This is a genomic window from Pseudoalteromonas sp. MMG022 (genome assembly GCF_021654245.1).
GTDB classification, from domain to species: domain Bacteria; phylum Pseudomonadota; class Gammaproteobacteria; order Enterobacterales; family Alteromonadaceae; genus Pseudoalteromonas; species Pseudoalteromonas amylolytica.
In genome coordinates this window covers 173,015-230,685 of the sequence record NZ_JAKFZQ010000005.1, presented here as the reverse complement: position 1 = coordinate 230,685, position 57,671 = coordinate 173,015, and the positions used below count along the sequence as shown (strand labels likewise).

Below are 57,671 nucleotides of genomic sequence, written 5' to 3'. Positions count from 1 at the left end.
AAAGGCCTAAATCTCCACTGGGTAAGCTTCCGCTTGCGCTACTTGGGCTAGGCGCATCTGGGTGACCACTGTACATGACTACCGGGCCGAAACAACTAGCGTTGTGGCCAGTTACATAAAAAGCGCCCACATCAAATGTGTCACTAATTGAAGTATCGCCCTTTAGAATTGCATCAATCAGCTCTGTGGCAGAAAAATAACTCGGTACAGTAGATATACTAGTATCGTACATGCCAAAAGCTTTTTGCTGCCCCTCTGCACGTCTAGAAAATGGCGAGGTTGTCATAAACTTTGCAGGAAACACAACCGCCAATTGAGGGTTTTCAGGCTCAGGATCTGGGTCGGGCTCAGGGTCGGGCTCAGGGTCAGGATCTGGCTCAGGATCTGGGTCTGGGGTTGGGTCTGGGGTGTCACTATTATTATCGGGCACTTGCGGCTGCGGTGTAGTGGTTGAGTCGTCAGATGAACAGGCAACGCATAGCCAGCTGACGAAAAGGCAGAGCAATAGTTTTTTCATGTGGTAACCCCTTTGCAACAGAGTCTTATAGGCTTAGCAAAAGCCTCATGTAAGTGCAAAGTAAAATTTAGAGATTTACACGGTAGCGCTGCAGCTTGAAATTCAATCTTTCATCTATGTCATTATTATTGTTGCTTATATTTTATTCATCATAAAAATAGTCTATCTAATTGGCAAAAAAGTATCCTCACAATTGGGCTGTTCAGGTCACGTAAGCCACATTGTTTGAAAGAAGTTATCGTGTTTCTAGGTCTTCATCAACATCGTCCTATTTAGCTCGCTACTAACATGTACTGTGTTTAGAGGAACAACAACTATGAAAATCATTGTCGGGGGACTGACCGCCTTATGTGTCGCTCTTTCTGCGAACGCTGAACTCGTCACGTCACTATCCAGCACAAAAAGTGAATATAATCTAAATTTTCACCCCAAATTTAGTCGTGTTCTATTGGCACGCTCAGACCGAGATTTTGAGAATGCCCAAGTTTGGGAATACCAGCACCAAGACAACCGCTATACCACCCCAAGGAAGATAAACCTTGGCCCCACAGAATTTAAATACTCAGATCCCATGTATGCGCCAAACGGCCACGAAATTTATTTCATTTCAGACAAACCTATGAAAAATCTAGGTAATAGCAGAGACTACAATATTTGGCATGGGAGGTTAGTGAATGGGCAAGCTACTGAAGTCACTCCTTTGAACACACATATTAACTCTATTGATGATGAATTCGGCCCAGAGCTACATCAAGGAAGATTGTATTTCGCCAGACGACACGATCGCCACTATGCACTTATGTCAGACAAAAAAACACACCAAGCAGTGACTCTGTGGGATGCTACCCCGAGACAGGATGATATTGAGATGCGCAGTGACTTGACCTTTTCACCAGACGCAAAGGTAGCGGTATTTTGGCAAATATCAAAAACGTCACCACAAGCTGATCTTTATGCCAGCCGATTACTATCGGGGCAATGGAGTGCACCTATCAAGCTATTAGCAGGTGTCAATTCTCATTTTCATGAGATCAGCCCACAATTTTCCCCCGATGGGAAATGGCTATATTTCAGCAGTGAACGTCCAGAGCCTGATTTCGCGCTGTTTAATATTCACAGAGTCAGTACCGAGCAGGCATTTCCAAAACAGTGGTACAAAGCGCACTTTGCACCTAAAAAGTTAAATCTCTTAGCTGATGTAAATACTTTAAAAGCCATTACTGAATTTACTTACACGCTCACGCTACACAGAAAAGATAACACCACTAAACAACATGTGCGGGTTAATTACCAACCTTTTAGCCTCAAGATCCTAAGAGATAACACTCAATATGACCTAGATAATAAAACAGGTATAAAAACTGACCTACATACCCAGCGAAAAGTTAAAATGAGCGAGCAAGAAATTGCTAAAGAACTGAGGTCATTACGACTTAATTTTTTAGATTTATTCAAAAAAGACGATACACACTTATATAGACAGTATAATGAAACTTCACCACATCAATATATGTACCGGGTTGAGTCCTCGGGCATCGCCCCTTTTAGTATTTTAGTTGATCAACACAAACAAAAAATATTGCAGCTCTTTTACGATAACTCCAATATTGGTATTGAGTCAGATTATAAGAAAATAGATGGGATATGGTGGCCTCATACATTTTCATTCCATGTAGATAATGAAAAAGTAGCCACAGGCGTGTTTTCTGATATGTGTATCGCTTTCATTAATGACGATAAAGATAAATGCGAAAGTATATAGGCTTGGTTTATTAGGAAGGAGGCCAGAGCCTGCAAGTTGTGTGCAGGATGGCCTTAGTTGGAGAAAGGAATCGTTGGTAGGGTTTTAGAAGGGGGTTACACATACGAGTTGCGCAAAAAGCGAGCAAGTCGCAGTGTTTAATTTTTTATTTTTGAAATTGCAGCCGATTAGACCAACAAGGTATTGTGTTAAGCCAGTTGCTCACAAACCAAATGCGAGCGAAAGCCTTGTTTATTAATACAATGCTCAACTTCACTGACAAACCAGCTGCCATCTAAGTCGCTTTTAGTATTGGTTATTTTGACAACAGCACCGGCAACAATTTGCGCATTACCAATGCAAGAGATGTGAATGCTGGTGCTGGCGCGTTTTAGGCGGTTATGCTTGGCTTTTGCATAGCGAGTTGCTGTAGCTTCATCTGCGTATACATAGGGTAATACAACGCTTGGACCGTCACTACCGACCTTCACAGGCACCTTTAATGCGCAGTCAATGTCGTAATAAAAAGCCGTCACATCGCCTACCTTTCGGCAAGCGTCTTTGTCGTAGCGCCAGAGTAAAATGTCGCTCGTGTGGAGTTCAACTTCTTTTAAGGCTTGACCGGATAACGAGCGTCCAGTACCTCTGGCCATGAAAATCAATTTGTCATGTGAGATTTTTAAGATGGCATCAAATTGCTCAGCAAGCGACGTTAATAACTGAGCATCACTTTCATTTTGTTCAATATGTGGTAGCTCAATATTGGTAAAGGCATCACCCACTTTGGCCTCAAGACCATATTCGCCAGCAATATCGGATACCAGTTCACCCAATTTTTTGGGCTTTTTAGGATCCTCAGGCCAGGAACGTTGTTTCGGAGCTTTCAGTGTAGTGTGCCACAACAGTTTGTTGCCAAATAACTCCAATGAACGTACAGGACCTGACAGGCTGAATTCTCCCACTTCAAACTTTCCAAGTGGATGTAAAGTCGCACTTTTGTCTTCATTACCCTCTTTATAGCCCATCGCTATTTCAACAATGTCGGTCGGCTTGGGCTGCTGAATTGGCGCGACTTCCAAGTTGTCAAAACGTACATAGCAACTATCACTCACCAAACCGGTTTTCAGCTTGACTGTGACGTTAACAACACGGTCAATTAGACGCTGAGCGACCTCTTTTGCATTGGTTTTGATGGAAAACTGAGGCTGGATATTCATGAGTCTCTCCTCAGTCCCAAATGTTAATAATGTTCTGTTGCACTGGCTTTTCAATTACTTCAGGCAGAAATATCGCGATGTTCTCTGGATAAATGGCCCCCAACTCAGCCAAGCCATGATTTGCTTCAAGCACCATTTCAACCATCGTGCTGCTGCGGCCATAGTGATGCCAACAGATATTGTCTAAGCAATCACCATCACGTGTAATATAAGTTACCCCGCTCATTGCTCTTCTCCTTATTTGGTATTGCCGTCGTAACGCTCTAAAGTCATTTGGAATTGGATCTCTCTAGGAATACCATCATTGAGAAACAGTGAACGCTCTTCATTGATGGATTTAATAATCCACTTCCCTAAAATCCTGCCAACGGAGGCATCTGACTTACCATTGACTTTGACATAACCAAGTGTCAACGGCTTACCCTTAGCTGCTTCTGCTCTCATATTATCAACCTGACTAAGGCCATCTTTGACAAGTTGAGGATATATCGTGCCATCAAGTGTGATAGTTTGTGCTCCCACCCCAACAAACTGCTGGACTGGGCTTTTTCCTTCCGTTTGAGAATCTTGGTTCTTCCAACGATACTCCGTTGCGTAAGATAATTTGCTAAACGCTGCACTGCTCACAGAAAACTTATAATCTCCCAGCTGCATCATGTGCGACGCGTGACTTACTTTAGCCATTAAGCTACCTCATCAATATATCGCAAGCGCATATCACGCTGTGCTTGCTGTTGTTTTTCCTCAAGAACCAGCTTGATTTGTTCAGCAATATCCAATGCCGACATCTCAGGCGTTGCATTAACTGTAATATTGGCATTAACGGTAACGCTGCTATTAACATGCTGTGCGGATGATTTGTCGCTGCCCACTGTTTGTGCAAGCGTATTCAGCTCACTTGGATTGGTCGCCAAAGCATCTGCTTTTGACTCATCAAGTGATTGTGCTGAAAGTGATTTGTGACCTGCCTGTTGCTGTTGTGCCTTCGCACCAGATGAGCTATCACCTGCCAAGGCTTGAAACGACCCTCCTTGCGCATAACTTGGGTCATTAGCCGCACCACCTAAAGACGCATCTACATTGGCGATATTTAAAGACTGGGTTGTTGCATTGCTCTGTTGCATGGCATTGTTTTCATCAACCGAGTCTTCCAAAGAGCTGCCAAACCAGTCGCCTAAGAAGCCCCCTAACGACTCACCACCAAACGAACCAATTGCGCCACCTATCGCGCCACCAATCAGCGTGCCAACACCTGGGATGATTGAGCCAATCGCCGCCCCTGCCGCAGCACCTGCAAGCGCGCCCCCAGCGCCACCTGCTGCCGTACCTATCTGCTTAGACTTTTCTCGTTTACTGAGACTGTCATCCGCCAAAGTACCGCCAATATCCGCCGCACTCATTATGGTTCTAAGTGGACCGGTAAATCGGCCTAATGTTTTGGCGAGCGGGTTTTTCATGAACCCTTTGAAGAAGCCACTCATTTTAGGTTTTGCACGTGAGCTGCTGCCAAAGATTGGGTCATTTGCGGCTACGCCTTTACCCAGTTTTGCAGCGCTCACAGATTTAGGTTTGTTAGTCGCAGCACCTTGTTTAGGGCTATCTTTGCGACCGCCATCCAATACCTTTAACGCAGGTTTTGCTTGCTTGCCTTTGCGCTTATTAGGCTGACCCTTATCCGTGTCATCCTGAGCATCCTTCACCCATGGTTGAGTGTTGCTACGCGGTTGCGATTGACGGTTTTTCGCCCCTCTTCGCTTAGCTCTTTTGCCCTTCTTATTACGTCGTTTATTGCGCTTTTTCTGCTGGTCTTTCTCTTGTTCAGGCGCCTCATCAAGCGCATCTTCTGGTTCTGCAAATTCAAAGAAGTCTGACGCTGCATCCCCGATAGACGACAAGTCACCATTGAGAATGCCTTTGAAGTCTAACTTGCCTATTGCCGATGAGTGCTCCTCAAATACCGCAGCGGCATCGTTGAAGCCAAACGACTTAAGTAGATCAGGGCCAGCTTTGACCATGGACTGTAAATCACCATCCATAATCCCCTTGATGTCTAGCTGCTTTAAGCCCGGCAGCGCGGTTTGTAGTGCGTTGGCAGGGCCCTCAAGGTTTATCGCCTTGAGTAAATCGGGGCCTGCATCCAATACCGAAGATAAATCTCCCGAGGCAATGCCTTGTAAGTCCAATTGCTTAAGACCCGGCATAGCGGTTTGTAGTGCGTTGGCAGGGCCCTTTAGGTTTATCGCCTTGAGTAAATCGGGACCGGCATCCAATACCGAAGATAAATCCCCCGAGGCAATGCCTTGTAAGTCCAACTGCTTTAAGCCCGGCATGGCAGTTTGTAGCGCGTTGGCGGGGCCCTCTAGGTTTATCGCCTTGAGTAAATCGGGACCGGCATCCAATACCGAAGATAAATCTCCCGAGGCAATGCCTTGTAAGTCTAATTGCTTTAAGAGCGGCATCGCGGTTTGTAGCGCGCTGGCAGGACCCTCTAGGTTTATCGCCTTGAGTAAATCGGGGCCGGCATCCAATACCGTAGATAAATCTCCCGATGCGATACCCTGCAAGTCCAATTGCTTTAAGCCCGGTATCACGGTTTGCAGCGCGTTGGCTGGACCCTCTAGGTTTATCGCCTTGAGTAAATCAGGGCCTGCATCCAATACCGAAGATAAATCTCCCGAAGCAATGCCTTGTAAGTTTAACTGTTTCAGCGCAGGCATGGCCTGAGTCATCGCCTTTGCAGCGCCTTCAAGATTAACCGCTTTTAAAAGTTGCGGCGCAATATCTAAAATCGAAGCCAGCTCACCTTCAACAGCACTTTGCACATTTAGCTGACTCACATCAGGCAGGGTTATAGGTGCCTGCTTTTTTGGATCTGTATTGTGTGCCTGTTCTGAAGCATTTCTTTTAGTCGCACGCTGTTTTTTGTCAAATGCTTTGTCGCTCGTTGCAGCGCGGGCTTTAGACTTTTTATTCTTTTTAAGAATTGGGTTGGCTGGTGTTTTGGCTATCAACGTATTCGCTGAAGGCGTTTGCGATTGCAGCGTGTCTGACGGTTGCTTTTTGTGGTTTGCCTTTTGCTGCTTTGGCGCTGTTTTACCTGCGTACGCAGCATTGTTGGTAACGTTCTTTACGTGCTGTGTGCTAACGCCTTTAACCTTTAAATTAGCAACCGTATTTAGCAACTCTCGTATCGCATTGCTTACGCCAACTTCAACACTGTTTGGCAACTCGCTAGTAAGCGCCTCGATTGAATTAGTCACAGCGCCAATTGACCAGTCAAGCGATGTTAGGCTGTCATCCAAAGATTCTACATCAATTGCATTGAGCAAGCCTTGAGTGCTGGACCGCACAGATACTAAGCTTTCACTCATGGCACTTTGCGCGTCTAGCTGGCGCAGTGATGAGTCTTCAATCGTAAGCAAACTCTTTTCAACATCGGCGCTATCTGGTGCTGACGTTGAAGCAGCTGACGCAGATCCACTCGCTATTTCTAAGCTCTGGCTCGTTTGCATTTGCAAACTGCTATTGAGGTCCAACAAATGGCTTCGCAAATCAGCAAAGTGGTTTGCCATCAGTTCATTCACATTGAATTTGGCAAGCAAACTCAGTAATGCTTCAAGTGGTTTAGTGTCAAATGCCAAAGCGTGTGATTGCAGCTGTTGCATCACCTGTCCAAGTAATTCGGCACTAACGCTAATGTCTTCATATGGCTGAATTTTTGGCAGCTTATTTTTCACTTTATTGTCAGCAGTTCCCTGCACAGTAGATGCACCCTGTTGTGTGGTGCGATTTTGATCAGAAGGATCCACAAATGTCATAGCAATACCTGAGAATACATAGAAGTGAGCGATGTGCCTGTGATAACGCTGCGTTGATGACCAAAGGAGGGTTGGCGATGCAGTGACAGGCGTGGTGTTTGTGTTTTTGTACAGCAAATAGCACTCAACAATGTTATTTGCTGTACAAAAAAAGGCAGGGGTTACCCTGCCTCTGTAGATTGTTTGTAATCAACGGCTGCTTCGAACCATTCGCATAGCTCAGGCTCGGTCAGCGCGTTTAACTCGTGTAAGCCCCACCCAGTATATTTAGCGAGGGCAATAACCATGGCTTTTAAGCGCTTGGGCGGGATACGAGAAAAGCCTGTAGCTTTTCTCGCAACTTGACAAAGTCGCTCCAATCAAGCTCTTCAATCACGTCTGGAGAAACTTCACACAAATTTGAGAAGTAGCGAATTTCGCTCTCTGATTCACTCAAATCTGTTTTGTCCACCATTAAACGATCACGTACTTTTGGTCGTCTCATCGTTAGTTCTGCATACTCATGCGCATCGACCGTGACTGGGAAGTTCAGTTTAATGATATCTGTCATAACTTATTATGCTCCAATTGCAGCACGTAGCAGTGCCATTTGATCTTTACCGTTGATAATACGAGTGTCGTTCTGTAGGTCGATGTCATAGATAACATCCTGACCAATTTCTAACTTGTATTTTTGAACAGCGTATTGAAGCGTTAACTTCGCTTCTTCACCGTCTTTCCAGTTACCCATGTCAACCTCTTTAAAGAAGCCTTCAAGCGTTACTTTAACTGGAACCGGTTCTTCGCCTTGTGCTTGAATCGCACCACGTGCTGTTAGTGGTGTTGTTTTACCACTCCAGTCACCTAGTAGCTTCATCATGTCAGCGTTGTACTCAAGCAATGTTACTGAGCCTTCAAGCTTTTCAAGTTGGCCAACATCAAGCTCGATTGGCGCTTGGAAACCTGACGTGACTTCACGTGTTTTCACCGTTACTTTTGGTAACGTGATTTCGTCAGCGATGCCTAGGTAGCCTTTACCATCAACGAATAGCTTGAATTTTTTTAAGATTTTAGGAGACATTGCCATTATACGATTTCCTCTAGGTAGTTGTTGGTAAGAATGCTCTTGAAGGTGATATGCTCAGCTGGTGTTGGTGGCGTAAAGTCGAAGCTAAAGTACACTTTACCTGCCTGAATGTTTTCAGGTGTGTTCAAGTCTGCATCAGCCCAGATTTGACCGCCGATAATCGCACCCTGCGCCTTTAAGCTATCAAGGTAAGACTGTACGCTTTGTGTCACATCTTCGATGTAAGTTTTAGTGATGTTGCGGTCTACTGCCCACATGTGAGCACGTAGTAGTGAGTCGTTGATCATGTCCGCTGTACGAACCACTGATAGGAATGCCCATTTAGGGTCATCAGAACATGTGCGGTTACCCCATAGCTTAAAGCCATTTTGACGGATAATTGTCGCAACTTCGTTTTCGTTCAGTAAGTTAGCACGAGCGTTTGGATCGCCTAGCTGGAAGTCAATTGGACGTTCAGTGGCAACGATGCCATTCATGTTGGTGTTACTTGGGCTCCACCAGAAGCCACGGTCGTTGTCTGATTTTGCAATCATACCAGCAACACGTGAACTGGCAGGTTCAACCACTGATTGACCGTCACGGAATACTCTAACCGCAGGGTCAACCACAAATACACGGCGAGAGCCGAAGTCTTTACGGTATGCTTTAGCAGCATTGTCGTCTGTGCTTGGGCCGTCAGCGATGATCACTGCACGTAAACGCTCAGCAATAGAAACCATGTTAGAAACAACAGGGTTTTTCTCTGTGCCGTTCTTCTGATGCGTATAACCTGGTGCAATGAGAATACGTGGCGCTACACCAACGACCGACTCAGCACCTAGGAATGCTTGCATACCAGTGTATGCGCCTTCGCTGTCAACACCGCCAATGATGTTGTTCGTCACAGTTGCTTCGTCACCATCAGCAACACGTACCACGATAACCACCGCACCAGCTTGGTCGAAAACACCGTCAATCGCAGGAACTAATGAACCCTTAAGACCATATTCAACGTCAGTAACTGTTTTCTCAACTTTTGCTTTAATAGCAGCAAGCTCATCTGCCGTTGGCGCCACACCGTCGTTTGCTGCTGTGTGAGCAGCCACGGCATCCGCTTCTGCTTCTGAACGTAATGTCGCTAGGCGCGCTGCGAAATCAGCGTTATCTGGGCTTACTAATTTGGCTGCTTCTGCACGCTTACCTGCAATTAATACAGGTGTATTAAGTGGAAACGCTTCTTCGTCAGCGAAAGGCGCTGTACCGACTAAGCCAATTACTGAGCTTTTTACTGTTTTGATTGGACGAGTGCCTGATTGCGCCTCGATCACCTCTACACCATGTAGAAATTGTGACATATGATTCTCCTTCAAGGGTATGTCAGTTAGAAACAAAAAAACCACGCAAAGCGTGGTTTTAAGATTTAAAAAATTTGTGTTTGTGTTGTTACACTTGTATGCCTTCAATGATTACTGGCTCGCCATTGATTAGGTACAAGCCATTAATATCTATGGACAATTTTCCGCTGCCTGCTGGGTGCACGGCAACCGATTCAAGACGAAAGCGTGGTTCCCATTTTTCTAGTCCCTCTGAAATAGCCAAAGTGATATCCCCCACTAAAGAGCTAGAAAATGGACTGTCGAGTAAATCGAATAAACCACACCCATAATCACGCCGCATGACGCGACTACCAAGTGGTGTTGTGACTATGTCTCGAATACTTTGTTTTAAATGCTCAACCCCTGATAAGGGCCGACCAGTTTGTGCGTTCATGCCTATCATTTTGTAACCTCTTTGCGTTAACCACCTACGGTAAAGCTCGCCACACCCAGTGCGACAGTTCCGCCGCAACTAGTTAGGTCGCCAAGGCGTGCAACCGCTTTGCCCGCAATGGTAAAACTCCCCGCGCCCGCAGAGACCGTTGCGCCAACATGTTTTACTTTAGGGTCTGCGGCTAAGTTATGCGTGCTGATTGAATCGCCCTGACGTAAGACTGGTTTTCCCGCCACGGTAAAGCTGGTTTGTGAGGCACTGATAGTGCCAGGTAAAAAACCAGCGTGTAGGTCAGTTATGTGTGCATCGACGGAGATTGCTGGCATACCTTACTCCTGAGCGCTGATTTTGCTGCCGTTAAGCTTCAACGTACCTGATGCCTTAACCTTAAGATCACCACCGGTTGCTTCAACTGCAACGGTTTTACCCTTTAGGCTCAGGTTGTCGGCAGCCGTTACCGAGATGCTCTTATCACCATTGACTGTGGCATCACCAGCGACATTAATGGTGGCGTTGTTGCCCACTGTGATATTTAAGTCGTTATCACATTCTAGAATAATGTCTTTGGCAGACTTAAGTTTGATAACAGCCGAATCTTGCTTTACATCAATCAGATATTGGTGCGTTTTGCGGTTATATTCAACCAAAGAACCATCCTGATATTTGGTACGCTGTACATCGACACGCTCATCCTTGCCCACATCACTGGCCACGCTCTCAAGGTTATGGCCATTTTGATACAAGCTGCCAAGCACCACGCCTTGCGCTAAGTCACCACACGGTGCCAAAACCACAACCTGCTCCCCCACTTCTGGGGCCTGCCAAGTCATATCGTTAAATGCTTGATTGGTAAGCCAAGGCAACCACGTTGTGAGCCAGTCACCGATTTTTACGCGTACTTTGGCCGCTTCGTAATCCACCTCATTCACAGTGCCAAGTGAGATAAGCTTAGCCAAACGGCTTTGCATATCAGACTGTGCTAGATTACTTTGCAAAGGGTTAGCCAGCATCTTCAACCTCCGCGATGACCACTTCACCTTCTGCATTGACCGTAGCCACATGACGGTGTTCACCACCTTGCGGCCCTAAATATACATCGGTGATCACAGGACCAGGCGCTTCTTCAGGTGGCTCATACTGATAGTAGAACTCCCAAATGAGCTTAGCTTTACCTATCATGGTTTCGCTTTGCTTGGTGAATGCAAACTCTGCGTCTTTAGCAACAAAATGCTGCCAAGGAACGGGCACACCGTCTGCCTGCATCAGTGCTTCACTGCTATCTATCACCCCGTCTAAACGAGTCAGTAGCGCGATGCTATCGGCATCTTCGGCTTCGATATCTAGTTGCAACTTTAACACTCGTCTGTCGAGTGGATTAGGGCTTAAGTTCTTATTCGACGTAGGCCCACTTGATTGCAACTCACTGGCTTGACGTTCTGATACCAGTGTGACACACAGCTGCGCCACCTGCGTTAAGTCTGGATAAGGCATCACAGGTTTTATTAAACCAACCTGTGCTACACCTTGTAATCCAGACGTCAGGTACTCAAGCACCTTTTCAACTAGGGTACTGCGATGATTCATAGTGATTCTCTGATAAAAAGCTCAGCACTCTCAAAGAAAGGGAGGCTGTAGGATTAATGGCGGACGATGTGCCCGAAGAAGGTTAAGCTGGCAGTGGGTAACGTGCTTTTATTTGAGCGACTTTATCCAACCAAGCCTGTTTTGCGACGTCTGTTTGGTCATATTGCCACTCGATAAACAGTGGATCAGATTCGCTTTGGTACGCTATCTTTCTTGCATCCAATGCTTCTTCTAGCTCAAAAACTATTTCCAGTTCATCAATCGCTAAATTAATCTCATTTGCTGATAAGTAAGCGCTGATCTGGTCCATGTCTAATACATCACCGAAAGTCGCAACGATCGAGCCATTATGTTTAACTATCATTTCACTACTCCTATGCTGGGATATCTGATGGACGTGCAAACTCAGGGAACAATGACCACCCCGCACTCTCAAGGTCAACATAACCACTGGCAGTACCGAATAGACAGATAAGTGCCTCTCCTTGCTCAGAATCAAATGTTAACTTGGAATGGCTGGTATGAAATGCAGCCGATGAGTTTACTGCTTTTCTTCGTTCCGCATACAAATGCCAGTCATTGCCACAGTCAACAACAGGTGACATAGAGCCAGATACGCTGCCCGATAACACTTTTAAGTAACAAGCCGATGTTAGCGCGCCCTGTTGATAGCCTGAGCTCCAGTTATTATCAATGCGAGAAGGATGCGCTGTGTTGGTTCTGGTCCACTTTAATCGCAAAATATTGAAGTAACCATTTACGTAGCCGTCATATACAGCCGCTCTAAAATCAGCGCCAACACCACTGCCAGTGTGATCTGTATCGTAATCTGGAATACCGTGTATCGTTGCTTCCTTCGTGACTTCTAAATTCGTATAGATGGTATTAAAACCTTTTATCGCGGTAGCGCTGGCAGGTTCCATCCCTTGGTTGCGACTCAGCAAGATATGAGAATACTCACTACGAGCACTGCCAATGTAGTTATCAACCTTAGTGTTGGCCTGAGCAATAGTGGTATCCACCTCACTCATCTTGGCACTGACGGTACTATTAATTTGCCCAATTTGGTTTTGCACAGTTTGGGTCAAACTATCGGCAGCAGTTACCACGTCGGTTAAGCGCTGCGTCATGGTTTTATCTTGTTCTGACATGATCACTCCTAAGTTATTGAGCTTGCTCTAAAGCCACTAAACGCAGCTCTTGTTCGATTTGACGTTGCATGGTGTTAAGCTGTACCAACGCCATATCGGCAAGCTCTCTGTCCACGATGATATTGAGGTTATCTACACCCACTTTGACTTCCACACTATCTGATGGAATTTGTGCCAGTGACAAGGTTAGCCACTGCAACACTTTTACATCGGGAGTGCGATAACCTAAAGTGGTGTTTTCCTGAGAGTAAACACCGAGCAAAATGAGTTCGGGTTCGCCTTCACCGCTATAGTCGGGTGACTCAATGAACACCCCAATTTCGCGAATTGCGTATTCCAAAGGCGCATCGAATTTAGCAGCGATTTTTAAGCTGCTGCTTTCACCGTCGCTGTAGTCGGTATCAACAATGGCTACCCGCTCTTTTTCGCCTTTAAGTGCGGTTTGTGTTTTACTGGGCGTATAAGCTGCGTCACCAAAGGCCATGTGACTGATTTTGCCTTTGAATCCACGCTGCGTCGCACTGAGCAAGGCATTGAGACCTGCTTGCGTAAACTGCAAGGTGAGTGCTGACATTAGGTCGCTCCTTGTAAGGTTAAATGGTTAAATTGAATGCGCGTTACAAGCGCCGAAATCCCTTGAGAAATTGCTGCTGAATTGGGCGCTACGCCCAACCAATTGGCTTGATGTTCACACCCTGCCACACCACTTTTTGCTGCCAGTGCTGCAGCTGCTTTTCCATAAGTTTGTTCAGGGGTAATACCGCAAAGTTGCCCTTGCTGGTCGATTGTCCCAACACCTGCTTTGCTTGCCAGTGTGCTGGCTATCGAAGCAGCACAAGCCTCAGGTGCTATCCCCTGAAACAGAGCCTGCTTATCAACACCAGCGACACCATTTTTGCTGGCTATGAGTGCACCGGTGTTAACGCTAATGCTATCTGGGTGAACGCCTGTAAACGCCCCATCCTTGCTGGCAAGTCCAATCCCTGCACCACTAAACAACCCGGTTCCAAATGATTCTTTTAAAGCAATGCCAAGTTGAACTTCAACATGCACAGCGGCGCGCTTTGCCGTATCAACAATGCGCTTAACCTGCTCCAGCATGGCTTTGGTGAGCAGTCCCTGCTCATTGGTATCTAAATTTTGGTTCACCAACGCATGCACTATCACCGTGCCGCGCTTGGCTCCCTCACTTTGCCACCACTCTTGAATTTGTGTTTCTATTCCTAAGCTATCCAACGCTTTTTTGAGCGCATAAGGAGTAGCCTTATAACGGTGTACTTCAAACGCATCAGCGATGACTTGGCGTTTGTTCTTTTCACTCCAAGCGTCATTCCAGTCATCCACCGACAGCGACCAAGCTAACCAAGGTAGTAGCTGTGCTGGGCATTTTTGTGGATGCCAAATATCATGGAGTAACTGGGTTTTATCCGGATAGGTCAGTAATTGCGTTAAAGCCTGTAATAGTTGACTGGCACTGCTTGGCAATAACTTTGGCAAGTTGTCAAAATTATCCATTACTCCCCCTCAATAACCGTCGAACTCACCGTGATCCCCGTACACACCGCCACCTCATTGGCAGCAATATGAATGTCTGTATTGGGGTTTATAATGCGACCACTTTCAACACCTGGCTGATTAAGCGCTGCAAACAATCCCATCTGGCTAATATCTCTGCCCAGCAAACTTTGCTGAGCGAGGTATTGGCTCAGTGCGGCTTTAACGGTCTGTTCAACAACAGATGCAGCAGGCCCTGGCGCAATTTCGATGGCGACATCAAGCGAGAATGGCTTAACTGTGGGGCCTGTTATAGTTAGCCTGTCACCGAGAGGCCTTACTTTAGAAGCATGCTTGCTTATACTGCCATCCGCATCTAACCCGAAGTGATTACGTAGCGTGTTGAGCAACTCATCTGATGGTTCGCCGTTTTGTTCATGGCTTAAAATGGTTAGGTGAATATCACAAGGCTCGGGGCTGAGCACATAAACATCCTTGACTCTTGCATCCGCTGAGAGTGCATGAAACTGATAAGCCTGTTTGCTCCCTGCGGTGTTTAATCCCTCAAATACCATTTGTATGCGGCGTTTAAACCGCTCATCCGTTTCACTGTCTTGGCGCGCTAAGTTGTAGCGTGCGGCGATTGCATCTAGGTCATTACCTGTGGCACTGGCCAACATATTACCTTTGATGGCGTCATTGAGTTTGCCGTCAAATAATAGCTGTTGATAGGCCAGCATTTCTAACATGACTTGCATTGGCTCAGACTCGAAGCTTAGTGCCTCTGCATACTGAGGGTAATGCGATAATAGCCGCTCTTTGAGCTGTGACAGCGTTTGTTCAAAATCCAGCTCGGTAATGGTGTCAGGTAATGGCACCTTGGACATATCTAATAAATTAAAAACGCGCATAAAGTACCTCTGAGGCCCATAAAAAAAGCCTGTACCGAAGTGCAGGCCAATTTGCTTGGATAATGGAGCTTGTTGCAACCAAACACTATATTGAAGCATTTGGTTAATCATTCAGTGTATGTATATCTTACTGATTTTTATGATTTAAAACAGGTCAATGCTGCCCTATGATAATGATTTAGACTAAGGCACTCACCGAGCGTTTTTAACACTTTTTAGCACGTGCTTATTTACCATCGTATGGGTTTAGGTAAGCACCCAGCAAAAAAGTTTCATATCACGTTCATTTTTGTTTTAAAGCAAACAACCCATGATTGATATGTAACATATAAAACTTTACCCATAAAAAAGCCTGCTCAAATAAGCAGGCTTTTAATGCAAAATGGGTCTGTGTTTACTAAGTAACGCATCACTGTTCATTGAGTTGATTAGTCAGCATAGGTGTATCTTACCGATTTTTTTTCCTTAAAACAGGTCAATGCTGTCCTGTTGTTAAGGTTTAGATTTAGGCACATATCAAGCGCCTTAAAACATCTAACATAATGCTTCTTTACCTTCTAAAGGTTGAAAGAAACATTTGAGAGAGGCTTTTATATAATTCAACCAAAGCAACCCTGTTGTTTGTTGGGTTGCAATGTTACATAGCTAGAGACTGCATTGTAGCAGCCGCTAGCTATGTAACATGTAATAAAAAAGCCTGCTCAAATGAGCAGGCTTTTAAAACAAGTTGGGACTGTGCTTGCCAAGTAACGACTCACTCTTGATTGAGTTGATTAATCAGCATAGGTGTATCTTACTGATTTTTTTTGACTTAAAACAGGTCAATGCTGTCCGGTTCTAAAAATCAGTATCACATTCACCCAAACTAACTCGCAGCTTGCGCCGCTCGCACTACATAAAATGTAATGTGGTTGATGTTAAACCGAGGCTCCATAAACTCTTCATTCAATAACGCAGAGAATACTTCAAAGCGACCAGACGTAGGAAAATTAAAGGTTGCGTTGAATTGACCAGCATTCACGTCAATGGGAAAGTAAACACGGCGACCATCATCACGCAGCACAGGCAACAAAAATGATTCATCGGCGATGTCCAATTGACCGCTCAAAGTAACATTTTGCCCCTCCTCCACGGTAACTTTTATTACCTGTCGCGATGTAAGATCACTGGGCACTTTAATTGCTCCCGCAACCGAGTGCAATTGAACGTCGGCTAATACAGGCATTTGTGACTGTTCAGCGAGCTCCTTTTGCTGTTGCTCAGCTTGATACTGTGAATACCAAAGCTGTGCTTGCTCTTTGGACTCCCAACGCTGTCCAGATTCAGGGTGAGTGAGTAAATAAGTGCCATTTAATTTAATGGCTTGTTTTTGATTACACCAGTTAAACATCATAGCTCCTTAAGCAAAATAAACGCGTGACAATGAATCGGTTTTTGTCGTGCTACCATTTTCATAAAATCGGAAATATTGATAAATAAACAACGCATTGTGAATAGGGGAATAAGCGATAATTTGCGGATAAGCATGCCCTTGATAAGAGTCACTGGTACTTCGGTAATTATTACTCGGTGACACAGACTCCAACGTAGCACGAATCGTATTCCCCAAGGCTGGTAACTGAACCCGACCTTTGAAGCTTCGCGTAAACAATTGACTTGTTGTTTGCTGCGCTACCGTCGCTTCACTATAACGCACTAGGTGTTGCTGCCCAATGCCCTCAACTTCATGATAGTCTTTGTCTTTCAACGCAAGTTCTTTACAATAAGTTGGTCTGGTCACGGGCAAAGCCGATCGTGATTCGCTCATCCCTGTTCGTGAGTTTATTATATTGTTGGTGTTGGCTGGCGTAATAGCTTGAGTATGTAGTGGCAATAAACCACTGCTGATAGCCCAGCTCTCAAATGCACTTTCACTGACAAAGGTTTGTGCAACCTTTTGTACCCAGTTTACCCCATCAAACTCATGTAAGATGCCCGCATCTACCGAATATAACTTTTTGCTGTCTTTGTCTTGATATAGCTTAAAATAGTCTAGTTCTTGTAACGACTCAACGGTAAAGCTCCCCGCCTTGTAAGTTGTTAACTGCTTAGAACTGGCTGTATAGCTAAACAAGGTGGTGTTGTTATCTGGTAATACAAACATGCCTATTTGTGCACTACCATCCGATGGCACTAGCGCAGTATTCTTCGTTGCTTTTGCGACATCCCCGTTAGTGTCAATTGTTACAATAGCAGCAGGATTAACGCTACTCACTTGAGATCCTGCGTCATAATACACACAGAAAGTGCCCATATCATAATTAGCGATACTAAGCATATGACATGCACCGTAGGCTTGGGAGCCACTGGCTATTTCTGCTGCGGTATTGTCGTAGTAATCCAGCCTAAACTCTGGTTCACCTAGACGGTATGTGGGGTCTATCAGCCTGTCAGGTAAATTACTTAAGCTTTGCTCAACATTGGCCACAAGGTTTGCAGTAATTTCATTAAACTTTGCCTCAAGACCAGGCAGCAAGCTCAAATGTGCACTTTGCTCAAGCAGTTCAGCTTGTAGTTCTTTAACCAAGTCACTGGCATTATTAATCGTATCCGTCGCGTCATCCAAATGCTCTTCTGCTACCGCCACTAGGGCGGCCTCTAAATTAGCGCTGCTAGAGAGCTTTTGAATGGCATTGCTGACTAAAGTTTGTTCTTCTGCGCTGAGCTTTTCATTGCTGCGCATTTTGGTCACTAAATGGTCGACCATTTCCTGAATGGCGTTATTGATGGTTGCCATAATATCCTCTTAGAGTGGGTATAAAGACTCACCTAGTAGGTGATTGATTTTTTGCTTGCGGTGAAGTTCTGAGTGTTCAGCGCGCTGTTCACTCATAGTCTGTACGATTGCCGCCAAAGCCTCGGCGCTATCGCTTTTGTGTTGCTCCAGCTTTTGCTGCTGTGTGCCTAACGCCTGTTGCTGCGATGTGATGGCCTGTAGCTGCTCGGCCATATCCTCATCAATTTTGACAATGGCGCTTATCAGCCTTAAAACATCTTGTTCCAGTAAATTGCTTTGATGTGGCAGCGGGTAGGCGCGATGAGGCGTATTAATTTCAACTGTCATCTTCGCTCCTTAGGTTGAAAATGCGCGTAAATTCTTAACTCGAGGGCGGTTGCCCGTTGTGCCACTGAGTAGCAACTTAACCCGAGTGCCTTTTGAATCAGGATCCTGCTCTGAGGGCACTGCAAAGCTATGCACATAATCATACTGTTGCCAGCCGTCACCACTGCTGTGCTGCACACTCAAAGGTACACTCAACCAACTACCGTCATCCTGTTCAAGTTGTACCTCGATGCTTGCACCTTCTTGTAGTACCGCTTCAAAGCTCACGGTAAAACGGCCACCCACGCGGTAACTAATCTGACGACTGATATAATCAGCACTGTGCTTAACCTCACCAACCGCGCACTGACTCCCCGCAAACAACACTGGGCTAAGCGTGCTTGACCCCGATAATGTCGCGCTCACGTTAACACTGCCGTTAAACTTCTTGGCGAGGCGCTGTGGCGTCCATTCTTGAATATTTTGCAAGGTGAAGTTATCACCGCTTTGACTACCCGTACCAGTGATATCAAAGCTCACGGATGTGTCTGAACTTGGCCTTTGCACAACAGCAAGCGCCATTAAGTCCGAAGCTTGAGTAACAGGAAAATCACCCAAATCAACGATACGTTGCGTGCTGGTAAACGTTGCTGCCTTAAGATTAAAGGTCAGGTCTTTTTCCTGATGTGGTGTCCAAGTGCTAGCATTACTAGAAGACAACAACACACCCACTTGATATGGCTGGCTGGTTACCCAACCGTGTTGTTGGTCAAATTTTCCAAGCTCTGCGATGGCCACTTCATGGTCCGCTCCATCGGTGAGTACCACAATGGCGTATTCTTGTCCTGCCTGTAACAAAACTGGCGAAAAGCTAAATAACGTCGCCTCAGTCAATGAAATTCCGCTACTTTCAACAGCGCTTTGGGCCAATACCGTTTGTGTTGGAATACCTTGTACAACCTCACGAATTTGCACTTGTACCGACTCTTCACCCTTAGCGGTAAAAAACAATTCAACCGCTGCGATATAACGGCTTTGCACTAAGGTGAAGGTTTGTGCCAAGGGGTCAAAACGTCGAGTGGTAATGGTCGTGACCTGTGCCAATGTTTCTGTGCGGATCTGACCACTGCCAGTGTAACTGGCGGCGCCCATTGAGCCACCTTTACCTTGAAAAACAACCGATTTTACCCCCGCAGGTATCTGTACTTCGCTTTGTGGGGGAATTGTAAAACGCCCCGTGAGGCGACCATTTTCATCAGCTTGAATCATTAGATTTCCTCCGCACTTAATGCAATGCCATCAAACAGTACAGATTCAAGCACTTCCCCTGGACCAAAGCCTGAGATAGAAAATTGTACTGTTCGCGGTCGTAAAAATTCGGCTTGCTGGGTTTGCACCCCGACTCTTTGCGTTTCAACACGAGTATTAATGCTACGAATTCGACCACCGCCGCGAGTAAAGCGCCGAGTAATTGGGCTACTCCAGCGGACATTAGTGACTGTCCAGTGATCCACATTTGGCGAGAGAGTAACTTGCGCGGGAGCAGGTTCAAACGCTTGATAAGGGTTAACTTTCATCTGACCCGTGCGCTTGGGCTGTGTTAGCACATCCTCAAGTTCATAGGGCAGTAGCTCGGGTTGATTGGCGTTCAGCGTACTCACTACTGCCTCTACCGGCAGTGTTAGCTCACCATCAATGATAGCCGCACTTTGCTCTCGCCCTTGATCTCGTAAATCATCATCCAAGAAAGGGTCTACAAACACGCCATATTTACTGGCTGGGTCTTGGCTGTTGGCGTCATTGCGTAGTCGCTCAATTGCAAGCAGCTGGTACAAGTCACCTATCTGCCTTTGCATGTTTTGTAAGTCCAACATGCTCAAAGAATGAATGGCAACCGACTCCACTCGCGGCACCGACTCGCCCCAGTATTGATAAACGTACGCCAAGGGTAAATGCTGTTCAGGCACGTGAGGTGGCTCTGGGTGCTCAAGTACAGAGGCCCCTTTAATGCGTTTAACCTGCCCTTGCGCATTTAGGACTATCAAATCAATGCGTGGGGAATATCGCAGATAGTCAACACGAATTTGATCGGGTAGCACTTCATTGCCATTTTCAATAAAGGACTTATCAATGCTGTAGTGGGTACTGTTGAATGTGACTGGAACACTGGTGCCATAGGTGTATGTAACCTGATAGCTACTCCCTACCGGTGGGCGTTCACCATTGAGCTTCCAAACAATGTGGTTGCCCTCAAACTCGTAGTCATCATGCTCCACATAAGTTGTGCCCTGATAAGAAATCAGCTCTACGGTATCAACACTGGTATTTGGAAAACTATCTTGTAACTGATCGCTACGCGTGAGCATTGCCACTTTACGCACCACCGCATAGACACGTTCAATATCTTTAACCGGTGGATAATCAAACTTAATTGGCGAGCTGGCATCTTGTGTATCACTCAACTCCGCTTTTTCAGTCTTGATGCTTTGTACATCAGGGTCAAATGGAAATACAACAGGTATCGCCGCCGCGTAACTTAGCTCATAACCTGCAATATGCGCTTTACCCGCTTGTAAGCTAAAGTGCTGCTTACTTGCTTCGGTTTTGATGTAGTGTAGGCCCAGTCCTTCTACCACATAGTTGCCGCCATTAGATTCTCTATCATAGCGAGCCAGCGCACGTGTGATCGAATCTTGTTCTGGTGGCGCTTCTTTAATAACCAGCACCCCCTGATTAATTTGATACACAGGATAGAACTCTGTGTTCGAGCTTTGCGCCTGTGTTAACAAGCCCCAGCGCGCACTCACTTTTAGCCGTGCTGCTCCCGCTTCATTATAGTTTTGCGATAGCATTGGGGAATTAACACCCGCGGGGTCTCGCAGTTCACCATCCGTAAGTTCAGTGATTACCTCACTATCTAGCAACACGCCAATGATTGCATCACCACTGGTGTCAAAGGCAAATGATTGCTCTGGTAACTGACGTACCGCACCGCGAATGTATACCGACGCCGCCGCAACGCGTGCCTGCTGAGCTTCAATTCTCATCCCGCCACCTGCGACAATATCACCATCTTTAAGCAATGCATCCGCCACGCCTTTTACTTGGTGACTAACCTGACATTGCACATCATTCAATTCACGGCTTTGTAGCCCCTTACCGGCGCGAAATAGTATTTGCTCGTATTGTTTGGAGGCATCGAATGTCTGATAAACATCTGGATGCTCTGCAACAATTTGATTGTATATATGTTCTTGCATAATGCTCCCTTAGAAGCTTATTACAAATTCAAAAGACTCACGCACCCCTTGGTCTCGATAAATCGCAGGGCGGTGCTCTAACAGCAGCAAAGTGCCTTTTTGTTCAATGTCTTCTGGCTGAAAATATAATTGCCCTGAGGGAGTGCTTGCTTTAGGCTTAGTGCCTACCATCAAGCCCAGTTCACGGATGGATTTTGATAACCCATCGTTAAAGTCATAATTAAACTGGCAATATAAATGTGGGGTTGGGCCCGTCACGACTTTGTAACGGCCATTGGGTACTTGTATTTCCCCCTGCTCATCGGCGTCACAGTAAAGCACGCGTGTGGCTTTACGATAACCAAGAATTGAGGTGAGTTCAGTGCTAGTGCTGGGCTCAGACGGCAGCTGTGTATCCCACTCAATTGCGCCTTGTCCCCAGGCTAAATAAATAGATTGTTGCTTGATAGCATTGGCCAGTTCTATGCGCCCAGCGCGGGTTAATATAGCCACCCTATACTCCTATAAATGTTATAAATCAGTCGGTAACAAACACAAAAAACCCGCCGAAGCGGGTTTGTCATCGCGGTTTTATATGCGTTATTCGCCAATCCACAGCGCTGTTTGTTGCTCTGAAGCAAGTTTGCATGCGCTAAATAATTGCGCTTTGCTGACATCAACAACCTGATTGTTTGCCAGCACCCATGATGTGCTGTCTTCATCTGCCATCACCAATAGCATGCGTGCCATACGCTGTTGACTCAGCTCATCGGCATCAAATACTAGGCCGTCAACCTCAACCTTTTGCTGTGCAAGTAATGCGCTGCGTGAGTTTTTAAAACGCGCTCGCTGTACGTTAGCTATTTGTTCTGCAGAATGTGCTTCTGTTGCCGGGTAAAAGCGCGTTACACAGGCTTCATCATCATACTCGCTGCGAGCAGGTGCTTGCTCTGTGCTCAGCGCTAAGTCTACTTCCACATACTCCTTGCGGTAGCACGCACGACGACGAGACATATCAATTTGTGGTGCCTCTGGCAGCTCTGGCACGTCCATCACCTCGCCTTCGCTACCCTCATCTAGACTGGCGTTGTGTGCGAGTGCTTCTTCACGCTTTTCTTGCACTTCAACCACATCCAGCTCCCATTGCTGATAAGCCGCGGTATAAGCTGCTTGTTCCTGCTCAATGGCTTGTTGCAACGCCTGTTCAACCTGCTCCTCGGGATGACGAAGTGCAATTTTAGTCAGTACATCTTCATAGCTCACTTGTGGCTGTTCGAAGGCAGCCTCAACCTCAAAAGCAGCGTCGCTTGATGATACTTGCTGCTCTGTTTGTTGATTTTCAGACACAGTTGCCTCGACCGCTGTTGCAGTCTGATCGTTTGTTTGTTCCATTAAATTGTCCTTAGTGGCTGGCGATACCCAGCGGAAGTTGTGTGTGATGGCAAAATACTTTCACGGTATTGCCGTTTAAATCTGTTTTGATGTTTTCACCGTCGATAATTGGGATGGTTTGATCATCGCCCCAGTTAAAGCTCTCTTTGAAAAACTTAAATGAATAATCCGTATTGGTTTGATATTTCAAACCAACTTCGTCAATTGACCAATCTGCATCATTGAAAGGTACCGAGGTTCCAGTGCTATGTATTCGTTTTAGTAACTTACCTTTGAGTGGACCATCAATCACACGATAAACACCATATGCTGTTTTCAGCTCTGTTGAACTTTCAGACATGTCTACGACTTGCTGCTTATGATATTTCAATTCAGCACCGTTAAACTGTAAGTACAGCAGACCACCTCTTTCAACAAGAGCGCTTAAGGTTTTAATTGCACTGGATGGTTCTTCTTGGCTATCTAGACTTAGCTGAAAATGTTTTGGCTCATCGCCAGCTCTGTTAGTCCAGGTCAGCTTCCCCGACGGATAGTGCTTACCAGACTTTAATATTGCCAGCTCTTCTTGAAAGTAAGGACTGTCTGCCCGTGTGCCCACGGTGTTATTCAAGCTATGTTGTAGTCGGTTACCATAGTCGATACGATGCGCTTGTGTTGCATAAACATTGCTCACATCACCTATCACGGGCTTTAAGCTTTGCGCGTGTGTGTTATTGGCAAGTGCTTGGTAGCTAAGCAGTGCGACAATATCAGGATTCCAGCTGCCTGAACTGGTATTTTTAACACTGTCAAAGCCAACATTAGAATTGGTCCAGCTTGCCCCTAAGTCACGCGTATAAGTGGCATTTAATGTACTGCCTACCATTTTGCGGTTGAGCGGGTATCCAGATGAGTTATCAGGTAACTTTGGTAACCATTTGCCCACGACACCGTCAGGGAAGGTTGCGGCAATACGCTCAGGGTGACCAACTATGTCTACCCATGGGAGTGAGTCAAATTCGCCAGACAGCTTTTTAGAAAACACAATTTGAATCATATCATTGGATGAAATCGGCTTATCCGCTGCAAAGTAGATATGTCCGGGCCCTGCAGATGCCTCAGAAAAGACCACTGGGTATGTATCTTTACCTATTGTTGATATCCAACCTTGAGTTACGTTGAATACATGATACTCATCGAACTCAACTGGTGAGATAACTGGTCGACTACTGTTATAAAATTGCGTTGTTTGTAAAATGGCTTTGAGCTTTGGGTAAGTCTCTGAAGCAACAATAGTGCGCTGTGAGATATCTATATTCACCGTCGGGTTCACTTTGGTGAAGTAAATTTGCTCCTGCCCACGTAGTGCCCCCGCCACCGCTTTACTAAGCGCCGCTTCTCGTAGTTGGTTTATATCCAACTTATTGGCGTTTAAGCGTAAGTCTTCAACTTGGCCTGCGTATATAGCGTCATAAAAAACATATTGATCTACTCGTCCACTGTGGCTTGCTCCAGTAGCAATATTTGCCCAGCCACAATTTGGTCCAATATTGCCGCCACCGTTATTTGCGGTCATATCAAAACAGTCAAATGTCGAGCTGATTTCAGTTAAAGCGTTATGTGTCTCAAACCAATGGTAATAATATCCACCTGAAATTCGACGTTTGCCCGTCCCCATCGAATTGTAAGTTGGATGATACGCACCTTGATTTAAGCGCTGTACAAGGGCTATGGGAATTGCTTGGCAATGAGAACGTTTACCCCATGTTCCAGTATCTTTATCACGGTGTTTACTCACTCCGGTGTAAGCCAACATGCTATTATCAGGACCTATTGCTTCAACCGCAGCTAAAGACCCTTGTAAGCGTAAGCAGTGTGGGTAAACATCTCTAATAACAGAGCTATCCACAACAGCGCCGACGCTCAATTGCCCTTTCCATGGCGCGCCACATCCTTCTTCTACTCTTATCCTGTATCTAACCTGAAAGTAGGCCTTGGCCTCTGGGTCGTAGTAAATATTGTGCTCAGGGTTTTTTAAAAACTTTACACGGTTGGCCGCTGACAATGTGGACCATTTAACGCCAAACCCTTTGGTTGATGTATCCCACTGGCCAAACGCTGAGTAGCCTTGTGCAACAAGGTTGTTTAACAGGGGGACATCTTGATAGGTACTTGCGCCAAACTGTACATTACCAAGGGGGTACACCACATCTTTGTCAGCTATTTTTTCATGCCAAGACTCTAGAAACACCAAGTCTTTGCGAGAGATGATAACTTGTTTTGTGATCTCAAACACAGAGCATGAACGAAATGATATTTCGTCCCCAGTGCTCAATGACACACCTTGTAGTCCGATGTAATGAAGCCCTGTTCTCTTAGCCGTATACTCCACTTCTACCGTGTTATGAACAGTAGCGTCAGAAACGAGCTCATTACCGCTACCGAGGCCTGTGCCAACGATAATTCGGTATTGTTTACCATTCGTAGCACGACACCCATTGAACTGAATACGGATTGTCTCCCCTTCACTAAGCTCAATAACTTGACTTAAAGAAGGAAACTCAGCTGTAGCTGTAATTGTAACCTCCTCTTGTGTGAGCAGAGCTGTTGCACTTTTTACTTCCCAATTGTCTAGCTCATTGCGAAAGTTGCCATTACTAATCAACCCCTCAAAAGCCTCTGCTGCACTGGCATGCTGCGTTACTTGACCTGTGGCTGAGTCATAGGTTTTGGTGCCATCTGGGGCTGGGGGGAATCGTATATCACACCAGTTGGTGTTTCTTGCAACGTAATCTAAGCGTAACTCTACACCATCGACTACTGCAACTGGGTACTTGGTTGTGGACTCTCCTTGCCCCGTAGAGCTGGAGTTGATACCCATGTATAACACCCCATTGGTTTGCTCCCACATTCCCTGGTTTACCACTCGATGTGCCCCAGCACTGGCCCAGTGCTGACCCCACTGCACAAAGCCACTTCCTGAAAACTGCTGTTTTCGTAGTTTACGCAGCGCATCAAATTGCGCTTTGCTCATCACCTCTGGATGCGGATTAATTTTTTGTGCTTCTCCTATCAAGCTTGGCAATGTATCCACCTGATAGCTTTGCCCGTTAAAGTCTTTTAAGGTGACTTTACCGGTTTTGGTTTGCCAATCATTAATGGCTTGGTGATTACTTTTAATGAGTTCATGGGTTTGGTTTATGTCGACCTTTACCTGATCAATTTCATTGATACTGTCGGTGACATCTGACGCCAGTTTTAAACTGGCATCAGTTTGCTCAGCGGCAGCTTGCTGCAACTGAGCTAATTGTGCTTCGATTGTCATTTTCCTTTCCTTTACATGAGCTTATAAGTGTTCACTCAAAGCGCATGCATCCAACGAGTAAGTTAGAGGGCTGAGCGTGGCTTCCAACAGACCACGTTCAGCCATTGAACTAAAACACGAGTGTGCTTTAGTGTGACTTGCAAACAAAGTATGTTTAACTTTGCCCACAATAACGACACTTTAACCAGAATCAGCCAAGAATATCGGTCAAGTTTGACCTGTAAACAGATAGACTGACCCTTCGTCGTTTAAAGTGCCGTGGTTACTCATTGTTTGAAAAGAAAAAGCCACCTAATTAGTGGCTAGCAATCCCCAGTGGCAACAGGGTGTGATGGCAAAATACCTTCACTTTGTTACCGTTGAGATCGGTTTTAACATTCTCGTTGTCTATCACAGGGATAGTTTGGTCATCACCCCAGTTACTCATCGTCACTTTGCGGTAATACACTAGCCCCGTCGCCACCGAGATCATATTGCCATGCTGGTCGGCAACTAAATCACCGGCTTGTAAGTAGCTGTCATAACTTGCAGTGCCGAAGTTTCGTACCTTTTGATACACACCTTGCATGTGTTGCGTGGCTATTTTGACATAAGCTTTATCGTCAATCTGCTCCACTTTATCACTGCCTAACACTAAGGTTGGTGTGATGGTATCCAATTGCAGTTGAGCACCGTGAAACTGCATATACAGTAATCCTCTGTAATTGGTGATGGTTGGCAGTACTTTACAGGCATACGCGCCTTTTTCACCGCCAAGCGCCGGTGGCACGAGATGCTGTGGAAATTCATCCTTTATCAACTTGTCATCAAGCAAGTTTCTGGCAGCAAGTGGCACATATGTATTACTTGTGTACGACACAGTTGTGGCAATACTCGACGTTAATGACTGCTGTAATCGAGCACCAAAATTGCTGCGTGCATCGTTACCAAGCCACACATCGCCCACCGAGTCTAACACCTGTGAATTCACAGCCGTTGCTGTAAAGCCCGCGTCAGCGCGATAATAAATGAGCTGAACGCGCGCGGCCTCTGCAGGAGACACATAAGCATTCTTCGTACTGTTAATCGCTAAACTTCCCGAGTTCCAACTGCTACCATCATCCAGTGACATTGCCCATGTGAGGGGCTGGCTTGCTTTTCGATTAAGCTTGAAGTCTTGGCTGCCACCATTTGGTAACTGTGGGACCCACTGCCCCATCACACCGTCAGGAAACGTCTGTGCGATTCGCTCTGGGTAACCGATAATGTCTATCCACGGGAGAGAATCGAATTCACTCGTCATTTGCTCGCCATTTATTAGATAAATATCATCTCCAATCTGCCAGTCAAGTAAAGTGCTTGACTCGATATCCTGAAAACGATTTCCTGATAGTGCAACTGGCGCATCTGAGGTATAAATATTACCGTTGGGTTCTACGTATGTTGGGTACAGTGTATTGCCTCTAGTACTGTTATATAAGTAACTAAACGGCCTATTTTGAGGTTCAATTTCATAACCATTTTGTATGTCGACGGTTTCAGAAAAGTTTACGTAGTACTTACCTGCATATGCACTCGCAATTGCCAGCTTTTTTGCTTCTACAGTGGTGAAGATCGTTCTTTCTTTACCCCTTAATGTCCCTGCAACCGCTTTACGCATCGCTTCGTCACGCAGCTGATTAATATCCAACTTATTGGCGTTTAAGCGTAAGTCTTCAACTTGGCCAGCGTAGATAGCGTCGTAGAACTTGTACTGATCTCTACGTCCTGAATTAGCATCACTACCCGCGATAGAACCAAACTTTTTCCAGCTACCGTGGGCAGGCGCGCCTGCCATGTGGTTCGGATTTCCATAATCCAACGTGAAACACTCTAAAGGAGACGTAGGCTCTATGTTTGCAAACTTGGGGTTATACCAACGCGTTATACCCCAGCCATCTGGACGCGTAAAATTACCACAACCCATAGGATTGTAAGTTGGATGATAAGCACCTTGATTCAGGCGTTGCACAAGCGCAATTGGGGTAGCAAAACACAGGCCTTCATGGCCTGAGTTCACATCTTTCACATTCTGCGCAGCAACCGCGCCATAAAGCCCAACATCCTGATGTTCCATCGGATAACGTGCAGTAGAGAACGTACCATTAGCAAACAACGGGTAACCCATTCGCCAGTCACTCGCCGTTTCAACTCTCATGCCTTGAGGTCTAATGTGCTCTCTTGGCGAAAAATCTAAGTAGCCAGACCCTTGCGTCGCCGTCGGTCCGTACCAATTATCGCCATGCCCTTCAATGACACGCATACGATAACGCACCTGAATATACGCCTTGGCCTCAGGGTCGTAGTAAATATTATGCTCAGGATTTTTTAAAAACTTAATACGATTTGCATCGGAAAGAGTTGACCATTTTACACCATAGCCTTTGGTGTTGGTGTCCCACTGGCCGAATGCAGAATAGCCCTGTGCGACTAGGCTATTGGCAAGGGTCACACCCTCATAGGAGCTTGCACCATATTGCACATTGCCAAGCGGATATACCACATCTTTGTCAGATATTTTTTCATGCCAAGACTCTAAAAACACCAAGTCTTTGCGTGAGGTGACAACATTTTCTGATTGTGGGCGAGTTTGCCAGCCATGTATGGTAATTTTTTGTCCAATCTGTGGGACAGGCAAACGCAAGTACACACCCGTATTGGCAAATTCGTGACTGATACTGACCGTTTGCACCTTATTGGCCGTAACATTAAGCGTGCGTATTAATGGCGCGTCGCCTACTGTACCGCTTGCATCCTTGAACTCCACAACAGTATCAACGCTGCTGGTAAACTTAATATCCACTTGATGTGTGTGTGTCGAAGTCTTATTCGCAAAATATATTCCGCCTGCAGCATCTTGAACAACATTAAACACCCCCGCTTGTACATCATAAGTACCTGAATGAGCGTTATTTGGGGTCTGGTTTTTTTTCTCATTAAATGCATCAATTGGGGAGTTATGCTGAGTGAGTATGCCCGTTGCTGCATCATAGGTTTTAGTGCCATCGGGGGCTGGGGGGAATATCGGTCTGTTTTGCGTATTTGGTCGTCCAACATATGCGACAACATGTTGCACACCGTCTATGACAACAACTGGACTTAATGAGCGAGAACTACCAGTGTAAGTATTTTCCGCTCTCTCACCTAAAGTTAATGTATTCTTATAACCTTCAGTTACATACTGCCATAATCCCTCGTTAATATTGGGATGCCCCGAATTATGCTTACCCCACTCAACAAACCCACTGCCCGCAAACTGTTGCTTGCGCATTTGACAAAGCGCATCAAACTGAGCCTTAGTCATCACCTCAGGATGTGGGTTTATTTTTTGCGACTCATTAATAAGGCTTGGGAGCGTATCCACTTGATAACTTTGCCCATTTAAGTCTTTGAGGGTAACTTTACCGGTTTTGGTTTGCCAGTCATTGATGGCCTGATGATTGCCTTTAATCAACGCATGAGTTGCCGCCATATCTTGGGCAACCGTGTCGATTTCGCTCAACCCTTCGGTAATATCCTGGGTGAGTTTAGAGTATTCGGCGGTTTGTTCAGCCACCAGCTTATTAATATCAGCAATTTGTGCTTCTAGAGTCATATTTATTCCTTACAGGCCAGCTTTACGAAGGCGTAAATTGAGTAGCATGTTTTGATGTGCTTGTTGAATGAGGTTTTTACTTTGTAGGGTTTGTGCGTAGGTCATGGTGAGTAGCTCTTGGGTTAAAAACACATTAGCGTTGTTAATCCCAACCGAGCAGATCACATTTTGGCTAGGTAATGCCGACACATTGAGCGTAAACACTTCAAGCCACGCCGCATCGGCGGCTTTAAAGTTCAACTGCTCGTCGGGCACGCTGTAAACCGCGACCAAGGTGGTATCTGACCAAATACCCACTTCTTTGACTGGATATTCACTCGGGCCATCAAACAATGCGCTAAAGCGCAGTTGGGTATTATTTAAAATCTCTGCGCCACCAATAAGCACTCTTTGTTGCTCGTTGCGCAGCGCAGTTTGGGTGGCACTGGGGGTGTAGCTTTGGTCACCCGCCGATACATGGGTGATTGCCATGCTAATGCCCTGTTGCGAGGCACTGAGTAGTTTACTCAAGCCTTGCTCAGTCCACACTACAGGGGTAAATGTGGTTGGGTTGCTCATAGTTTATTCCAAGAAAGATTGGCAACTTAATAGTTGCAAGATGACAAAGATATGAAAACATCAGCCCAGATGGGTTATCTGACGAAATTAACTGGATGACGTGGCATTGAGGTTTAAGCGACCGAAGTTCAAGCGACCCGTACTTGCACCAGAAAAACCAAGAGATGGTACGTTCAACGTGCGTACGTGATTAATCTGTACACTACAAAGTTGCTGAGATTGCCACTTTGCATTTTGCCAACGGTCATGCCAAGGACCGACCCATACCCGCTGCGCAAGTGTGCGCTGATAGGCGTGAATACGACCGTGCACCACAACATTCGGCAGCTTAGAAGGCTCGCTGGTGGTTAAACAGTAACGACCACTTTCAAGCTTGTCGAGATGCTCACTGATTTGACTGCGCGTGCGTTGATGGCCAAACTCCAACTGTTCGGGGCTGGCATCGAGCGTAACCTGTTGAATACGACCGAAACTGGCCTTAACCAGTTGGTTTTCCTTATGGGTAAAGACCACACCAGAATAATCGCTGAGAATATGACCAAAACCACACCTTGGCCCAGACAATGTCTGGTTGCGAATATCATAGTCATGATAAACCCGAGTCAACTGGCTGCGAGCGGGAGAAGACAACTGAGCCAGCTTAACAACTTTAGCCAAGCGTTCGTCACCGGGGATGTCACCACTGTCTATTTGATAGGTGTAATAGTGTAGCCCCGCTGGTGTGTTTTCTATTTGCGCGTTATTCAGTTCCAGCCAACCAAGCGCGGTGGTTAAGCTTTTCGGTGTACCACGAATACGTTGCCATGCGATACCATCTTTGAGGGTCTGCCTTAGGTCCTGACTGTAAGGCAAAATGCTTTCAAGGCCATACTCCCACACTAACCACATGAGCTGCGCATCATGCGGATGCGCCTTGTTACTGGTCAGCTGTGCAATGGCCTCATGGTACTCATCGGCCGAGAACTGACTTTGTAAGCCTTTAAGTTGCAGTGGGCTATGATTGGGGGGTAACAGTTGTTGCATCACTACCTCATGAGCGTAATGTGAGCGTGATATTTCCCGGCACAGCACACTGGGCATGGCTCATTTTTTGTAAACCAGAAGGGCTTTGAATATCAACATGTCGCACCCCTTTTTTGTGCAACTGAGCCGCCACCCAGCTGGGTGCTAAATCCCATTGCAAATGGGCCTGCTGCTGCCAAACGTCACGCAGTGCGCTTTCTAATTCATCAAACACCGACTGCGACGTATCATCTTGTAGATAAATATCTGCGGTGATGTCTATTTCGACCAAGTGCGCAAGATTGACCGCTAGTTTGTCGGTGAGCATTTTTACCCCATCATCCGTAACGGCTGTGGTGACTTTTTCGAGCGTTGCTCCAGCGTTACTTGGCGCTTTTGCCAGCACAGTGATGATCACCTCACCGTTACCTGGGCTAAACACCGACACATCGCTAATATCACTCGGTGCCGCATTAATCGCATGATTGCGATAGTGCTCAGCACTGCCTGCGGTGCTAGAGGCTATGGTGTTGTTACGAATGCGCGTTCGGTAATCATCATCTGATTCACCTGCAATGCGCTCAACGCCGTAAAAAGCGCCGAGGTGTTCAAGATCAGCGCTTTTTGCAAACGCCAACAAATTGGATTGCGCCGCTTCATTTATTCGCTGACGCAGCAGTAATTCTTGATAGCTCTCTACCTGCAACCAAACATTTAGAGGGTCACTTTCAAGCTCAAGCGTCTGAGAAAATTCAGGCGCAAGAGAGATAAAGCGCGCTTTACGCGCCTCATAAATATCTTCAAAAGAAAGTGATTCGATAATGTTGGGCTCAGGGAGTTTGCTTAAATCGATATGAGTGGTCATCGATTAGACTCCTAGAAGGGTTATCCTGCATTACAAAGTAACGCCTAGATCTATGTGCTGCGTAGAGTGTGAGTTATGAGCACAACTCCCACTAAAGCTAAAGCACCGAAAAGCGGTAGTGATGGGTTTCAAATACGGGGGATTGCATATCACCTTCGAACAGCGCCTGAGTGATAACCCAGATGCCGTTAGTCTCAAATTTGAGCACCATGCTAAGCACGCCATCAACAACTTGCGCTGGCATAAGTTGAATACGGCCGGTATCAATCCGTTTGAAAGGTATTTTTAGCTTGCAATCCGGCATCGCTAATTTACCCGTTGCCACAACCTGATTTGACTGTTGTGGGACCGTAAATTCATTAACAGCGTCCCGGTACCCTTCAATCTGTTCAGTGACATTATCTATTGTCAGCAATGGTAATACTTTGCGTGAGTGCTGTTGCTGCAAATACAGCTCGACGTTGTAGTCCGAGTGAATGTCTTCATCACCAATATAATCTGCAAACAAATACATTTGACCTTCAATAGTCACTATTTCTTGTTGCTTAAAAAACTCATTTCTATCAGGTAACTGACTGACAATATCACCGTCTTGTACGCTAATTAAAATATACATGTTTATGCTCCAATTCTAAAACCAGTTTGCGCGTATATACAGTCATTTGCCCACTGCTCAAGTGCCTCACGGGTATAGTAAATACGACGTCTCTGACGCAGCAAACTTGCTTGTGTGGTTATTTCATCTCCAAGTGTCATAAACAGGTCCTTCGACACTTGTGATAAATAGCCGTGAAAGCTGTTAAGTGCCGGACTATGGTACGTTCTAAAGCTTGCTTTGCTCACCTCGGGTTGCGAGGTATTAAGGCTACGATTGATGCCAAATAAAACAGAGTACATAGCACTATCTACAGAGTTTCCATGTGCTGAATAGCTAAGCGTGAGTGAGCCATTAAATAATGCAACACCCGGACTACGGTATAAGCCACTACCTGCTACATTCTTGATATTGTCAGTAATGGCTACTGGTGTCGTCAAAGAATCAGGCGTCATAGTATTGAAATTGACTGCTTTTGTAGACCACCCACTGATACCATCCGTACCATCCCTATAGCTCCACAACAAAGTGTTATCTTCCACAATTGTAAATCGACTCCTCCACTTTGCCGTTTGCTCACCCACGACAACTTGTTGATTAGACAGATTCACTCGATACAGGCGAATTTTAAACTTACCAATTTCTTCAACACTTCCAACCAAATAAGTGACACCATTAACCACATGGAAAACATGCTGATGCTCTTCACCCATGGTATTAATTTTATGGTTACCAATAATGGCAGCGACCGTTTTTATCCATCTAACCGATCCATCCGCGTTGTGATAAACGAGTTTGTCTTCTTGAATATTTACAAAACATCCCGGTTCGTAGGGGTTTGGAATTGAAGACGCATGTGTATCACTTACGACCCCATGAACGTCCATAAAAGAACCAAACTTAACGGCTTGTGGCCAAGGTAATAACTGGCTCGTAGCGTTGGTAAACTCGCCATCTATAAAGTCATTAGAGGCTTCTTTGTCTGTCAATATCATAAAATTTCCCACTCTGAATTAACGTAGATTGCGGTGCGATTAATAATTAACGAGGTGTGATATTCCGTACCCGTTTCACCGTCTTTGCGTAGACTTTTTCCAGCTGGCGCAATAATCTTTGCTTTATCATTGGCATTTAAATTAGCGCTGGTTAACACATTGAACTGAATCTGAGAGCCTTCGGGTACGTTGTCTGGCAGATGCAACTTACAACCCGCATTAAACATGTATTTGCCACCGATGGCCGCTTGTGTGTCAGTGCTGATAACCTTATAACGACCCATAGAGAGTGGTTGCCCACCAAGCGTTTGCCCATCACCAATAAACAACTGCTCGGTTTCTGGCGACCAACCCGGTTCACCGTTGGCGAGAACGGTTTGTAACCGTTCTGCCTCCGGACCGCGTCTAAACTGAATCTTACGACCCATTAAAATGTGCCTCCGTCAATGTCGCCGCCTTCAACCGCTAGACCTAGTGAATTAACCCAATCTTTTACCCATGCCGTGTTAGCAATATGGGTGCTGTCGTCTGATAATGCACGAGTGGGTGCTTTTGGGTTACCTGTAAAATTAGGAGAGGTAAATAGCTGTGCTTTAGACTCATTGGTGACATTACTTAAACCCACATCGCTTTTGTTAATTGTTACCGCGCCAGTTTTGCCATTAACTGACAACACGTTATCGGTTGGAGTTCTGAGTAAGATCCAGTTCGATAGTACATTGGCAGGTGTAGCTTTAAGCACGTAAGACTTGTTTTCATCGGTACGAATAGCCAAGTCACCCGGCTGTGCGGTTAGCGCTAACATAGCTGCTTGGTTTGCCACTTCAAATGGTTGACCAATTGCTAGGCTTGGCAATACGCCTTCAGGAATTTTACCGCTGCCATCAAGGGTTAATACTTGATTCGCACCTGTACCTGCATCTTTATAAATGGCGCTACCAAGGGTGCCAAAAATATCAATACCGCCTGGCGTTTGACCATCACCTACAAACAGCTTTTTGCTATCTGTTAACCAAATCGGTTCTCCACTTGCTGGGGTTACATTGGTTCTGTTAGCTGCTGGGCCGCGTCTAAATTGTAATTTGTTTGCCATTATAAAGTGCCTCCATCTAGGCTAGTTGCATTAGGATAAGAATCTGAAAAAGCACCACCATCAAGCGACAGTAGGCCCATAAATTTGTTGATCTCGTTACTCACGTGTTCTTGCGTGGCATACACCATAGAGGGGTCAATTTTTAAATTTACCGCACTGGCTTGCACCACATCGATCACCGCTTTAATACCGAGTTCTGCACTAGCATTGTCGGCAATATTGGGTTTGTACGTTTCTGGGTATTTAACAATGGCAAACGCCACATCATCTTCGGTATAAAAAGCAGCTTCTCTTACATAAAAGCCACCTTCGGTTGAGGGGACTACCCCTACAATTTCTAGCATTGAAGGGCTTTCATCTAGGGTTTTTGAGCTGTTGATAAGCCCTCTAAAACGTTCACTGGAAAGCCCTTGTGCATCGGGCAGAATTAGGCCATCGCCCACAGCAAATTTGGTTAAATTGATTTTTTGGCCCGTGCCAATTGCGTTGGCAACTTTAGCTCGACCAGCTGGGGTCAGCATGGTCCAGTATTGAGGCTGAGACATAACTACTCCGAGGATATACTTTGATTTGGTAAAATGATTGGTTAGCAAGCGCAACACACAATGATGACTCACTGGTTATTTCGCTGGCGTAGTATGGATACACTGTAGCGGTGATGCCTGATGTGGCAGCGCTGGCAAAGCCCAACTCTGTCTCACTGAGCAAGCTCACCGATAAGTCAAACTGAACACTTTTACGCTTAGTTTGTACAATCGTGGTATAGATTTGCTCTATAACCTTGTTGTCTATCCCTTTATCGGTGACCGATACGTCAATAGAAAACGTGCCTGGTTCGGCCTGCGGCTGCTTTTCAAACCATTCATATATCTTGGTTTGAAAACCAAAGGGCTGTAGCCCTTTTGTTATCGCAAAGCGTGTACCTAAATACTTGTGCTGCTCATAGCTTTGCGAAATGACTTGACGCTTAGTGTTATCGCTCCACTGCTCGTCCCACTGCTCGACACCTTGACTCCAAGCAAGCCAAGGTAATAATGGCTCTGGGCAAGTTTCAGGGCTCCACAACGTTGCAACCACATCAGCCCCAGTGTTGACAGGCACAAACAGTGCGTTAGATACAGATTGAATGTCCGACTGAAGTGCACTGCCGTTGTGCAGCTCGCTCATGACGACACCCCGAAACTGATCTCATCAATTCCATTTTGACACCAAGCCACTTCATCATCTGCTACGATAATATTGCCTTGTGGTGAAATCAGCGCTACCTCTTCGACTCCGGCTTGGTGTAGCACCGCAAATAACGCAGAACGCTTAATATGTTGACCCAAGCCACTGCGTTCAGCGAGATACTGTTTTGTTTTATCAATCACTTGCTGTTTTACTTGGGCATGCCCAGGGCCTAACTCCAGCTTGACATGGGCTTGTAAGTTAAACGCCTTGACGTTAGCAGGCACAATTTCAACTCGATCGCCAATAGGACGTATTTTTTGTGCTTCGAGTACTTCTGATACGGAGCTTTGGTCACCCGGTTTTAAGCCAAAGGTGTACTCAAGCTTATTGATCAGCTCTGCTGAAGGCTGACCACTGGGTGACTCATTACTCAAAATGCTAAGAATAATATGACAGGGTGATGGGCTAGTAACATGGACGTCCTTCACTCTAGAATCAGCAGTGAGCGTATGATAAATGTAGCTTTTTTCAGTACCTGCGGTATTGAGGCTATGAAACGCTAATTGCACCCGTTCACGTAACCGCTGATCGCTTTCATCCGCTAAGCGAGCAACCTGATAACGGCTCGCAATGTGCTCCAAATCACTACCCGTGGCACTACTAAGCATGGTGGATTTAGCTGCATCATTAACGCGCGCGCGCAGCAACATGGCCTGATAGGCATAACTATTGAGTAACTGAGTCAACGGCTCAGATTCAAGGGCTAACACCTGCTCAAGCTCGGGGTTACGTGCAATTAAATCTTGTTTTAGCGTGCTCAATAGCTGCTCATAATCTACTTTTTCCAGCACATCAGGTGGTGGCAATTTCGATAAATCAATAAGTTGGGATTTTGACATAAGCCTTCTTAGATAACGGATATAATAGAGAACAAAAACGAGGTGCGAGCAGCCTTTCGGATTTTGGCAAGCATGAAGTACGTGAATCTGTGCAAAAATGGCATAGTTTGGTATTGGCAAAAAACACCCGTGCCAACAAACAGAACAAAAAATGGGCATAAGGCATTAACCTTATGCCCACTTCACGGGAAAGACTACTTTTTCAAATTTAGCGAAATAGTAGCAAGTATTTTGAAAAGAAAACGGTCAAGTTTGACCGTTTTATATTGGATAAGAAAATAACCATCGCTGATGATTATTTTTGCCTGATAGTGACGTGCAACATCACCTAAAGGAGCTTGCTAGTGATTATAAGCAATACCTATTGGCAGTTGAGTATGATGACAAAATACTTTTACCGTATTGCCATTTAGGTCGGTTTTGGTGTTTTCTCGACTGATGATTGGTATCGTTTGGTCATCTCCCCAATCGGTGCCGTTATGTTTGAGTTCTGCGCCATGGAATTGCAGGTAAAGTAGTCCATTTTTTTCAATAACAGAGTATGTTGCTTTTACTGCTGAGCTATTATTTGTCGGTACTGACATATTGAGTACAGGACTCATCCATGAAGCGTAAATACTAGAGATACTTGGGTCTCTCGGTAGATTGCTTTCATTTAAAACATATCGCGCTAGGTTCATATAACCAAACGCATTCGTGTCTGGGCCTGATTTGTTGCTTGTTGCAACTTTACCCGTAAGGCTCGGTTGCAGGCGATTACCGAAATAAGTTTGATACGATGAGCCGTACCAAACGCTTCCTTGTTCACCAACAATGCCAGAGTTGTTTGCAGCCGTGGTAAACCCTGCGCCGCTCTCATAGAAATATAAAACGACATTGTTTGTCGCGAATAAAGCTGGATGCGCAACTGAATTTTGAACTAGGTCCAGGTTAACTGCGTTAGTCGATGTCAACCAACTGGTGCCGTCCCAATAAACCGCAAGATCTGTCTCCGCACTCATAACCTTTCGGTTTAAGTTAAACCTTGCGCCACTACCATCTGGGGTAACTGGCACCCATTGACCTACAACCCCGTCAGGGAACTTAGCCACTATGTTTTCGGGCGAACCGATAATGTCTACCCATGGAAGTGAGTCGAATTCTGATGACAAAGCCCAAACTTCCGCAAAATAGCAAACATCGCTCATATTCATGCCCAACGTTGTGGGAATAATGTGGCCGCTTTTTCCCAAATTGCTTGGGCTGCCTGTTAACATAATATGGGAATTTGATGACGAGATTTGACCGTATAAAACCGTATTTGTAGACGGTTGCCATACCATTACCGGTGTATACATTGGAAAGCCATTGTCATAAAAATTTAATGACACTCCTGATGAGTCTTTAAATATTGCATTGGCCGTATTCGAACCTGCCAGATAGCCTTGATGCAAAGTTTTAAACTTAGTAAATAGTAGCTTCTCTTTCCCGCGCAGCTCCCCAGATACAGATTTACGCATCATATCTTCTCGCAATTGATTAACATCAAGCTTATTTGCGTTTAAGCGTAAGTCTTCCACTTGGCCTGCGTAGATAGCATCGTGGTATTTGTATTGGTCTGGACGGCCTGACCATCCAAACTGAATAGAACCCCAATTTTCGCCGCCAAAGGGGACTCTACTAATATCGACATCAAAGCAATCTACTGTGCTAGTAGGTTGTGTCACAACATTTTGATACCACTGAGTGCAATGTAATTGACTATCAGGATTGCTTGTCGTTGCAAAACCACAAACCCCCATAGGGTTATAAGTTGGATGATAAGCACCTTGATTTAAGCGTTGAACAAGGGCAATTGGAATAGCAAACACTGAGCCTTCATGGGCTAAATATGTGAGTAAACCTTGCGATGTGCCTCCAATGAATTCACCTACTTCTGTGTTACTTTGATTGTATGAATGATTTTTTTGTAGAAAATATCCTTCCGAGAAGTCCCCAAAGTCATCGCTGGTTTCAAGCTTTGCTCTGGGTTTTACTGGCGTATTTTGATTATATACCATAGAGCTAATCCCTTTGGATGCGCTGACTGCATCAGGCCAGTTATCTCCATGCCCTTCAATTACTCGAATCCGATATCTAACTTGAATATACGCTTTGGCTTTAGGGTCAAAGTAAATATTGTGCTCAGGTTCTCCTAAAAACACCGCTTTGTGTTCATCGCTCAGGGTTGACCATTTAACACCATAGCCTTTGGTGTTTTGGTCCCATTCACCAAATGCCGAGTAGCCTTGTGCAACTAGGTTGTTTAAAAGTGTGATGCCTTCATAGCTACTTACGCCGTATTGTACGTTGCCCAGTGGAAAGACTACATCTTTGTCGGCAATTTTTTCATGCCAAGATTCTAAGAATACCAAGTCTTTGCGAGAGGTAATAACTTTGTTAGTGTCCGTCTCTGAAGCAAAAGCAACCTCAGCATTGCTGTGCTGGGTAACGGTGCCAGTTGCTGAGTCATAGGTTTTAGTGCCGTCAGGGGCTGGGGGAAACGTCGGTCTGTTTTGTGTATTTGGCCGACCAACATACGCGACAACATGTTGCACACCGTCTATCACAACAATTGGATTAAATGAGCGAGATGTACCCGTATAGGTATTTTGCTCTATATCACCCAGTGTTAGAGAGTTCTCAGCACCAGCAGCAACATACTGCCACAGCCCTTCGTTAATATTGGGATGCCCAGAATTGTGTTTGCCCCACTCAACAAACCCTGAACCCGCATATTGCTGCTTACGCATCTGACAAAGCGCTTCAAACTGGGCTTTGCTCATTACATCGGGGTGCGGGTTAACGCTTTGCGCTTGTGCAACTAAAGATTTTAGGGTGGGAGTGGTATGTTTGTTACCGTTTTGGTCGGTCAGCTCTACCGTGCCTGATTGGGTTTGCCAGTCTGTCATGGCTTGAGTGTTGCCTGCCAACGCGTCATGCGTGCCTTGGTATTGGGCATTAAGCTGCTCATGTTTGTTAGTGACATTTTGCAGCGCCGTGACAGCGTTTGTGAGTTCTTCGCTCATGATTACCTCTAAATTGGGAATAATTCGTTGATTTGTTCAGTGCTCAATGTGTTGTTTAACAACCCATTGAGTGCGGTATTGAGTTTGCTGTTTTGCTCGCTAAGCTGCTTTGCGCCCAGCGCACACAAAGACGCATATGCTTGGCTGTGTATTGCATCCAATGAGGTTGTTTGGGCCGCTAATTGTACTACCTCGTTTGCTGAAAGTGACGCGGACTTCGCATCCATAGCCTCAGCTAGTTCGGCACTGACTGACGAGGCAATATGTGTCACCTCATCCAGTGCAATTACACTGCTATCGCACGCCTTGATTGCTTTAAAAGCATGACCTTGCACGCGCTGTTCGGTCTGCGCGATTTGCTCGCTAAAGTTGACGGCGGTGCGTGTTACATCGTCTTTGGCTGAACTTGCGGTACTTGCAATGTCACTGTGCGTTTGTGTTGCGTGCGCTTGTGTTTGCGCGGCGCTATTAGCAATGTGTGACTGTGCATCACTGATGGCCACATTGAGCGCATCATTTAACACACTCATATCCGCTTTAAGCTGCGTGACTACGGCTTTATCTGCATTGACTGTTTGTGCATCGCTTTGCGTTTGGTTTTGCGCAACAACACACAGCTCTGCCGCAGCTTGGCTGTGGGTTTTATCAAGCTCAACCTGCTGAGCAGCTTGTTCAATCTCGCCCTGTAGCGCCAGTACTGTTTGCTCAGTTGTGGCTGCTTGCGCCGTATGTTCTGCCACTTGCGCAGCCTTTAAGTGCACCTCATCATGGGCGAGCACCACTTCATTGCGCTTATTAAGCACCTCTTGTTGGGCAGCCATAACCTGAGGATAGCGCTCATCAAACTGTGTAATACGTGGATCAACGCTTGCCAAACTTTGCTTATTATCTGCAATGGCCTGCGCCATGGTGGATAAATCAGCACTGGCAGTCATCGCTGTCTGTGCCAACTGGGCTATTTTTGTGGGCGTGGGAATAGTGGTTTGTTCACCCAAAAAGTTGCTGATTGAGTGGCTATCTTCGCTACTTACAAACCAGCCAGTTAACTGACTTTCACGCAAGTGCCATTTGGTTTGCAAATCCGCAATACCCTTAGCTAGTTTGGCTGTGGTCGTTGTCGTAAAGTTTTGTATCAAACCATAGTGCAAACCACTTGCACTGCTTGTGGGGTTAAACGGTTGTCCGTCTAACATCGCAAGCTGCAACTGGGTATCACTAAGCACCTGCTTGACTTGCAAAATAGTGTCTTGACCATTGAGTTTGATATACAGCAAGTCACCGGGCTGTGCTTTAGCCACACTGATAAATTGTGTATAGGCACCCTCTATCGTAGCGTTGTTTTTAACAACACTAACCTTGCCAATTGAGTAGGCCATAATTATCCTCTTTTGTAGATTACAGCAACCTGTTTAACTTGGTCGGGGGAATCGAAAGTGACGTTGTGACGCACCTGTGCAATGGTGTAACGCTCTTCACTTTGGGTAGGTTGGCGCATGCCTTTGCCAAGCATGGAGCTTGAACAAATTAAATCGCCCGTTTGTAAGTCGCCGCCTTCGCCGCACACATTCATGGCCCCTTCACCACCTGCGTTGATGCAAGCCACATCGTACAAATAAGCCAGCTGCTCCCACTCTTCAAACCCCTGCAAACCAGCAGGTTGTGAGTCCGTTAGGTTACGACGACGGGTATAAATGCCACGGGCAGTAACATCCATCGGGGTACTACTTATTTTGGCAGTACAAATGGCGTTGGAGATACTAGCAATATGCATCAGTTCATCATCACACAGAATATCCCCTGGTTCTGGGGTGAGCGCTTTGGGCAGCAGGGTTTCATGCGCTGAGGTGTGAGGGCCAACTTCACCATTTTTTGCATAAAGCGCCCAATATTTTGGTGCTTTGTCAGGATCGTCGACACGCGGGTCGACATAAATACCATTTTTATGGTATTCGATATTTAAGCCCCATTCATCACTCCTTCCATTATTATAAATGAATAATTTTCTTAGAAATCCTTCTCCTTCGGCCAAAAACCTTGTATTAATTACCCCATCTCGCCTAATTGCAAGCATCCCAGAGCTTGCTGAAATAGTACTGCTTCCCCCTGCATCCCAAGTGCATGAACGTAATGTGACGGAACTTATTTCTCCACTGGTAGCTTCAACTCTCCCTTTAAATGTGCCGCTGTTTGCCACCACATGACCCGAAAAAAAGCCACTCGTTGCCTCAACTCTGCCTTTAAATGTGCCACTGTTTGCCACCACATGACCCGAAAACGAGCCGCTCGTTGCTTCAACATGACCAGTAAAAGACCCACTTGTCGCATTGATATGACCATTAAATTGATATTTTCCAGAGCTTGTATCGAAAGAGACCGCTGAGTTGTTATCATTGTCAAGCAAGTTAAAAACCCCAGCCTTAAAGCTTACTTCACCGGGTGTGATGGTCATCCCTGTCACATTGCCATTGGCATCGACCCCTATCTCAGCCCGTGCTGATAAGCTATTAATCTCCTCGCCTTGGTCATTCAACCTTGTTGCTTGCGCGTTCATATGTTGAAACACGCTCGCAGAGCCTTGCTCTGTCGTTACACTCACATTTCTGACAAAGCTGGCCAGTGCACCATTGTCATCTGCTTGTGAGAAATAGACGTCATCAAGATCACCAATATTTTTATCAAACTTTGCGGTTAAGTTGCTTGAATTTAACGCTATAGCCCCGTCAACTTGCGCTTTGGTGTAGGTTATATCTCTAAAATCACTCAAACTTTCACCGAATTCTGAGCGCACAACGTTTTCTCGAAGACTAATAGCACGATCTGTCTGTGCTTGCGTATAAAAGGTCTGATCCAGATATGCGCGATTGAGATCTACACTGGCTTGCAACTCAGTCTTTGCTTGTGAAACCGCGCTTTGTGCATCCGCTTTGGTAATATAGTACTGTTGCACTTGAGCCTGATTGTCCGCAACGGTTGATGTCAGTTGCGTAATTTTGCTGCTGAGCGCCTCCTCCGTACTTGCTAATGATTGCTCAACACCCACAATGTTGGCAGCGTTATCACCCACTTGGGCTTTGACTTCGCTAATCTTCGTCGCGATTGCCTGCGTCTCTGTACTCAGCGCCTGCTCAACGCCAATAATTTGTGCCTTATTGTCATCAATTTGCGATTCCACACGACTGATACTCGTTGCCAATGCTTGGTCGGTGGTTGCTAGCGCTTGCTCCACATTTGAAATATAAGCCTCGTTGACGCCAAGCTGTGCTTCAACCTCAGAAAAACGCGTTGCTACTGCTAAGTTTTCATCCGCTTGGGCCGCAGCCGCCTCTGCGACTTTGGCATTGGTGGTGTCAGTTTTTGCCTCCAACAGTAAGGTGTTAGTGAGGTCTGCATCAAAAATTTGTTCGGTATTAAGCGCTTGTTCTAAGATGGTATTTGCAAGCGCGTCAATTTCTGCGATGTGTGCCTGTGTCTCCCTTATTTCGCTAATACTTAACCCTGTGACGATAAAGGTCTGTCTGACCACTTGCATTTCATGGGTTGCAGTGACAGTCAAGTTACTGGTTTGTTGACCATCAAACTCAATAGACAATTCGCTGTCTGTGAGGTTGGCCTGCTCATCACCAAGCTGCGCAACCATGACTCCGTTATCATTTAAAACCACTTCTAAGGTTTGATAAGCAAGCTCTGTTTGCGCTGCTAAGTCTATTAGTGACACTCGCACCTGGTTGACCATATTCTCAGGTTGCCAAGACACGCCTGTACCAAGCCAGTGTGGTTGCTGGCTGAGGTCAAACGCCAGCACCACACTGCGCTCGTAAGTCCCCTGCTCGGCGGTCGTAACTGAGAAGGTATGCCAGTCACTTTTCCCCGCTGGACTGAGCGTGCGCACTTGCCCTTCGTAGCGGGTATTTGGCAGCAATGAAGAGACCGTTAAGGTTTGTGATATAACGTTTCTTTGTTCACCTTCACCGGCAAACTGCCATTCATAGTTCGTGAGTAAGCCCGCACCTTCGGTGGTTGCATATAGCACCACACTAGTTGGGGTCACAGAGGTTACTTCTACGCTTGGCACTGCGGGTACATCAACACTAAACAGTAGCGATGCCGCGTTGCTGCGATAGCCTAAAGCGTTCACAGCAAAAACTTGAAACTCATAGTCTCCTGCATCCAAAGCCAGCTCAATCTCATGCAACAGGGTGTCGCCTGCCTTGATGACCTTACCATCACGAATTACTTTGTATTCAAAGTCCTCCAGCGCAGACTGCCACTCAATCAGTAATTTATGATCTTCACTGACGCTCGCTTGCAGCTCTGAGGGCGGGTTAGGTTTGCGAGAATTGTAGATGGTGTCTGGAATCGTGGGCTGTCTTGCACCGGGTAACCAAGTGTAATGGCTGGGCTGATGCTCAACCATGCTCAAGTCAACTTCACCGTTACTATTGAGTGTCATGTCGCTGAGCACAAACGGTTTTTGCTCAAATCCTAGTACTTCATCTGTTACCCTGATGATGTCGCCAATCGCAAGCAGTGCGGCATCATCCCGCGCAGTAAACTTAATGCTAAGTTGCTCGCGGCTTTTACGGGCGATAAATTCCGCAATACGCAACGCTTCGTAGTAATTGTTTAGGGTTTCAATTTTAATCCTTTTGCTAAGGCGAATATCGTTATCTTCACTTAGCCACAGCGTATCCAGTTCACTGTCTTTTTCAGGAAATACCGCATCCTGTAGTTTGCCGTTACGCGTTTCATCGTAATACTGTACCGATACTTGGTTAAATCGGTCCTTTTTCGAGGCATCGGTAACCGTTATTTCACTGACGATGGTCTGTTCATTTGCCTGCCAAGCGACCGGCGCTTTATCGGTTTCAAGCGCCAAGGTTAGTCTGCCATTGACCACAGGCAAGCTTGCACGCATGGCTGTCAGTAACATCTCACAGTTGGCTTTAACTGACTTACTGGTATCCAAACGCACATTTGAGGTATAAAGAGGCGCTTTGGGGCTGCCCGGGTAACGTTCAACCAACAAGTCGCACATGGTTGCTGCGGTTTTAAAGCTCTCTACGTTTATCTGCGATGAGCTCAACCCTTTGCCATAACGGCTGTCGGTCAAATAGTCATACAGTTGCAATGCAGGGTTTGAAACACACGCACTTTGGCGGGCAGTACGCACGTCATAAATGGATACCTGCTCAATGTCTGCCGTGATATTGGGTCGGGCATTAAAAATGGGGTCTTTTGCCCCCATTTCTAGTCGTACATAGCTGTATAACAACCCTTGTGGATGATTAAAGCTTGGCTCCCAACCACTGCGATTTAAAATCGGGTCGCTGTACTGAGAGCCGTGACTATGACGAGCATACGCCCAACGTCTACCGTCCTCATCGTCAAATTTTGCGGAGGTGATAGCCTCATCATCAATATATATTTGTTTTACAGTACAACCATTGGCTTCCCCCCACACAATGATCAAATGAAGTAATTCATTTTTTACTTCATCGCCGTCCGTGTCATTCGTTGCACGATAAATGACAGTCCCGGTTGTACGTCTGGTTTCACCGTAAAAAACAGGGATGTGATCATCGGTTGCTGGGACACTAAAATCGACCCCTCTGACTTTTGGCTCAACTTTAGGCTCTAAGTCTAAGCCAACTAACTTAAAGATTTTATTTAAAATACCCATATATTAAGGCCTTGGAAGAGTATCACCAGATGCTGGTGTTTCATCTGTTGGTGTTGCTGATTTTGATCTCACAGTACCGTTACCTTCTTTCCCCCACGGAATGGAGTCATTTAAAAACGGTGTATGTTCAAATGGATCGGTACTTGGGAAAAACTTTTGATGGCTAACGGTGTTACTTTGTCTGCCTGCTGATTTTTCAAAGTCCGCCCAAATTGAGCTGACAGTGAAGCTGAGCGAGCCTGCGGAGTCAGTATTCATTTTCGAAATAAGACCTTGATACAAGGGCAAACGACCAACAGGGCCATCTGTTACCACCAGCTTGGTTAGGTCGATACGACGGTTCATCCACTTTTCACCCAGCCCCAGTGCAACGACCGCGGGGTCTAAGGCATTAAAATCCAACCTAAGATCACCAATTCGAATACCACTACTATGCTTAACCGAGCTAAAGCGCTTAAACATGCCAGCCAGATAGATACTGCCGTTATAGCTGATGTCTTCATCAGCATCGGTCATGTAGATTTTTCCCCAGTCAAAACTGATTTCGAGTAGGTGACAAAACTGATAATCCCCCGCCAGCGCTTGTGCTAACTGAGTTGACATTATTGCATTACCTCTACTAGCTCCACATTTACGGGAACGGGACGACCTGCAGAGATAGAGATCTCCGTGTCATCATCATCGCTATAGACCAAAAAATTCACCTGCTCACCACAGTGGATAGCGGTGTTACCAGCAACGTTACTCTTAAGCCGCGGATAAAAATGGATGATTTCAGCATCGCTGTTATAGCCGGTGACTTGATACACTTTGTGATGATTAGCAAATTGAATAAAATCACCGGCACCAAAGGCCACACCGTCAGCTTTAGCACTGACTCCCACTCGAACAGAACTTTCGCCTTGTTGTAGAGACTGCGCCGTGAAGGCACTCACCACGCTGCCAATTTGAGGTAATGGGTTTGGCAAAAATGTTTTCTCAAACACCCCATCAAGACTTGCGATTTCGGCGTACACCGCCATCGCTTGTTGATATGGCATCGCGGCAGATGTCAGCTTAATACGCCAGCGTTGTGGCTGGCCCAACTGACGTACTTGCCGAGCAAAACTGTATTTATTTTTGGTTACTAAGCTTTTTGTTTCCGAGGAAATTTTAGCCTTGGCTATCTGTGTTAAGGCGGTTAATCCCATTCTCCTGACTCCATTGCATAGCGTACATCTTGCATGATTTTGGCGCGCTCACGCTTCATAACTTGCGCGACTGCGTCGCTATCATTGGCATTGATGACGTAATTAAATTTGACTGATTTGTCGATATTTTGTGGTGCTTGCTCTGCGCTAGTTGATGAGGTGTTCAAACCAGCTGTAGTGCGGCGACTGGTGACATTCACAGGACCCGCTATCAGCTCTGGGCCATATTCACCCACAAGACCGATTTTACCGGCAGGAATTAAGCCGCCGTGGTCGTAAGCGCCCGAGTAATTCGTTGACTTAATCGCTTGAACATTCGCCATACCCGCAGCAACAGCAGCGGCCGCCGCTGCAATACCAAGTGCAGGCCCAACATACGGTATCCCCGCTAAAGAGGCGTACGCATTGGTCGCTGATTCATAAGTTTTGATGGTGGTTTGTGCGATTGCAGCGGCTTTTGCTGCTTTGGATTGCTTGCCACCAAACGCTGCTGCCACACTTGCCACACCACCGAAAAAGTCAGATGCCTGGCTCAACCTTTGCGATTGCTGCTCTCGTTCAATGTCAGCCATGGCTTTGGATTTTTGTTTGGTTTGCTCAACTTCTATCTGCGCTTGTTGTTCAGCAAGCGCTTGTGTTGCGGCCACCTTAGTTTCATTTTGCGCTTCTAAAGCAGCAACTTCATCTTCACCGCTTTGAGCTGACTCACCTTCATCATCGGATTCATAAAACAGCTCATCAATAAGCGTTTTACCTGACTCATATGCCTCAACCATCGCCTGCACCGAGGCTTCTACATTTTCAGGGTTCGTTAAATCTGCATTGAGTGTATTGCCTAGGTTTTGTAGGTTCGACATAAAGCCAGACGCTTCATCTGCTAACTGGCTATTTTTTTGTCTTTCCAGCTCTAGGATTTTGCCGTTACGCTCTTTAATCAACGCTAGCTGAGTTTGAGTTTGTAGGTTTTCTGCATCGGTAACGGTTTGTAGTTGACGCTCACAACTTTCTTGAAGTTGTGTTTGCTGTTGACTAAGTTCATTAGAGGAATCATTCGATTGCGTGGATATATTTACTTTGTCTAACCCTGAGCTGGCCGCACCTTCAGAAGTGCCAATCGCCGCTGGTTTCAACCCTAACTGCGTATTGGTTGACGCATTCTTAAAAGTTTTTTGGCGTTCGGTATTTGCCTTGTCGTATTCACTACGCAGCTCCTTTGCTTTATCAATTTCAGCTTCAACCGCTGCAATCGACTTATCTCTTTCTTTTCGTATTAATTCAAAGCTGCTGGCTTTTGACTTGGCAATAGCACGCTCTTGAGCTGTAAATAAATCTTCAGAAGCTCTAGCTCGTGCCTGTGCTTGTGCCTCGAATGCATCAGTGGCGGCGTCATAGTTAAACGTATCACCATCAAATGGATTGAGTTTATCAAGCAGCTCACTTCCGATGATACCTGCTTTCCCTAACAGCATATCGAGCTGTTCGACCAAATACGCCTTAAACTGGGCTCCATATAGCTGCGCATGAGCAGGCAGTTGTTTCAAGTGAACTTGCAACATATCCACCAGCATTTGCCCATTTGCTGGTAAATGAAGCATAGCTTTGCCAATGAAATCTAACGCTTGTTCAACATCAGCCCCCATGCCATCAAAAGTACTTGAGAATGCTTCGGCGACTGCATCTAGGTTATAGGCTTTGGCTATGGCTCCGAGGTGCCCTGCAAGCTCGCCAGAGGCAAGCATCGAGTTAAACTCATCTAATGCGGAAGTAGCAAGCGAGATTGAGTCTTTGATTACATCACCAACGCCTGCATTTCCAATATTGAGGAATAATTCGTCCCATTCCGATCCAAACCGCTCAATTCTGCCTCCCATGGTATCCATTTCTTTGGCCATGGCACCGGCAAAATTATTCTGACCAAGCTCAGTCAGATAAGCTTGAATGTTTTCACTATTGTCCTTGATGTTGGTGGTAACACCATTGTATGTCAGGGTAAGTAATTCGCCGTTTTTGACCGCTGTAACACCTAAGTTTGCAAATGCATCTTGCTGAACTTTTGCTTGGTTAGAGGTCGCATTAATCACCGAGTCAGAGACTTCTTCGATCGACATACCAAGCGTGCTGGCAATATCACCATACGCTGTCATGGCATTTTGTGTAGGCGTCAACCCATTATTATATAAAGCTACAAACGCATTGCTGGTTTGCTCAATACTATGTGGTGTTGCCTCTGCCATATCCTTTAAATTGGCAAATATTTCCTTACTTTTTTGCGAACTAGAGGCAACCGTTGCAATCCGTGCTTCAAGTGTTTCAAACTGCTTACTAACCTCTACAACCTGCTCCCCTACTGCAACAGCGGCTCCAGCAACCGCTGTCACAGGTGCTGCGACAGCTCTGAGTGCACCTCCTGAAGCTCCACTTCGCTTGTTAAATTTTCCAGACTTGTTGTTGCCTTTAGTGAGTGCTGCACCTTGTGAGCTGGTAAGCGCCTTGTTAAAGTCATTACCGGCACGCACGTTTTTCTTAAATTTTTGTTCTAAAACAGATAATTGCTGAGAAGCAGACGCTGACCGTAGCGATAGCGATGCGAATGAATCATTCACTTGGGTGTTGAAGCCAGTTACAGACTTGCCAGATTTCACTAATCGTGTCGATAAGCGAGTAAACGTTTTACCAGCACCGTCTAGGTCTTTAATCAATCCATTGAAAGCTTTTCCCGATGCGTTGGTGTCTTTCGCAAAGCTGGCAGAAGCTTTTCTAGATAACTGCATGCCTTTTACGTAATCATTTAGCGACTTCTTAGCGTCATTAACTTTGTCCGCAAATTGTTCACCGACTTTGGTGGTTTTCTTTAATTGCTCTTCCAGCTTTGAGAGTTCACGCGTTGCGATGGTAGATTCTTTAATAAGTAACGATAGGGAAAGCTCAGCGTTCGTTGCCATGCATGACACTCCAATAAATGCGGTCTATTGAGCGCAAAAGATCAACCTCCCAGGAACGGAGGCGTTTACGCGTTAGGGATGACCAGTGGTAAATCTCGGTAAAATTGAGAGGATTGTCGCTTTTCAGTTCTAAATACCAGTGCCATAAATAAGCCAGCTCATCTGGCAGAGCGACTTGCTCTGCCAGTTCGGCTGGCTTATGACCTGTGGTTTTCCAGACCTGTTTAAGCGCTTGTTTACGGGTTAAGCGTGCGCCTTTGGGTATGGTATTTAGTTGGAACTCGCTTTTTGCGTAGTCGGCGAACTGCTCAACCCTTTGGCGAAAAAAAGCGCGCGTTTGGCCGCAACTTTGTCTACTTGTTCACAAATTTGTGGTGCTTGATGTAAAAACTTTTTAACGGTTTCAAGCTCACATGGCTCATCAAATGACCAATCAGCCACCAACGCCGCAATTAGCCCCAAACGCTCATCAGCAAATGCAGCTGCACGCTCAGCTTCATCTTCAATGGCAGCAAACGCCATGGCATTACGCTTTGCTAGTGTTTCTGCATCTCTAAACGCATCCGAGTCAATACCACGTACCACTATGTAATGATCAGAGACTGACCCATCAGGTAATGTGAGCGGTATTTTAATGCCTTCGTTGGCTTTTTCTCTGGTGAAAAAGTCTTCCATCATGCTCATGCTACTGCTTTCCTTTCGATGATTAGGTTAGTGCCTTCTGCTTCTGACAGTAAGCCTTGGAATGGCAATGACACGATGATCGCACCGGTACTTTCTACGTCAGGTTGACCGCCCGTGTAGCGAAGGTTTGGCACGGTTACAATGTATTGATTGCCTGTAGGGTCTGTCATTGAGAAACTGATATTTGATTGCTCACCTGTAAAAAACTTCTCAAGTAGCGCGTGGTTTTCAAAATAAACACCCAAAGTGCCGGTCAGATTTGATAGGCCGATTGATGGGCGAATTGTTTCGTTAGAGCCAATGACAAAACGCGGCTCAATACCATTTTCAAGGGTGAAGCCAAGTTCAGTAGCAACCGCTAGATTTTCGCCGCCTTCTGTCACCTGACCGTTAAAGCTATCTACCGCAGGTACTGGCGCAGTTGCTTGCAATGTAGCGCCAACTGGTAATTCAGAAAGTGCTTCCACCGATTTACCCACTGCGCTGAACGTTGCTGTTGTCACCCCTTCCGTGCCGAGTTGAATATTGATGTTATTCAACTCAATACCACGATACAGCTGATATGGTTTGTCTGCTGCTGAGAGTGTTGTGAAGTGGCGCAAAATACTGAAACTGCGGCGAGTTGTGCCACTTTTCAGCTTGTCGGCTTCCCACTGGCCGCATAACGCTGCTCCAAGCAACATGTCGATGGCTTGCCATTGTAGTTCTGCTTTAATGTCGCCACCAATTTGTTGTGTGCCGTCTCTAAAATCTGAGATCTGACGGTCGCTACGGATAGTGTTCGACTGACTAGTGTTTTTAGTTAAGCCCAACGTAGTACCGGTGATTGGCACTTCAATAAACTGAGCTGTGGCTGGCGTAACGCCATATTCTGTTTCTTCTACGAGGTAGAATTTATGTGATGTAGATTGAGACATAGTGGTTCCTGATAAGTAACATTATGAATGTTTAAATTGCATTAAGTTGAACTTTGATAATTGTGGGGCGTTGAATTAGGGCAGAGCTGCGCAAAATACTGGCTGCTCCAACAATACGGAAAGTGTGTCAACTGGTTAGGAAAAAAAACGGGCAAAATTGCCCTGCTTTAAAAGATACAGGGCTGCCTGCTGCAGCCCTTAATGCCACAGGTTAGTTGCTGGCGATACCGATAGGAAACTGGGTGTGATGACAAAATGCGCTGACGCTATTGCCATTAAAGTCAGTTTTAACATTTTCACCGTCTAGCAGTGCAATGCGCTTGTCATCACCCCAAGACGTCGGCTCATACGGGATCAAATACTCATTTCTAGCTCACCCTTTAACACCGACTCTGCCATTGGGTTGCTTGAGTTCGCTGCCGTTAAATTGTAGATAGTACAAACCATTCTTTGTGGTTAATGAATATAAGGCTTTACAACCGGCATTATGTAGCACTCCACCTAAGTGGGGGAATACCTCGTGTTCTGGCGCTTCGTCACGCAGTAAATATGCACAATGCAAAACGGGAGGCTATTGCCTCCCGTTTTACTGCCACTTTGTGATGTTAGCTTTGCTTTAATATTTGGCTTACGCCTTGTGCTCTTGCGCAAATTTCATCCACCACTTGAGCTTGCCCTTTCACTTGATAAGGAAACTCTAGGCTGCCATCCGTGACTTGCTGTTCAATACTGCCAATCGCCGCCTTTAACGACTCGGTTGAGGCGCGCATTTCAGCAAGGCTTTGCGCTTGACTTAGCTTGTTAATAAAGCCACTGAGTTCATTGAGCAAGATATGTGTGGTATCTGAGGTGGTGCCGAGCACTGAGTCACTGTCTGCGACTTGTTGGTCTATTTTGCCGCGCAAGAATTGCTTTTGCTGTTTTTCAATAATGACTGCTTGTTGCTGTTGTGACACCAATGTTGCGATATTCGTATCCATCATAATATTCCTTATAAAGTTTCTTGTTGTGAACGAATAATTTCAATGTCGCCGTGTTTATACAAACGACCATTGCCTACACGCATGGTGTCTACAGAAACAGTCAAATAGTATTGATTAGAAAAGCTTAAGCGACCATAAATATGGCCATCAGAACCTTTGTATACATGCGGAGCGTGGGTGCCCACAGCATCTATGTTTATGACATCTTCCACGGCTTTGTAGCAATAACCGACCATAGTTGCGTCTACTACTTTTCCCTCTCCGTATGCATAGCCTTTTATATGTAGATGAAACATGGCATGGTCTGTTGCGGCGTTAAAAGGCAGTTTAAAGTGTAGGTTAGTCACGCCTGAATCATTGGTGAAAAAGTTAGCAACATTAATAGCACGTGAGCCATAACCTCCGTTCCCAATAACTGCAAGCTGATCGAGTTTGCTGTCTACTTTATTGTTGGTATTGGTAATAAGAGAGTCAACTTCTGCACTCTTACTTGCCACTTTGGCATCTATATCAACAATTTTGTTATCTACTACTGTAGTGAGGTCATTAGATGCCTCGATTAATTTGGCAATATCTTGTTCTAAAGCCATTTTTGTTCTCCAACTAATGGACTTGCCATACTGCTAAACTGGCAGGGTTAAAAATAAAAAACCCGCTTAAAAGCGGGTTTTGTGTGGTTTAAATAGAGTTATTCTGGTTTAGCGTAGGTCTCTTTAATGGCATTTCGCTTTGCCAACCATGCATCTTTGGCAGCAACAGCTTCTGGTGAAGTCTCACCAAACTCTGTCACTGCTGCCATATAGTCAAAAAATAGGTAGTCACTTTCTTGGCTATATTGTGTGCGTCTTAACGCTTGTATTTCTTGCTCATCAAAAATGAGTTCATAGTCATCCGCTGCAACTTCCGCTTGTTTTGCGATATGTGCGGCATGAACTGCATCTTTAACGCCACCTGCAAAAATTGTTTGCGTTGAAATTTGTTTTAATACCGCCATGATTATGCTCCCTCTTCATTTGCAGGACCGGTGTGAGAATATGGATGGCCGACGCTATCAGCCCAAATGAAGTTATCACCATGATCACCAGTACCGACGTAAGGTAGCGCAATAGCTACTTTCATTTTGCCAAGGCCTCCGAAAAATGGTTGGTGGCATCCGCCCCAACCGTGACGAACAGCATGTTTATACTGCCATCCTTTACCTACGTCATTAGCACCGACTCGTATAGTTGCAGAGCGATTCTGTGATGGATAAAATGCTAAGCTGCCAGATTGCTCCAACACATTCACCCAACAGTTTGCTTGGGTTAGAAACTCACCTTTGCTCCAACCTGTAAAAGTTGGACATCCTTGGTTCAAAACAAACAGCCGGCCCGATTCAGGATCATCAGTTCTTCCCTTGGTTAAATCCACATCGAACAATAGGATTTTGAAGTTGCTGCCATAATAACTATCAATATCAGAGCGGTAATTGCCTAAAGCCCTATGAAACTCAGAGTTGGGATCCAGCCCATGCTCCGCAAGCATTTTATTACCTAGCTTGGTGACTGTGGTAGTTCCTTCAGTACCTTTATAATAAAAGCAGCTCCATGGTGCTGAGTGTGACTGCATCACATCAACCACTGTACCTTCTGGATGGTCTGCATTAATTTTTGAAAAAAGTTTGGTATCTGACAGGTTATTTGGCGCAAGTGGCAACGCTTTTTGAAAACTCGCAATTTTCGCATCCACCGCTTGCTCTTTCGCAGATAGCTTGCTGTCTATCTCCTGTGATTTTTGGTTCAGCGTGGTCGTGATCTCTGAAATCTTGCCATCTACCGTGTCAGTTAATCGATCGGTTGAATCTATCAACCGGCCAATATCTTGCTCTAAAGCCATGAAATTTCCTTGTAATATTTTCAAATACAAAAAAACCCACTAAGTGGGTTTGCTTGTTTACTTGTTGAATAATCAACTCTTTGCAATATCAATAGTCAGGTTTAGGATATCTCGCTTGCACAGCCCTTCTTGCACCTAGCCATGACTCTTTCGCATGAAGAGAAAGTGCGTGATGCTCTCCATATTGCGCACAAGTCGCTAAATATTTAAATGCTAACCCATCCACTTCTCGCTGATAGGCGTTGTTGCGAGCATCTTTGCACAAGGCGTGCTGATGCTGCGTTTTGGCATCATTTAATGTTTGTACGGCTTGCTTTGCCAAGGTAGACGTGTGCTTACATGTCATGTTCAATTCCTATTCTCTTACTATTTGATATTTATTATTTAAAGTACACCCGCATCCATCAAAGCAAATTTTTGCTTGAGGTGACGAGCCATGTTGCCGATTTGCGCTGCTCCTAGTTTGGCAAGCTCAGGGGCTATCAGAATGTTGAGATTGACCCCTTGGTCAATCACGGTAATGGATTCTGCTGGCACCCCCGTTAACACCAAGTCAAAGGCCAGCAATAAATCTACTTCGGCTGATTTATAAGCTATCGGCTTGTCTGGGCTTGAATAGACGGCAAACAAGGTGCCATCTTCTAGATAAAAGCCGACTTCGTTGACCCAAAAGTTGTGACTGGTGTCGTCAATCACACTCATATGAATTTGCGAATTGCCTTTGTATTCACCGCTGGCAACTGAAATGCGGTGTACTTCTGATTGCAACGCGCTGCGGCTTTGGTCTGGGGTATAATTCCCCGTCCCTAAACCGATTTTGCTAATTTTGGCCTGAAAGCCATTTTTGTCTGAATTAAACACCGCCTCCAATCCGGCGGTGGTAATCGTTGGCCGTAAGATTGTGCTCACTGCACTTACTCCTTTTACGATAGAAATAAAGCAGTTACACGGCATGCCGAGTGGTAAATTACACCTATCTTTTCGTGCCGCTAGGCAATGTGTATACGTTAACCAAATGCGTATAGCCGCTAACTACTCAGTTGGATGTAAATAAAAGCGCCCGACGCTCATGCGTCGGTTATTGAAATGACAACCCGCCGCAAGGCCCGATTGTAAGTAATAACAACCAGCCGGAAGCTTTTGCGGGCTTTGCATATAGAATCGCGCAACACTGTGGCGCTGATTAGTAAGGTGGACTGCTGCACCTATGGTGCTTTGTGTGCGACCTTCAACAGCCTGAGTAAATCCATGTTGGCGATTTACCCCAAAGCGTCTTTGGCTTGCCACCGTTAAGCCCGCGGTTATTTCACTAGGCGCAGCTTTTACCGGTACGGTATCGTAGTTAAACCGCCCTACTTGTAAGGCACTGCTGGTTGAGGCAACGGCTAGCCCACTATTCATTTTTACGCCGACCAAAAAGTCAAAGTGGGCGCGCTGGGGCTTGGTATGATTTGTTACTCGATATATATCATCATACAACTGCTTCGATAACGTGATGGTTTGACTGGTGTATGCCTGTTCGTTGGCCCACGCAATAAAGGTAAATGTATTGGGTTCTTTGCTGTGTACTGGCACTAATACCGCATCGTCAACGTCTTCAAACCATTCAAAAAACTCCATCACAACACCCAGTGAAGCTAAAGCGCGTTTTACCGCCCCCACGGTGCCCTTATGTTTGTGAATCGTTACTGAGTTTTGAATAAGCGTACGTTTTGCTTCTGTAGGCCATTGCTCATCCCATTCATCAACTGATAAGCTCCAAGCAAGCCAAGGTAGCAGCGATTCAGGGCAAGTCTCTGGATCCCAGTGTTTTGCCACATAATCAGGAATTGATTTAGCTGGACTAAAGTGACTGGCACGCTCATGTGCTTGCTCAAACCCGCTGGCGTTTGGCGGCAGTAAAGACTGAAACTCATCAACCGTTTGTGTTTTTGACATCAATCACTCCTACAAGTATTCAATGTTGATTGAATCTGCAATGGCGGCTTCGTCAATCTGGCATGTTATGTCATCATCCGGCGTTAACAGCTTTACCTTACGTACGCCAGCTTGATGTAGCATATCGATGATCCCCGACTGGGGAACTTCTTGTCCCAATTTATAGTGCTCGAAAATAAAGGCTTTTAACTTGCTGTTGACTTGTTCATCTACCTGCGCCTTATCAGCGATTTCGTTGAGGTAAACTTGGGCTTTGATCTGGTATTTCTTGGGCACTACTTGGTGCACCTTGACCAAGTCTGTAAGCGGCCTAATATCTTCATCATTTAGATGAGTTCTCACTTGACTGATCACTTCAATGGGATCCGCACCTTGTTGAGGAAGTACCTTTACATCCACCACACCTGGTTGGCTCGAATACACGTAAACATCTTTTACGCCTTGCGTTGCAGCCATGGTTTGATACTCATATGCCCCCATAGTGCCTGCCATACTGTGACTTTCTAAAGACAGAGGAATACGAGCACGATATCGCTCATCACTTTCATTTTCAGAGCGTTTTACGCCAAACAGTATGCCCAGATGATCAAGATCTTTGCCTTGCGCATAAGCCACCATCACTGAGCGTGCGGCGTCGTTGATACGCTGGCGCAACAACAGCTCTCTGGTTGCGGCAATTTCCAGCAATTTAGTCGCAGGATCTGACTCAAGTTGTGTGTACGCGGGTATTGCCTCTAGCAGCGCGTTTTGCATTTGCTGATAAATAGTTTCAAATTCTAAGCTTTCAATCACATCTGGCACCGCCAAGCGTGATAGCTCAATTGCATTGTTCACAGATTACTCCTTAATGGAAAACTCGGTGCCGTGTGCTTTATTGCGCACACTCATGTGAGAAGAATTACAGGGTGATGTTTAGTGGTGAAACACCAAGTTGATACTTAGTCTTGACGCAGATTGCTGCCAAGTAAGGTATCGAGTTTCTTATCTATTGAATCTAATCGCTTTTCAATTCGTTTTTGGTCTTCATTGCGGATCTGCTTTAAATGAGACAGCTCTTGCGTGTTAGTGGTAATACGCTTGTCTAAATCTCCCAAATAGAGAATTCCTGATACCAGCAATGTAACCGTGGTAATAATATGGGCTAAATTGAGTTCCTTTTTCATTTGCCAATGCTCTGGTTGACTCACTTGGCAACTCCCTTCACTTTCTCAAACGTTCTCAGCCCAGCCAAACCCAACATACCTAAAGTCAACTCCAGCATCACCTCTAAAGGCAATTGCGGCGCCCCCACATCAGGCCAAAGCCATTGTAATATTGGATTAATGACGAATGAAAACAAAAAGCCAAAGCCACATACCCA

56 protein-coding genes (2 of these 56 running past the window's edge) are annotated in these 57,671 nt (G+C 45.7%); 1 reads left to right on the top strand and 55 read right to left on the bottom strand.

Annotated elements, in window-relative coordinates; all coding sequences use genetic code 11:
* On the bottom strand, positions 1-517 hold the beginning of the coding sequence (locus tag L1070_RS06980) for a hypothetical protein (RefSeq protein WP_237125008.1). Its footprint begins 1,142 nt before the window's first position; only the first 517 of its 1,659 coding nucleotides appear in the window; it begins with the start codon at positions 515-517; its stop codon lies beyond the left edge, outside the window.
* 316 nt (positions 518-833) lie between these two features.
* Between L1070_RS06980 and L1070_RS06975 the strand changes: the two genes are divergently transcribed.
* Entirely contained in the window at positions 834-2,279 is a 1,446-nt protein-coding gene (locus tag L1070_RS06975) for a hypothetical protein (RefSeq protein WP_237125006.1), read from the top strand.
* Positions 2,280-2,467: 188 nt separating this feature from the next.
* Here L1070_RS06975 and L1070_RS06970 read toward each other — a convergent pair whose 3' ends face one another.
* The 54 genes from L1070_RS06970 to L1070_RS06705 all read right to left on the bottom strand — a co-directional run.
* Positions 2,468-3,475: a contractile injection system protein, VgrG/Pvc8 family gene (locus tag L1070_RS06970; RefSeq protein WP_237125004.1), complete on the bottom strand. Its 1,008-nt coding sequence runs from the start codon at positions 3,473-3,475 to the stop codon at positions 2,468-2,470.
* A 10-nt stretch (positions 3,476-3,485) separates the two neighbouring features.
* Complete coding sequence (locus L1070_RS06965; protein ID WP_070985079.1) at positions 3,486-3,701, bottom strand: tail protein X; 216 nt, start codon at positions 3,699-3,701, stop codon at positions 3,486-3,488.
* Between the two features lie 11 nt (positions 3,702-3,712).
* Positions 3,713-4,159, bottom strand: coding sequence for a phage tail protein (locus L1070_RS06960; RefSeq protein WP_237125003.1), 447 nt, complete (start codon positions 4,157-4,159; stop codon positions 3,713-3,715).
* A complete protein-coding gene (locus tag L1070_RS06955) occupies positions 4,159-7,293 on the bottom strand; it encodes a hypothetical protein (protein ID WP_237125002.1) in 3,135 nt (1,044 codons plus the stop codon). Before L1070_RS06955 ends, L1070_RS06960 begins: the two co-directional genes overlap by 1 nt.
* A gap of 292 nt (positions 7,294-7,585) precedes the next feature.
* On the bottom strand, positions 7,586-7,843 hold the full coding sequence (locus L1070_RS06950) for a phage tail assembly protein (protein WP_070985068.1): 258 nt from the start codon (positions 7,841-7,843) through the stop codon (positions 7,586-7,588).
* Positions 7,844-7,849: 6 nt separating this feature from the next.
* The gene (locus L1070_RS06945) at positions 7,850-8,359 is read right to left on the bottom strand and encodes a phage major tail tube protein (protein WP_083330482.1); all 510 of its coding nucleotides are present in this window, start codon (positions 8,357-8,359) and stop codon (positions 7,850-7,852) included.
* Complete coding sequence (locus L1070_RS06940) at positions 8,359-9,693, bottom strand: phage tail sheath subtilisin-like domain-containing protein (protein WP_237125001.1); 1,335 nt, start codon at positions 9,691-9,693, stop codon at positions 8,359-8,361. Before L1070_RS06940 ends, L1070_RS06945 begins: the two co-directional genes overlap by 1 nt.
* An 88-nt stretch (positions 9,694-9,781) precedes the next feature.
* Positions 9,782-10,117 carry a GPW/gp25 family protein gene (locus tag L1070_RS06935; protein ID WP_070985064.1) on the bottom strand — a complete coding sequence of 112 codons (336 nt, stop codon included), beginning with the start codon at positions 10,115-10,117 and terminating at the stop codon, positions 9,782-9,784.
* 17 nt (positions 10,118-10,134) lie between these two features.
* Positions 10,135-10,434, bottom strand: coding sequence for a PAAR domain-containing protein (locus L1070_RS06930; protein ID WP_237125000.1), 300 nt, complete (start codon positions 10,432-10,434; stop codon positions 10,135-10,137).
* A 3-nt stretch (positions 10,435-10,437) separates the two neighbouring features.
* Positions 10,438-11,118: a phage baseplate assembly protein V gene (locus tag L1070_RS06925; RefSeq protein WP_237124999.1), complete on the bottom strand. Its 681-nt coding sequence runs from the start codon at positions 11,116-11,118 to the stop codon at positions 10,438-10,440.
* A complete protein-coding gene (locus L1070_RS06920; protein ID WP_237124998.1) occupies positions 11,108-11,692 on the bottom strand; it encodes a hypothetical protein in 585 nt (194 codons plus the stop codon). Before L1070_RS06920 ends, L1070_RS06925 begins: the two co-directional genes overlap by 11 nt.
* Before the next feature lie 82 nt (positions 11,693-11,774).
* Positions 11,775-12,056: a hypothetical protein gene (locus tag L1070_RS06915; RefSeq protein WP_237124997.1), complete on the bottom strand. Its 282-nt coding sequence runs from the start codon at positions 12,054-12,056 to the stop codon at positions 11,775-11,777.
* Between the two features lie 10 nt (positions 12,057-12,066).
* Positions 12,067-12,843, bottom strand: a complete 777-nt coding sequence (locus L1070_RS06910; protein ID WP_237124996.1) for a hypothetical protein — start codon at positions 12,841-12,843, stop codon at positions 12,067-12,069.
* 13 nt (positions 12,844-12,856) lie between these two features.
* Positions 12,857-13,417 (bottom strand): phage tail protein, encoded by a 561-nt coding sequence (locus L1070_RS06905; protein WP_237124995.1) that lies wholly within the window; start codon positions 13,415-13,417, stop codon positions 12,857-12,859.
* Positions 13,417-14,358 (bottom strand): phage tail protein I, encoded by a 942-nt coding sequence (locus L1070_RS06900; RefSeq protein WP_237124994.1) that lies wholly within the window; start codon positions 14,356-14,358, stop codon positions 13,417-13,419. The genes L1070_RS06905 and L1070_RS06900 overlap by 1 nt, the downstream gene beginning before the upstream one ends.
* Entirely contained in the window at positions 14,358-15,248 is an 891-nt protein-coding gene (locus tag L1070_RS06895; RefSeq protein ID WP_237124993.1) for a baseplate J/gp47 family protein, read from the bottom strand. Before L1070_RS06895 ends, L1070_RS06900 begins: the two co-directional genes overlap by 1 nt.
* Positions 15,249-16,113: 865 nt before the next feature.
* Entirely contained in the window at positions 16,114-16,638 is a 525-nt protein-coding gene (locus L1070_RS06890) for a hypothetical protein (RefSeq protein ID WP_237124992.1), read from the bottom strand.
* Positions 16,639-16,647: 9 nt separating this feature from the next.
* The gene (locus tag L1070_RS06885) at positions 16,648-18,024 is read right to left on the bottom strand and encodes a hypothetical protein (protein WP_237124991.1); all 1,377 of its coding nucleotides are present in this window, start codon (positions 18,022-18,024) and stop codon (positions 16,648-16,650) included.
* 9 nt (positions 18,025-18,033) lie between these two features.
* Positions 18,034-18,351 carry a hypothetical protein gene (locus L1070_RS06880; protein WP_237124990.1) on the bottom strand — a complete coding sequence of 106 codons (318 nt, stop codon included), beginning with the start codon at positions 18,349-18,351 and terminating at the stop codon, positions 18,034-18,036.
* Between the two features lie 9 nt (positions 18,352-18,360).
* Positions 18,361-19,599 (bottom strand): hypothetical protein, encoded by a 1,239-nt coding sequence (locus tag L1070_RS06875; RefSeq protein ID WP_237124989.1) that lies wholly within the window; start codon positions 19,597-19,599, stop codon positions 18,361-18,363.
* Positions 19,599-21,590, bottom strand: a complete 1,992-nt coding sequence (locus tag L1070_RS06870) for a DUF4815 domain-containing protein (RefSeq protein WP_237124988.1) — start codon at positions 21,588-21,590, stop codon at positions 19,599-19,601. Before L1070_RS06870 ends, L1070_RS06875 begins: the two co-directional genes overlap by 1 nt.
* A 9-nt stretch (positions 21,591-21,599) precedes the next feature.
* Positions 21,600-22,082 carry a hypothetical protein gene (locus tag L1070_RS06865; RefSeq protein ID WP_237124987.1) on the bottom strand — a complete coding sequence of 161 codons (483 nt, stop codon included), beginning with the start codon at positions 22,080-22,082 and terminating at the stop codon, positions 21,600-21,602.
* Between the two features lie 87 nt (positions 22,083-22,169).
* Positions 22,170-22,961, bottom strand: coding sequence for a hypothetical protein (locus L1070_RS06860; protein ID WP_237124986.1), 792 nt, complete (start codon positions 22,959-22,961; stop codon positions 22,170-22,172).
* A gap of 10 nt (positions 22,962-22,971) precedes the next feature.
* Entirely contained in the window at positions 22,972-26,265 is a 3,294-nt protein-coding gene (locus L1070_RS06855; RefSeq protein ID WP_237124985.1) for a hypothetical protein, read from the bottom strand.
* 295 nt (positions 26,266-26,560) lie between these two features.
* Positions 26,561-29,878, bottom strand: coding sequence for a hypothetical protein (locus L1070_RS06850; RefSeq protein ID WP_237124984.1), 3,318 nt, complete (start codon positions 29,876-29,878; stop codon positions 26,561-26,563).
* 9 nt (positions 29,879-29,887) lie between these two features.
* Positions 29,888-30,436 (bottom strand): phage tail protein, encoded by a 549-nt coding sequence (locus L1070_RS06845; RefSeq protein ID WP_237124983.1) that lies wholly within the window; start codon positions 30,434-30,436, stop codon positions 29,888-29,890.
* A gap of 87 nt (positions 30,437-30,523) precedes the next feature.
* Positions 30,524-31,459, bottom strand: coding sequence for a phage tail protein (locus L1070_RS06840; RefSeq protein WP_237124982.1), 936 nt, complete (start codon positions 31,457-31,459; stop codon positions 30,524-30,526).
* Between the two features lie 7 nt (positions 31,460-31,466).
* Positions 31,467-32,303: a baseplate J/gp47 family protein gene (locus L1070_RS06835; protein WP_237124981.1), complete on the bottom strand. Its 837-nt coding sequence runs from the start codon at positions 32,301-32,303 to the stop codon at positions 31,467-31,469.
* Between the two features lie 97 nt (positions 32,304-32,400).
* Entirely contained in the window at positions 32,401-32,919 is a 519-nt protein-coding gene (locus tag L1070_RS06830) for a hypothetical protein (RefSeq protein WP_237124980.1), read from the bottom strand.
* 2 nt (positions 32,920-32,921) lie between these two features.
* Positions 32,922-33,893, bottom strand: coding sequence for a hypothetical protein (locus tag L1070_RS06825; protein WP_237124979.1), 972 nt, complete (start codon positions 33,891-33,893; stop codon positions 32,922-32,924).
* Positions 33,890-34,321, bottom strand: a complete 432-nt coding sequence (locus tag L1070_RS06820; RefSeq protein WP_237124978.1) for a hypothetical protein — start codon at positions 34,319-34,321, stop codon at positions 33,890-33,892. The genes L1070_RS06825 and L1070_RS06820 overlap by 4 nt, the downstream gene beginning before the upstream one ends.
* Positions 34,321-34,986 (bottom strand): hypothetical protein, encoded by a 666-nt coding sequence (locus L1070_RS06815; protein ID WP_237124977.1) that lies wholly within the window; start codon positions 34,984-34,986, stop codon positions 34,321-34,323. Before L1070_RS06815 ends, L1070_RS06820 begins: the two co-directional genes overlap by 1 nt.
* Complete coding sequence (locus L1070_RS06810; RefSeq protein WP_237124976.1) at positions 34,986-35,531, bottom strand: phage tail protein; 546 nt, start codon at positions 35,529-35,531, stop codon at positions 34,986-34,988. The genes L1070_RS06815 and L1070_RS06810 overlap by 1 nt, the downstream gene beginning before the upstream one ends.
* Positions 35,482-36,153, bottom strand: a complete 672-nt coding sequence (locus L1070_RS06805; protein WP_237124975.1) for a phage tail protein I — start codon at positions 36,151-36,153, stop codon at positions 35,482-35,484. The genes L1070_RS06810 and L1070_RS06805 overlap by 50 nt, the downstream gene beginning before the upstream one ends.
* Complete coding sequence (locus L1070_RS06800; protein ID WP_237124974.1) at positions 36,150-37,055, bottom strand: baseplate J/gp47 family protein; 906 nt, start codon at positions 37,053-37,055, stop codon at positions 36,150-36,152. The genes L1070_RS06805 and L1070_RS06800 overlap by 4 nt, the downstream gene beginning before the upstream one ends.
* Positions 37,056-37,396: 341 nt before the next feature.
* Complete coding sequence (locus L1070_RS06795) at positions 37,397-40,102, bottom strand: hypothetical protein (protein ID WP_237124973.1); 2,706 nt, start codon at positions 40,100-40,102, stop codon at positions 37,397-37,399.
* A gap of 8 nt (positions 40,103-40,110) precedes the next feature.
* Complete coding sequence (locus L1070_RS06790) at positions 40,111-41,478, bottom strand: hypothetical protein (RefSeq protein WP_237124972.1); 1,368 nt, start codon at positions 41,476-41,478, stop codon at positions 40,111-40,113.
* A 2-nt stretch (positions 41,479-41,480) separates the two neighbouring features.
* Positions 41,481-45,782, bottom strand: coding sequence for a phage tail protein (locus L1070_RS06785; RefSeq protein WP_237124971.1), 4,302 nt, complete (start codon positions 45,780-45,782; stop codon positions 41,481-41,483).
* Between the two features lie 3 nt (positions 45,783-45,785).
* Positions 45,786-46,385, bottom strand: coding sequence for a DUF2163 domain-containing protein (locus L1070_RS06780; protein WP_237124970.1), 600 nt, complete (start codon positions 46,383-46,385; stop codon positions 45,786-45,788).
* Entirely contained in the window at positions 46,385-46,972 is a 588-nt protein-coding gene (locus L1070_RS06775; protein WP_237124969.1) for a hypothetical protein, read from the bottom strand. The genes L1070_RS06780 and L1070_RS06775 overlap by 1 nt, the downstream gene beginning before the upstream one ends.
* A complete protein-coding gene (locus L1070_RS06770; RefSeq protein WP_237124967.1) occupies positions 46,963-49,914 on the bottom strand; it encodes a hypothetical protein in 2,952 nt (983 codons plus the stop codon). Before L1070_RS06770 ends, L1070_RS06775 begins: the two co-directional genes overlap by 10 nt.
* Before the next feature lie 270 nt (positions 49,915-50,184).
* Complete coding sequence (locus L1070_RS06765) at positions 50,185-50,598, bottom strand: hypothetical protein (protein WP_237124966.1); 414 nt, start codon at positions 50,596-50,598, stop codon at positions 50,185-50,187.
* Complete coding sequence (locus tag L1070_RS06760; RefSeq protein WP_237124965.1) at positions 50,595-51,515, bottom strand: phage tail tube protein; 921 nt, start codon at positions 51,513-51,515, stop codon at positions 50,595-50,597. Before L1070_RS06760 ends, L1070_RS06765 begins: the two co-directional genes overlap by 4 nt.
* 211 nt (positions 51,516-51,726) lie before the next feature.
* A complete protein-coding gene (locus tag L1070_RS06755; protein WP_237124964.1) occupies positions 51,727-51,873 on the bottom strand; it encodes a hypothetical protein in 147 nt (48 codons plus the stop codon).
* Between the two features lie 247 nt (positions 51,874-52,120).
* Positions 52,121-52,498, bottom strand: a complete 378-nt coding sequence (locus L1070_RS06750) for a hypothetical protein (protein ID WP_237124963.1) — start codon at positions 52,496-52,498, stop codon at positions 52,121-52,123.
* Between the two features lie 8 nt (positions 52,499-52,506).
* Positions 52,507-53,088: a hypothetical protein gene (locus L1070_RS06745; protein WP_237124962.1), complete on the bottom strand. Its 582-nt coding sequence runs from the start codon at positions 53,086-53,088 to the stop codon at positions 52,507-52,509.
* 98 nt (positions 53,089-53,186) lie between these two features.
* A complete protein-coding gene (locus L1070_RS06740; RefSeq protein ID WP_237124961.1) occupies positions 53,187-53,492 on the bottom strand; it encodes a hypothetical protein in 306 nt (101 codons plus the stop codon).
* A 2-nt stretch (positions 53,493-53,494) separates the two neighbouring features.
* Entirely contained in the window at positions 53,495-54,373 is an 879-nt protein-coding gene (locus L1070_RS06735; RefSeq protein ID WP_237124959.1) for a hypothetical protein, read from the bottom strand.
* Between the two features lie 88 nt (positions 54,374-54,461).
* A complete protein-coding gene (locus L1070_RS06730; RefSeq protein WP_237124958.1) occupies positions 54,462-54,719 on the bottom strand; it encodes a hypothetical protein in 258 nt (85 codons plus the stop codon).
* Positions 54,720-54,757: 38 nt separating this feature from the next.
* Complete coding sequence (locus L1070_RS06725) at positions 54,758-55,282, bottom strand: phage tail protein (RefSeq protein WP_237124957.1); 525 nt, start codon at positions 55,280-55,282, stop codon at positions 54,758-54,760.
* Positions 55,283-55,405: 123 nt separating this feature from the next.
* Complete coding sequence (locus tag L1070_RS06720; RefSeq protein ID WP_237124956.1) at positions 55,406-56,311, bottom strand: phage tail protein I; 906 nt, start codon at positions 56,309-56,311, stop codon at positions 55,406-55,408.
* Between the two features lie 9 nt (positions 56,312-56,320).
* A complete protein-coding gene (locus tag L1070_RS06715) occupies positions 56,321-57,145 on the bottom strand; it encodes a baseplate J/gp47 family protein (protein ID WP_237124955.1) in 825 nt (274 codons plus the stop codon).
* Positions 57,146-57,249: 104 nt separating this feature from the next.
* Positions 57,250-57,498: a hypothetical protein gene (locus L1070_RS06710; protein WP_070984986.1), complete on the bottom strand. Its 249-nt coding sequence runs from the start codon at positions 57,496-57,498 to the stop codon at positions 57,250-57,252.
* A protein-coding gene (locus tag L1070_RS06705; RefSeq protein WP_237124954.1) for a 3TM-type holin crosses the window boundary here: on the bottom strand, positions 57,495-57,671 show its 3' portion. It continues 222 nt past the right edge of the window; only the last 177 of its 399 coding nucleotides appear in the window; its start codon lies beyond the right edge, outside the window — the gene reads right to left on this strand; it ends in the stop codon at positions 57,495-57,497. The genes L1070_RS06710 and L1070_RS06705 overlap by 4 nt, the downstream gene beginning before the upstream one ends.

Bases quoted from the DNA above. Each gene is read 5' to 3' on its own strand.
- L1070_RS06860 (WP_237124986.1), bottom strand. From the start codon at position 22,961: ATGGAACAAACAAACGATCAGACTGCAACAGCGGTCGAGGCAACTGTG.
- L1070_RS06945 (WP_083330482.1), bottom strand. From the start codon at position 8,359: ATGGCAATGTCTCCTAAAATCTTAAAAAAATTCAAGCTATTCGTTGAT.
- L1070_RS06925 (WP_237124999.1), bottom strand. From the start codon at position 11,118: ATGCTGGCTAACCCTTTGCAAAGTAATCTAGCACAGTCTGATATGCAA.
- L1070_RS06965 (WP_070985079.1), bottom strand. From the start codon at position 3,701: ATGAGCGGGGTAACTTATATTACACGTGATGGTGATTGCTTAGACAAT.
- L1070_RS06975 (WP_237125006.1), top strand. From the start codon at position 834: ATGAAAATCATTGTCGGGGGACTGACCGCCTTATGTGTCGCTCTTTCT.
- L1070_RS06810 (WP_237124976.1), bottom strand. From the start codon at position 35,531: ATGTCTCAGCCTCAATACTGGACCATGCTGACCCCAGCTGGTCGAGCT.
- L1070_RS06815 (WP_237124977.1), bottom strand. From the start codon at position 34,986: ATGGCAAACAAATTACAATTTAGACGCGGCCCAGCAGCTAACAGAACC.
- L1070_RS06880 (WP_237124990.1), bottom strand. From the start codon at position 18,351: ATGACAGTTGAAATTAATACGCCTCATCGCGCCTACCCGCTGCCACAT.
- L1070_RS06765 (WP_237124966.1), bottom strand. From the start codon at position 50,598: ATGAGCATGATGGAAGACTTTTTCACCAGAGAAAAAGCCAACGAAGGC.
- L1070_RS06950 (WP_070985068.1), bottom strand. From the start codon at position 7,843: ATGACAGATATCATTAAACTGAACTTCCCAGTCACGGTCGATGCGCAT.
- L1070_RS06920 (WP_237124998.1), bottom strand. From the start codon at position 11,692: ATGAATCATCGCAGTACCCTAGTTGAAAAGGTGCTTGAGTACCTGACG.
- L1070_RS06940 (WP_237125001.1), bottom strand. From the start codon at position 9,693: ATGTCACAATTTCTACATGGTGTAGAGGTGATCGAGGCGCAATCAGGC.
- L1070_RS06805 (WP_237124975.1), bottom strand. From the start codon at position 36,153: ATGAGCGAGCTGCACAACGGCAGTGCACTTCAGTCGGACATTCAATCT.
- L1070_RS06835 (WP_237124981.1), bottom strand. From the start codon at position 32,303: ATGACCACTCATATCGATTTAAGCAAACTCCCTGAGCCCAACATTATC.
- L1070_RS06955 (WP_237125002.1), bottom strand. From the start codon at position 7,293: ATGACATTTGTGGATCCTTCTGATCAAAATCGCACCACACAACAGGGT.
- L1070_RS06930 (WP_237125000.1), bottom strand. From the start codon at position 10,434: ATGCCAGCAATCTCCGTCGATGCACACATAACTGACCTACACGCTGGT.
- L1070_RS06970 (WP_237125004.1), bottom strand. From the start codon at position 3,475: ATGAATATCCAGCCTCAGTTTTCCATCAAAACCAATGCAAAAGAGGTC.
- L1070_RS06795 (WP_237124973.1), bottom strand. From the start codon at position 40,102: ATGAGCGAAGAACTCACAAACGCTGTCACGGCGCTGCAAAATGTCACT.
- L1070_RS06785 (WP_237124971.1), bottom strand. From the start codon at position 45,782: ATGGGTATTTTAAATAAAATCTTTAAGTTAGTTGGCTTAGACTTAGAG.
- L1070_RS06900 (WP_237124994.1), bottom strand. From the start codon at position 14,358: ATGGATAATTTTGACAACTTGCCAAAGTTATTGCCAAGCAGTGCCAGT.
- L1070_RS06780 (WP_237124970.1), bottom strand. From the start codon at position 46,385: ATGTCAACTCAGTTAGCACAAGCGCTGGCGGGGGATTATCAGTTTTGT.
- L1070_RS06770 (WP_237124967.1), bottom strand. From the start codon at position 49,914: ATGGCAACGAACGCTGAGCTTTCCCTATCGTTACTTATTAAAGAATCT.
- L1070_RS06735 (WP_237124959.1), bottom strand. From the start codon at position 54,373: ATGGCTTTAGAGCAAGATATTGGCCGGTTGATAGATTCAACCGATCGA.
- L1070_RS06855 (WP_237124985.1), bottom strand. From the start codon at position 26,265: ATGACAATCGAAGCACAATTAGCTCAGTTGCAGCAAGCTGCCGCTGAG.
- L1070_RS06870 (WP_237124988.1), bottom strand. From the start codon at position 21,590: ATGCAAGAACATATATACAATCAAATTGTTGCAGAGCATCCAGATGTT.
- L1070_RS06760 (WP_237124965.1), bottom strand. From the start codon at position 51,515: ATGTCTCAATCTACATCACATAAATTCTACCTCGTAGAAGAAACAGAA.
- L1070_RS06845 (WP_237124983.1), bottom strand. From the start codon at position 30,436: ATGAGCAACCCAACCACATTTACCCCTGTAGTGTGGACTGAGCAAGGC.
- L1070_RS06830 (WP_237124980.1), bottom strand. From the start codon at position 32,919: ATGTATATTTTAATTAGCGTACAAGACGGTGATATTGTCAGTCAGTTA.
- L1070_RS06875 (WP_237124989.1), bottom strand. From the start codon at position 19,599: ATGATTCAAGCTGATGAAAATGGTCGCCTCACGGGGCGTTTTACAATT.
- L1070_RS06800 (WP_237124974.1), bottom strand. From the start codon at position 37,055: ATGTCAAAATCCCAACTTATTGATTTATCGAAATTGCCACCACCTGAT.
- L1070_RS06825 (WP_237124979.1), bottom strand. From the start codon at position 33,893: ATGATATTGACAGACAAAGAAGCCTCTAATGACTTTATAGATGGCGAG.
- L1070_RS06740 (WP_237124961.1), bottom strand. From the start codon at position 53,492: ATGGCGGTATTAAAACAAATTTCAACGCAAACAATTTTTGCAGGTGGC.
- L1070_RS06885 (WP_237124991.1), bottom strand. From the start codon at position 18,024: ATGGCAACCATCAATAACGCCATTCAGGAAATGGTCGACCATTTAGTG.
- L1070_RS06820 (WP_237124978.1), bottom strand. From the start codon at position 34,321: ATGGGTCGTAAGATTCAGTTTAGACGCGGTCCGGAGGCAGAACGGTTA.
- L1070_RS06910 (WP_237124996.1), bottom strand. From the start codon at position 12,843: ATGTCAGAACAAGATAAAACCATGACGCAGCGCTTAACCGACGTGGTA.
- L1070_RS06890 (WP_237124992.1), bottom strand. From the start codon at position 16,638: ATGTTTAACTGGTGTAATCAAAAACAAGCCATTAAATTAAATGGCACT.
- L1070_RS06935 (WP_070985064.1), bottom strand. From the start codon at position 10,117: ATGATAGGCATGAACGCACAAACTGGTCGGCCCTTATCAGGGGTTGAG.
- L1070_RS06720 (WP_237124956.1), bottom strand. From the start codon at position 56,311: ATGTCAAAAACACAAACGGTTGATGAGTTTCAGTCTTTACTGCCGCCA.
- L1070_RS06750 (WP_237124963.1), bottom strand. From the start codon at position 52,498: ATGATGGATACGAATATCGCAACATTGGTGTCACAACAGCAACAAGCA.
- L1070_RS06895 (WP_237124993.1), bottom strand. From the start codon at position 15,248: ATGCGCGTTTTTAATTTATTAGATATGTCCAAGGTGCCATTACCTGAC.
- L1070_RS06790 (WP_237124972.1), bottom strand. From the start codon at position 41,478: ATGGCCTACTCAATTGGCAAGGTTAGTGTTGTTAAAAACAACGCTACG.
- L1070_RS06915 (WP_237124997.1), bottom strand. From the start codon at position 12,056: ATGATAGTTAAACATAATGGCTCGATCGTTGCGACTTTCGGTGATGTA.
- L1070_RS06775 (WP_237124969.1), bottom strand. From the start codon at position 46,972: ATGGGATTAACCGCCTTAACACAGATAGCCAAGGCTAAAATTTCCTCG.
- L1070_RS06905 (WP_237124995.1), bottom strand. From the start codon at position 13,417: ATGTCAGCACTCACCTTGCAGTTTACGCAAGCAGGTCTCAATGCCTTG.
- L1070_RS06840 (WP_237124982.1), bottom strand. From the start codon at position 31,459: ATGCAACAACTGTTACCCCCCAATCATAGCCCACTGCAACTTAAAGGC.
- L1070_RS06850 (WP_237124984.1), bottom strand. From the start codon at position 29,878: ATGACTCTAGAAGCACAAATTGCTGATATTAATAAGCTGGTGGCTGAA.
- L1070_RS06745 (WP_237124962.1), bottom strand. From the start codon at position 53,088: ATGGCTTTAGAACAAGATATTGCCAAATTAATCGAGGCATCTAATGAC.
- L1070_RS06730 (WP_237124958.1), bottom strand. From the start codon at position 54,719: ATGACATGTAAGCACACGTCTACCTTGGCAAAGCAAGCCGTACAAACA.
- L1070_RS06960 (WP_237125003.1), bottom strand. From the start codon at position 4,159: ATGGCTAAAGTAAGTCACGCGTCGCACATGATGCAGCTGGGAGATTAT.